48 protein-coding genes and 1 riboswitch are annotated in these 48,316 nt (G+C 64.6%); of the genes, 25 read left to right on the top strand and 23 right to left on the bottom strand.

Annotation, left to right across the window (positions count from 1 at the left end; genetic code table 11):
* Positions 1 to 268: 268 nt before the first annotated feature.
* Together YY7_RS51540 and YY7_RS0113890 are read right to left on the bottom strand one after the other, a co-directional pair.
* Positions 269 to 541, bottom strand: a complete 273-nt coding sequence (locus tag YY7_RS51540) for a hypothetical protein (protein WP_028163794.1) — start codon at positions 539 to 541, stop codon at positions 269 to 271.
* A 385-nt stretch (positions 542 to 926) separates the two neighbouring features.
* Entirely contained in the window at positions 927 to 1,484 is a 558-nt protein-coding gene (locus YY7_RS0113890) for an HNH endonuclease (RefSeq protein WP_028163793.1), read from the bottom strand.
* Between the two features lie 189 nt (positions 1,485 to 1,673).
* Here YY7_RS0113890 and YY7_RS0113885 point away from each other — a divergent pair, with 189 nt between their 5' ends.
* Positions 1,674 to 3,434 (top strand): chloride channel protein, encoded by a 1,761-nt coding sequence (locus YY7_RS0113885; RefSeq protein ID WP_028163792.1) that lies wholly within the window; start codon positions 1,674 to 1,676, stop codon positions 3,432 to 3,434.
* A 210-nt stretch (positions 3,435 to 3,644) separates the two neighbouring features.
* Here the strand turns inward: YY7_RS0113885 and YY7_RS0113880 are convergent, their stop codons facing one another.
* From YY7_RS0113880 to YY7_RS0113845, 9 genes are all read right to left on the bottom strand, one after another.
* Positions 3,645 to 4,619 carry a peptidyl-alpha-hydroxyglycine alpha-amidating lyase family protein gene (locus YY7_RS0113880; RefSeq protein WP_028163791.1) on the bottom strand — a complete coding sequence of 325 codons (975 nt, stop codon included), beginning with the start codon at positions 4,617 to 4,619 and terminating at the stop codon, positions 3,645 to 3,647.
* Positions 4,620 to 4,748: 129 nt separating this feature from the next.
* Positions 4,749 to 6,536: a flavin-containing monooxygenase gene (locus YY7_RS0113875; RefSeq protein ID WP_028163790.1), complete on the bottom strand. Its 1,788-nt coding sequence runs from the start codon at positions 6,534 to 6,536 to the stop codon at positions 4,749 to 4,751.
* Positions 6,537 to 6,628: 92 nt separating this feature from the next.
* A complete protein-coding gene (locus YY7_RS0113870; protein ID WP_028163789.1) occupies positions 6,629 to 7,714 on the bottom strand; it encodes a DUF2855 family protein in 1,086 nt (361 codons plus the stop codon).
* Positions 7,711 to 7,944, bottom strand: coding sequence for a hypothetical protein (locus YY7_RS60280; protein WP_155255157.1), 234 nt, complete (start codon positions 7,942 to 7,944; stop codon positions 7,711 to 7,713). Before YY7_RS60280 ends, YY7_RS0113870 begins: the two co-directional genes overlap by 4 nt.
* A gap of 15 nt (positions 7,945 to 7,959) precedes the next feature.
* Complete coding sequence (locus tag YY7_RS51535) at positions 7,960 to 9,321, bottom strand: FAD-binding oxidoreductase (RefSeq protein ID WP_035690043.1); 1,362 nt, start codon at positions 9,319 to 9,321, stop codon at positions 7,960 to 7,962.
* A 108-nt stretch (positions 9,322 to 9,429) separates the two neighbouring features.
* Complete coding sequence (locus YY7_RS56500) at positions 9,430 to 10,290, bottom strand: helix-turn-helix domain-containing protein (RefSeq protein WP_196237265.1); 861 nt, start codon at positions 10,288 to 10,290, stop codon at positions 9,430 to 9,432.
* 133 nt (positions 10,291 to 10,423) lie between these two features.
* Positions 10,424 to 11,941, bottom strand: coding sequence for an acyl-CoA synthetase (locus tag YY7_RS0113855; RefSeq protein ID WP_028163788.1), 1,518 nt, complete (start codon positions 11,939 to 11,941; stop codon positions 10,424 to 10,426).
* Between the two features lie 29 nt (positions 11,942 to 11,970).
* Positions 11,971 to 13,152 carry an ABC transporter substrate-binding protein gene (locus YY7_RS0113850; RefSeq protein WP_028163787.1) on the bottom strand — a complete coding sequence of 394 codons (1,182 nt, stop codon included), beginning with the start codon at positions 13,150 to 13,152 and terminating at the stop codon, positions 11,971 to 11,973.
* 52 nt (positions 13,153 to 13,204) lie between these two features.
* Positions 13,205 to 14,179: an NAD(P)H-dependent flavin oxidoreductase gene (locus YY7_RS0113845; RefSeq protein ID WP_028163786.1), complete on the bottom strand. Its 975-nt coding sequence runs from the start codon at positions 14,177 to 14,179 to the stop codon at positions 13,205 to 13,207.
* Positions 14,180 to 14,310: 131 nt separating this feature from the next.
* Between YY7_RS0113845 and YY7_RS0113840 the strand changes: the two genes are divergently transcribed.
* Positions 14,311 to 15,198, top strand: a complete 888-nt coding sequence (locus YY7_RS0113840; protein WP_028163785.1) for a LysR family transcriptional regulator — start codon at positions 14,311 to 14,313, stop codon at positions 15,196 to 15,198.
* 157 nt (positions 15,199 to 15,355) lie between these two features.
* Complete coding sequence (locus YY7_RS0113835) at positions 15,356 to 15,871, top strand: hypothetical protein (RefSeq protein WP_051396694.1); 516 nt, start codon at positions 15,356 to 15,358, stop codon at positions 15,869 to 15,871.
* A 429-nt stretch (positions 15,872 to 16,300) separates the two neighbouring features.
* Here the strand turns inward: YY7_RS0113835 and YY7_RS0113825 are convergent, their stop codons facing one another.
* Positions 16,301 to 16,954, bottom strand: coding sequence for a DNA-3-methyladenine glycosylase family protein (locus YY7_RS0113825; protein WP_028163783.1), 654 nt, complete (start codon positions 16,952 to 16,954; stop codon positions 16,301 to 16,303).
* 117 nt (positions 16,955 to 17,071) lie between these two features.
* Here YY7_RS0113825 and gluQRS point away from each other — a divergent pair, with 117 nt between their 5' ends.
* The gene (gene gluQRS, locus YY7_RS0113820) at positions 17,072 to 17,944 is read left to right on the top strand and encodes a tRNA glutamyl-Q(34) synthetase GluQRS (RefSeq protein WP_028163782.1); all 873 of its coding nucleotides are present in this window, start codon (positions 17,072 to 17,074) and stop codon (positions 17,942 to 17,944) included.
* A gap of 168 nt (positions 17,945 to 18,112) precedes the next feature.
* Positions 18,113 to 19,363 carry an ATP-binding protein gene (locus YY7_RS0113815; protein WP_028163781.1) on the top strand — a complete coding sequence of 417 codons (1,251 nt, stop codon included), beginning with the start codon at positions 18,113 to 18,115 and terminating at the stop codon, positions 19,361 to 19,363.
* Here the strand turns inward: YY7_RS0113815 and YY7_RS0113810 are convergent.
* A complete protein-coding gene (locus YY7_RS0113810; RefSeq protein WP_028163780.1) occupies positions 19,290 to 20,183 on the bottom strand; it encodes a YihY/virulence factor BrkB family protein in 894 nt (297 codons plus the stop codon). The two genes, YY7_RS0113815 and YY7_RS0113810, sit on opposite strands and share 74 nt — an antisense overlap.
* A gap of 121 nt (positions 20,184 to 20,304) precedes the next feature.
* On the opposite strand from YY7_RS0113810, the gene YY7_RS51525 reads away from it, so the two are divergent.
* From YY7_RS51525 to YY7_RS0113780, 6 genes are all read left to right on the top strand, one after another.
* On the top strand, positions 20,305 to 20,499 hold the full coding sequence (locus tag YY7_RS51525) for a twin transmembrane helix small protein (RefSeq protein ID WP_035690040.1): 195 nt from the start codon (positions 20,305 to 20,307) through the stop codon (positions 20,497 to 20,499).
* Between the two features lie 50 nt (positions 20,500 to 20,549).
* Positions 20,550 to 21,122 carry a cob(I)yrinic acid a,c-diamide adenosyltransferase gene (locus YY7_RS0113800; RefSeq protein WP_028163779.1) on the top strand — a complete coding sequence of 191 codons (573 nt, stop codon included), beginning with the start codon at positions 20,550 to 20,552 and terminating at the stop codon, positions 21,120 to 21,122.
* Positions 21,123 to 21,242: 120 nt separating this feature from the next.
* Positions 21,243 to 21,992, top strand: coding sequence for an electron transfer flavoprotein subunit beta/FixA family protein (locus YY7_RS0113795; RefSeq protein ID WP_028163778.1), 750 nt, complete (start codon positions 21,243 to 21,245; stop codon positions 21,990 to 21,992).
* Complete coding sequence (locus YY7_RS0113790; protein WP_028163777.1) at positions 21,993 to 22,943, top strand: electron transfer flavoprotein subunit alpha/FixB family protein; 951 nt, start codon at positions 21,993 to 21,995, stop codon at positions 22,941 to 22,943.
* A 307-nt stretch (positions 22,944 to 23,250) separates the two neighbouring features.
* The gene (locus YY7_RS0113785; RefSeq protein ID WP_028163776.1) at positions 23,251 to 24,132 is read left to right on the top strand and encodes a 3-hydroxybutyryl-CoA dehydrogenase; all 882 of its coding nucleotides are present in this window, start codon (positions 23,251 to 23,253) and stop codon (positions 24,130 to 24,132) included.
* A 99-nt stretch (positions 24,133 to 24,231) separates the two neighbouring features.
* A complete protein-coding gene (locus tag YY7_RS0113780; protein ID WP_028163775.1) occupies positions 24,232 to 24,420 on the top strand; it encodes a putative motility protein in 189 nt (62 codons plus the stop codon).
* Here YY7_RS0113780 and tlpA read toward each other — a convergent pair.
* On the bottom strand, positions 24,417 to 25,094 hold the full coding sequence (gene tlpA / locus YY7_RS0113775) for a thiol:disulfide interchange protein TlpA (RefSeq protein ID WP_155255156.1): 678 nt from the start codon (positions 25,092 to 25,094) through the stop codon (positions 24,417 to 24,419). The two genes, YY7_RS0113780 and tlpA, sit on opposite strands and share 4 nt — an antisense overlap.
* 119 nt (positions 25,095 to 25,213) lie before the next feature.
* Between tlpA and argH the strand changes: the two genes are divergently transcribed.
* From argH to YY7_RS0113755, 4 genes are all read left to right on the top strand, one after another.
* Complete coding sequence (gene argH / locus YY7_RS0113770; RefSeq protein WP_028163773.1) at positions 25,214 to 26,611, top strand: argininosuccinate lyase; 1,398 nt, start codon at positions 25,214 to 25,216, stop codon at positions 26,609 to 26,611.
* Positions 26,612 to 26,703: 92 nt separating this feature from the next.
* Entirely contained in the window at positions 26,704 to 26,973 is a 270-nt protein-coding gene (gene lptM / locus YY7_RS0113765; RefSeq protein ID WP_028163772.1) for an LPS translocon maturation chaperone LptM, read from the top strand.
* A gap of 7 nt (positions 26,974 to 26,980) precedes the next feature.
* Complete coding sequence (lysA, locus tag YY7_RS0113760; protein ID WP_028163771.1) at positions 26,981 to 28,246, top strand: diaminopimelate decarboxylase; 1,266 nt, start codon at positions 26,981 to 26,983, stop codon at positions 28,244 to 28,246.
* 414 nt (positions 28,247 to 28,660) lie between these two features.
* Positions 28,661 to 28,888, top strand: coding sequence for a hypothetical protein (locus YY7_RS0113755; protein WP_028163770.1), 228 nt, complete (start codon positions 28,661 to 28,663; stop codon positions 28,886 to 28,888).
* 284 nt (positions 28,889 to 29,172) lie between these two features.
* Here YY7_RS0113755 and YY7_RS0113750 read toward each other — a convergent pair whose 3' ends face one another.
* Positions 29,173 to 30,081, bottom strand: a complete 909-nt coding sequence (locus YY7_RS0113750) for an NAD(P)-dependent oxidoreductase (protein WP_028163769.1) — start codon at positions 30,079 to 30,081, stop codon at positions 29,173 to 29,175.
* Positions 30,082 to 30,299: 218 nt separating this feature from the next.
* Positions 30,300 to 30,680: a carboxymuconolactone decarboxylase family protein gene (locus tag YY7_RS0113745; RefSeq protein ID WP_028163768.1), complete on the bottom strand. Its 381-nt coding sequence runs from the start codon at positions 30,678 to 30,680 to the stop codon at positions 30,300 to 30,302.
* 253 nt (positions 30,681 to 30,933) lie between these two features.
* Here YY7_RS0113745 and YY7_RS0113740 point away from each other — a divergent pair, with 253 nt between their 5' ends.
* Entirely contained in the window at positions 30,934 to 33,546 is a 2,613-nt protein-coding gene (locus tag YY7_RS0113740) for a TIGR02302 family protein (protein ID WP_028163767.1), read from the top strand.
* Positions 33,547 to 33,749: 203 nt separating this feature from the next.
* On the opposite strand, the gene YY7_RS0113735 is transcribed toward YY7_RS0113740, so the two are convergent.
* Positions 33,750 to 34,127 carry a response regulator gene (locus YY7_RS0113735; protein WP_028163766.1) on the bottom strand — a complete coding sequence of 126 codons (378 nt, stop codon included), beginning with the start codon at positions 34,125 to 34,127 and terminating at the stop codon, positions 33,750 to 33,752.
* 35 nt (positions 34,128 to 34,162) lie between these two features.
* Complete coding sequence (locus tag YY7_RS0113730; RefSeq protein ID WP_028163765.1) at positions 34,163 to 35,020, bottom strand: MJ0042-type zinc finger domain-containing protein; 858 nt, start codon at positions 35,018 to 35,020, stop codon at positions 34,163 to 34,165.
* A 203-nt stretch (positions 35,021 to 35,223) separates the two neighbouring features.
* Here YY7_RS0113730 and ftsE point away from each other — a divergent pair, with 203 nt between their 5' ends.
* The 4 genes from ftsE to YY7_RS0113710 all read left to right on the top strand — a co-directional run bounded on the left by ftsE (position 35,224) and on the right by YY7_RS0113710 (position 38,442).
* Entirely contained in the window at positions 35,224 to 35,883 is a 660-nt protein-coding gene (ftsE, locus tag YY7_RS0113725) for a cell division ATP-binding protein FtsE (protein ID WP_028163764.1), read from the top strand.
* Positions 35,876 to 36,847: a cell division protein FtsX gene (locus tag YY7_RS0113720; RefSeq protein ID WP_028163763.1), complete on the top strand. Its 972-nt coding sequence runs from the start codon at positions 35,876 to 35,878 to the stop codon at positions 36,845 to 36,847. Before ftsE ends, YY7_RS0113720 begins: the two co-directional genes overlap by 8 nt.
* Before the next feature lie 71 nt (positions 36,848 to 36,918).
* Positions 36,919 to 37,641, top strand: coding sequence for a YdcF family protein (locus YY7_RS0113715; protein ID WP_028163762.1), 723 nt, complete (start codon positions 36,919 to 36,921; stop codon positions 37,639 to 37,641).
* A gap of 27 nt (positions 37,642 to 37,668) precedes the next feature.
* On the top strand, positions 37,669 to 38,442 hold the full coding sequence (locus YY7_RS0113710) for a lysophospholipid acyltransferase family protein (RefSeq protein WP_028163761.1): 774 nt from the start codon (positions 37,669 to 37,671) through the stop codon (positions 38,440 to 38,442).
* Positions 38,443 to 38,654: 212 nt separating this feature from the next.
* On the opposite strand, the gene YY7_RS0113705 is transcribed toward YY7_RS0113710, so the two are convergent.
* Positions 38,655 to 39,251 (bottom strand): gamma-glutamylcyclotransferase, encoded by a 597-nt coding sequence (locus tag YY7_RS0113705; protein ID WP_028163760.1) that lies wholly within the window; start codon positions 39,249 to 39,251, stop codon positions 38,655 to 38,657.
* Between the two features lie 108 nt (positions 39,252 to 39,359).
* Between YY7_RS0113705 and YY7_RS0113700 the strand changes: the two genes are divergently transcribed.
* Positions 39,360 to 40,547 (top strand): DUF2125 domain-containing protein, encoded by a 1,188-nt coding sequence (locus tag YY7_RS0113700; protein ID WP_028163759.1) that lies wholly within the window; start codon positions 39,360 to 39,362, stop codon positions 40,545 to 40,547.
* 104 nt (positions 40,548 to 40,651) lie between these two features.
* Here YY7_RS0113700 and YY7_RS0113695 read toward each other — a convergent pair whose 3' ends face one another.
* The 3 genes from YY7_RS0113695 to YY7_RS0113685 are packed head-to-tail and all read right to left on the bottom strand — an operon-like array spanning position 40,652 to position 43,540.
* On the bottom strand, positions 40,652 to 41,587 hold the full coding sequence (locus YY7_RS0113695; protein WP_028163758.1) for a prephenate/arogenate dehydrogenase family protein: 936 nt from the start codon (positions 41,585 to 41,587) through the stop codon (positions 40,652 to 40,654).
* Complete coding sequence (hisC, locus tag YY7_RS0113690) at positions 41,584 to 42,681, bottom strand: histidinol-phosphate transaminase (RefSeq protein WP_028163757.1); 1,098 nt, start codon at positions 42,679 to 42,681, stop codon at positions 41,584 to 41,586. The genes YY7_RS0113695 and hisC overlap by 4 nt, the downstream gene beginning before the upstream one ends.
* A 10-nt stretch (positions 42,682 to 42,691) precedes the next feature.
* Complete coding sequence (locus tag YY7_RS0113685; RefSeq protein WP_028163756.1) at positions 42,692 to 43,540, bottom strand: chorismate mutase; 849 nt, start codon at positions 43,538 to 43,540, stop codon at positions 42,692 to 42,694.
* 307 nt (positions 43,541 to 43,847) lie between these two features.
* A riboswitch (SAM riboswitch) is annotated at positions 43,848 to 43,927 on the top strand.
* Between the two features lie 82 nt (positions 43,928 to 44,009).
* On the opposite strand from YY7_RS0113685, the gene metX reads away from it, so the two are divergent.
* Together metX and metW are read left to right on the top strand one after the other, a co-directional pair.
* A complete protein-coding gene (metX, locus tag YY7_RS0113680; RefSeq protein ID WP_028163755.1) occupies positions 44,010 to 45,212 on the top strand; it encodes a homoserine O-acetyltransferase MetX in 1,203 nt (400 codons plus the stop codon).
* A 3-nt stretch (positions 45,213 to 45,215) separates the two neighbouring features.
* On the top strand, positions 45,216 to 45,884 hold the full coding sequence (gene metW / locus YY7_RS0113675) for a methionine biosynthesis protein MetW (RefSeq protein ID WP_028163754.1): 669 nt from the start codon (positions 45,216 to 45,218) through the stop codon (positions 45,882 to 45,884).
* A gap of 277 nt (positions 45,885 to 46,161) precedes the next feature.
* On the opposite strand, the gene YY7_RS0113670 is transcribed toward metW, so the two are convergent.
* Complete coding sequence (locus YY7_RS0113670) at positions 46,162 to 47,025, bottom strand: alpha/beta fold hydrolase (protein WP_028163753.1); 864 nt, start codon at positions 47,023 to 47,025, stop codon at positions 46,162 to 46,164.
* Between the two features lie 259 nt (positions 47,026 to 47,284).
* Here YY7_RS0113670 and YY7_RS0113665 point away from each other — a divergent pair, with 259 nt between their 5' ends.
* Complete coding sequence (locus tag YY7_RS0113665) at positions 47,285 to 47,932, top strand: TIGR02594 family protein (RefSeq protein WP_028163752.1); 648 nt, start codon at positions 47,285 to 47,287, stop codon at positions 47,930 to 47,932.
* Between the two features lie 146 nt (positions 47,933 to 48,078).
* Complete coding sequence (locus tag YY7_RS0113660) at positions 48,079 to 48,264, top strand: hypothetical protein (protein WP_028163751.1); 186 nt, start codon at positions 48,079 to 48,081, stop codon at positions 48,262 to 48,264.
* Positions 48,265 to 48,316: the final 52 nt, after the last annotated feature.

The raw sequence follows: 48,316 nt of genomic DNA, 5'->3' as shown, positions 1-48,316 counted from the left end.
GGGCCGCCGCAGCACACCATCGTGCAGCGCTTGTTGCGATCACTCAGACGCAACGCAACCGAGGTGATCATCCCGCGCATGGCCGGGGGTACGGCACCGGCCACCATTGGTGATCCCGGGAATGGGGCCGGCGCTGCGTGTGATGGGCACTCCGCGACGTCCCCAGTCCCTCCNATCCTGCGAGNAATGACGCAACCTCAGACCGGCCGACAGTCGGCGCTACGTCCGTCAAGCGAAAGTAACATCCTCAGATGAGGCAATACGGGGGTCAATTTTGGACGCCGATCCCCCGGCTTAGGGGGTCAATATTGCAGGCCGAATGACATTTAAGACGACCGATGAAGCCGCGGCCTTCTTCGCTCAGCATCACCACATAGCGATCTGACAATCGTTCCGACACACGGAACACGCCACCGAAGAGCCAAGCGTCCGGTTCATGATAAAATTGGATGAGTGAAAAGATCTTGGGACGATTGAATTCGTCGCGCGCTGGGCGGTATTCCTGCCAACCTTGCCATTCTCCCCTGTCGCGCGCCCACACTTCTAAGGGCCGGCTGTGTCCGTTCCAGCGCGCAAAATGGAGCTTGTATTCCGATGGACCGGCTATCGACCAAATGGCGGCGGCTCAGAGGCACTCATGCTCGTCCTCTAGCACAAATGTGGCCTACTCGGCCAATTTGCCCAGGATCGTCTTCCAGAGGTTGAGACGCTCGACACCGTGAGAGTCCCACGGCCCAGTCGCTGGGCCCGTCGATGTACACCAAGATTTAACCACGAAGGGCCGGACGATAGCGTCGGAGAACTCGTTCGCTGGATCTCGCTCGGTCCGATGGTGATGTTTCGACAAGATCAGGCGGCAAAACGCGACGCACTTATGTGTGTTTTGACACTCTTATGAGGTGCATCACAAAACTCCCGACAATCCCTTACGGATCCAGCTCGGTGTCCCAGTACAGGTAGTCGAGCCAGCTATCGTGCAGATAGTTTGGCGGGAACAGGCGGCCGTTGCGGTGGAGTTGGTGCACGGTCGGCGCGAACGGCGTCTGCTTCGGAAACATCTTGGCCTGCTGCGTCGTCAGGTTGCCCTTCCTGAGGTTACAGGGCGAGCAGGCCGCGACCACATTCTCCCAGGTGGTCTGGCCGCCTTTGCTGCGCGGGATGATGTGATCGAAGGTGAGATCGTCGGGCGAATTGCAGTATTGGCAGGCGAAACGATCGCGCAGGAAAACGTTGAAACGCGTGAATGCGGGATGCGTGGTCGGCTTGACGAAGGATTTCAGCGAGACGACGCTGGGGAGCTGGATTTCGAAGGAGGGGCTCCGGACCGCCCGGTCGTAATATTCGACGATATTTACGCGATCGAGGAAGACTGCCTTGATCGCGTCCTGCCACGACCATAGCGACAGGGGATAATAACTCAGCGGCCGAAAGTCCGCGTTCAGGACCAGTACCGGCCAACCGCCTTGCGAGACATGTGCGTTCAAGTAACGCTCCCGGCCTCCATATCGCTGCGAAGCAGCATGTACTGACATACTACATGCAGCGTGACGGGATTGTGAAGAGCATTGAGCCGTTTATCCGCTCTGCGCTGCCATGATCCCGCCGTGATTGCCACCCGCCTGCAAGGCCCGTAAACGAGGCCGGAGATACCTCCTGCGTCGGCGGCCTCCGCAATGCTCACCAAGTCCCGCTATCTCGAGGCTCCACGCCGGCTGCGCGCCTTCGTCCGCGCGCATGAAACCAGCCTGGTGGTCCTGGCGGCACTGACCGGAACCATTGGCGGGCTGGTGGTGGCGGCCATGAGTGGCGCGGTGTCGGTCCTGCACGTCGCCCTGTTCGACCTGCCGTTCGGCGAGCGGCTCTCCAGCCAGATCAGCCTCGATCCGCTGCGCGCCGTGCTGGTTCCGAGCCTGGGTGGGCTATTGCTGGGCCTGGCCTTCCTCGCGCTGGCGCGCTGGCGGCCGAAGCGCGAGATTGATCCGATCGAGGCCAATGCCCTCTATGGCGGACGGATGTCGTTCCGCGGCAGCGTGATCGTCGCGCTGCAGACGATCTGGTCCTCCGGCGTCGGCGCCTCGGTCGGGCTCGAGGCGGGCTATACGCAGCTCTCCAGCGGCATCGCAGCTTCGGTCGGCCGCGCCTTCCACCTGCGGCGCATCGATCAGCGCATCATGGTCGGCTGTGGAGCGGCGGCGGCGATCGCCGGCGCCTTCGGCGCGCCGCTGGCCGGCGCCTTCTATGCTTTCGAACTTGTGATCGGCGGCTACACGCCCGCGAGCCTGGCGCCGGTCGGGGTCGCCGCGGTTGCCGGCTATTTTGTCGCCCATTCCTTCAGCGTGCTGACGCTGGGGGTCGGCGTCGATGCCGCCGGCGACGTGCTGGGGCGCGACCTCGCCATCGCCGCGCTGCTCGGCGTGCTGGCGGCGCTGTTCGGCATCGCCATCATGCGCGGCGTCACGCTGTGCGAGACGCTGCTCGGAAAGACAGGGCTCTGGCCGCCATTGCGTACGGCCCTCGGCGGCTTCGCGGTCGGACTGATGGCGCTGCTGACGCCGCAGGTGATGTCCTCGGGTCATGGCGCGCTGCATCTCGGCGGCATCGTGTCGATACCGTTCGCCTTCATGGCCGGCGTGCTGTTCCTGAAAGCGATGGCCTCGATCGTCTCGCTCGGCAGCGGATTTCGCGGCGGCCTGTTCTTCGCCACGCTGTTCATGGGCGCACTGGGCGGCCGGCTGTTCGCCGCCGGTTGCGACATGTTGTGGCCGGGCCTCCAACTCGATCCGGACGTCTATGCGGTGATCTGCATGAGCGCGTTGTCGGCGTCGGTCATCGGCGGACCGCTGACGATGTCCTTCATCGCGCTGGAATCGACCGGCAATCTCTGGCTCACCACGGCGGTGCTGGTCTCCGTCATCATCTCCACGATGATCACGCGGGAACTGTTCGGCTATTCATTTGCGACTTGGCGCTTGCATCTGCGTGGCGAGACCATCCGCAGCGCCGCCGATGTCGGCTGGATCCGCGATCTCACGGTGGACAAATTGATGCGCCGGGACATGACGACCGTGAATGCGGACGTGCCAATAGCGCAGTTCCGCAAGCAGTTCCCGCTCGGCTCCAAAACCCAGGTGGTCGCGGTCGATGGCGAGGGGCGTTACGCCGGGTTGGCATTGATCGCGGACGCGCATGCGCCCGATATCGATATGCACAACGGCCTCCTCGGCATCCTGCGCCACAGCGACGTGGTGCTGCATCCGTCCATGAACATCCAGGAGGCAATTGCGGTGTTCGACGCCGCGGAAGCGGAATCGCTCGCCGTGGTCGAGGAGGGCGCGGAACGCTGTCCGATCGGCGTCCTCAACGAGGCGCACGCGATGCGGCGTTATGCCGAGGAATCCGAGCAGCGCCGGCGCGAGGTGATCGGGGATATTTGATCGCGGCTCTTTGTTTGAGCATGATCTCCGCGCAAACGCTTCGCGTTTGTCGCGAGGGAAACCGGTTCCCAACTTTCCGGATCATGCTCAAGAGCGCGATGTCATTTGGTGAAATCGGCTTAGCCGCAAGTTCACCTCTCCCGAAGGGAGAGGTGAAAAGAGGCAGCGCCCACGGCGGATACAGTTCAACCTTACCTCGTCAAGCTCTGGCTACGTTACGATCTTCTCCAGCTTCTGCAGGCAGCGCGCCACCCTTACCTCGGCCGGCATCTCGGTCTCGGGAAAGCTGGTCTTCCAGTCGGTGACGCCGACCTCGCCGACATAGATGTCGCCTTTGGAGTCGAGCGCGATGCCGTGCGGCGCCAGGAATTTGCCGGTCTCCACGCCCGGGCCGGTTTCGCCGCCGAGCCGCGCGATGCGGTTGCCCTTGGCATCGACGATGGTCAGCCGGGGTCCAAGATTGGGCACCTTGCGATTCACGGCCATGCCGGGACCGAGTTCGCCGAGCACGAAATTGGGTTGCTTGCCGCCACAACAGCAGAGCGCGCAGGGACGGTGCAGATTGTTCCACTGCGTCTCGTATTTGCCGTTGCCGTCGAACACCTGCACGCGATGGTTCTCGCGGTCGGCGACATAGACAAAGCCGTCGGCATCGGTCGCGATGTTGTGAACGATGTTGAACTGTCCGGGATCGGTGCCGGGCGCGCCCCAGCTCTTCATCAGCTTGCCGTCGGGCGTGAATTTGTGGACACGGGCGTTGCCGTAACCGTCGGAGACATAGATCTCGCCCTTTGGCGATAGCGCGGTGTGGGTGCAGCGGTTGAACGGCTCGCCGCTCATGAACGGCGCGGGCTTAGCTGGGATGCCGATCGTGAGCAGCACCTTGCCCTCGCTCGCGCATTTGCGCACGGTGTGGTCGCCGTCATCGGTGCAATAGAGATTGTCATCGGCGTCGATGTGCAGGCCGTGGGCGCGGGAGAACAGGCCTTCGCCCCAGCTCCGCAGGAAATTGCCCTCGCGGTCGAACACGATCATCGGATGCTCGCCGCGATTGAAGACGTAGATGCGGTCCTTGCTGTCGACCGCGACGGAGGCGACGTCGGTGAGCTGCCAGCCGTCGGGCAGCTTGGCCCAGTTCTGCACCACGCGGTAGCGATGCTCGCCGGAGCCGAGGATGGTCGACATGTGTTTTCCTCCCCAAGGTCGTTGTCATTCCGGGATGCGCCGCAAGGCGCAGGCCCGGAATCCATACTCACGATGGTGGTTATGGATTCCGGGCTCGCGCTTCGCGCGCCCCGGAATGACAGCGCGAAACTATGAAAGCGCTGCGCGCGGCCCGACGTCGCGCGGCAGCAGGCCTTCCTCGATCGCCTTGATCTGCAGCGCCAGATGCTTCGAGCCGATCCGGCATTGCGCCAGTCCGCCGGCGATCAGCCAGAGGCCCGCCTGGTGCGTGCGGGTGTACATGTTGCGGAGCTCCTGCTCCTCGCCAAAGCCCCAGATCGTGCCGACGCGGTCGGCGACGTCGGCGCCGAACAGCTTCTTCACCAGTTCCTCCTGGCGCTTGTAGCCGGTCGCGAGCACCACGAGGTCGGCGGGGAGGAGTTCGCCGTTCTTCATCCTGGCACCGGCGGCAACGAACGTCTCGATATCGGCAAACTGCTTCAGCGCGATCTCGCCTTTGACGATCAGATCGGAGCAGCCGACGTTGAAATAATAGCCGCCGCCGCGGGTGAGATATTTGAACTGCCAGCCGGTGTTGTCCTCGCCGTAGTCGAGCTTGAAGCCGACGCGCTTAAGGCCCTCGAGCAGGTCCTTGTCGAGCGCTTTCGATTTCTCCGTCACCATCGCGTGGCTCTTGCGCCCCAGCTTGAGCGGCATCGACATCGCGATCAGGTCGTTGTCGTCGAGCGTCCCGTCATTGTAGGGCGCGTAGACGAGCTGCGCCGACGGCTCGATGCTGACCACCAGCGTCGGGCTGCGCTGCACCAGCGTCACGTCGGCGCCGCTGGAATAGAGGTCCTGGGCGATGTCGTGGCCACTGTTGCCGGTGCCGATGACGATGGCGCGCTTGCCCTTCCAGTTCTCGCCGTCGTCATAGCCGCTGGAATGCAGGACCTTGCCGGAAAAATCCTTCAGGCCGGGGATATCAGGCACGCTCGGAATCCCGCTGACGCCGGTGGCCAGCACCACATGGCGCGGATGCATCTGGCGTTTCGAGCCATCGGCGCCGCGCAGCGTCACCGTCCAGCGGCCTTCGTTCGCGTCGTAGTGCCCGCCCTCGAACTCGGTGCTGGTCCAGAAGTTCAGCTCCATGGCGTCGACATAGGCTTCGAACCAGTTGGCGAGCTTGTCCTTCGGGATATAGGTCGGCCAGTTCGGCGGAAAGTGCATATAGGGTAGGTGGTTGACCTGCACCTGGTTGTGCAAGGTCAGCGCGTGATAGCGCTTGCGCCAATTGTCGCCGATGCGCTCCTCGCGGTCGACGATCAGCGTATCGACCTGCAACTGCTTCAGCCGTGCCGCGATGCAAAGCCCGCTCTGGCCGCCGCCGACGACGAGCACGATCGGATCGCGGTCGGCATAGTCGGTCGACGCCTTGCGGAGGTCGAGCCAGTTCGGCCCGCGGAAGTCACGCGAATAGGCGTTGCCACGGGGGCGGTTGACGCCGAGCTGCTCCTCAAAGCCCTTGAGCTCGCCGAGCTCGGTCAGCAGCGTCCAGGCCTTGAGCGCGTTGCCGTCGGTAGGGTCAGGGATCAGGCGGACGATGCCGCTGCCGCGACCGATCGTGGTCTCGAACTTGAACATCGCCTCGATCGCATTGGTGCCGGCCCGCATCACCTTGCGCGGGGCGCGGCGGTCGGGATCGATCACAAGGCGGCGTGGTGCCGCGCGGCCCGCATGCCGCTTCAACTCGGCAATGATGGCGTCCGCGCCGTCGATGGTCTGGATGTTCCAGCTCAGCGCCAGTATATCGCGCCAGAAACTATCGGGGAGAAAAAGGAAATTGAGCGCGCCGTCGCCGGGCTTGCGAAGTGCGTCCTCGAATCGCGCGAGCCAAGTGTCGGCGGCCACCGAGATGTCGTCGGTCTTGTCGAGCATGAGCGTTTCCCATCACGGCCGTCTCCGCGGCGTGTTCCCGTGCAGCCTATACCTATTCGGCAGGCCGCAGAAAGACCGTGACGGGATGTCGGCTATTCCCAGAGTGAGAGAATAAGCCCCAGTTCCGGCGGCACGCGGCCGCTCAGGATATCGAGATAGGCGGTGCGCACCGCCGCAGGGCCGAGACCTTCGGTCACCGCAAGCCATTGCTCGAGCTTCGGCGCGAAGCCAGCCCATGCGGGGCCCAGGCGCGCCTCGATTCCGCCCGGTCCCCATTCCTTGGCGCGCTTGCGGATCTGCTCGGGCGCGGAGAACCAGCTCGGCTTGGCGCCGGGCAGTTCCGGCTCGTTCTCCGATGAGCGACGATGCGTCAGTCCGACGCGCCCGGAATATTTCATCCGTGCGCCGAAGTGCCGGTGCAGCACCTCGCGCAAGCCGCTGTTGCCGGCCATGTCGACGAACGCCGCCGGTCGATCGGCAGCCAGTGACGCGACGCGATCATAGGTGATGACCTCGTCGTAGCAGCCTAGCGATGTCACGAAGCTGGTATTTGCCTCCGACGTCAGGCCGATCACCTTGATGCCTCTGGAGTGCAAGAGATGCGCGAGCCCGAAGGCGGTCTTGCTGGAGGCGGAGGAGAGCATCACGCTTTCCGCGCCGAAAAATCCGTTCTCGGCGAGGAAGTCGTCGACCAGGAACGACAGCATGAACAATGGCCGCAGCAAGGCCTGGTAGTCGCCCTGCCGTCCGGCAAAGGCGGAATTGCCGCTCACGCGCGCATAGGCGTTGTAGACCGGCGCCACGCCCTGCCGATGTGCGGCGCCGTCACGCAGGCCGCGCTTGCTGACGTCGGCGGCCTCGATCACAAGGTGCGTCGCCATCGGGAAATACCCGAACAACCGTTCACCCTCGGCAACGTTCGGATGGCGGGAGGCGATGACCTCGCCAAATCCCCACACCGGAATGTTGCCGAACCCATCCGGTGCAGGAAAGAGCTGCCAGTATTTCAGCTCGTCGCCGAGCACCGCATAGGTGATGTTGTTGGCGGTCAGCGCAAAGCGCGTCACCTTGATCAGCAACGTCTCGCTTGGAAGCGCGGCGGCATCGGGCACTGTCTGCTCGATGAATTTGCATTGCTTGAGATCTTTGCGGGCGACGACGAAGTCGGTCGATGTCATGGCGGCGGCTCCGGCTCGTGACGTGCCGCCATCTTTGCGTCGGGCGATGGACGTTTTGCAACAGCAACATAGTTTAAAACGCTGTTCGCTTCCGGCGGCTGCGATGAAGCGGACGCCGGCCTGACAAGCCGTTTGAAATTGTGGACCCGAGGCAGACGCGGGGCCGCTCCTCTCGCCTTGAAGGCGGTCAAAATGAACGCGATGGTGGTGCTAACGACAGAAATCAGCATGCTTGTCCTCAACGCTTATGCCGAGCGCGGCAGTGGAATGGCGGAACGGAACACGTCGTCGGGATCGTAGCGTCGCTTGATCTCCATCAGTCGCTTGGCATTGCCCCCGTAGCTCTGTCTCGCGCGATCGAGTTCATCCTTGCCGAGAAAGTTCGGATAACCGCCGGGTAGCGCTGAGGCGAAGCGCTCGCGCGTTGAGCGCGTCCAGTGCAGGTGCCGCGGCCAGTCGCTGGCGTTGGAGCGATCCGGAAAGCTTGCCAGGATTTCGACCAGCAGGTGATCGCGACGCAGTCCGAACGCCGTCGCAGCCTCCGCGACCCGGCACGCCGAGCCGCGGAATTCGTGGGTGATGATCGCACATCCCGGCGAGACCGCGTTTTCCATCGCGTGGATGAACACGTCGATGGCGTCGCGGTCGAGCGCCGGCAGCCAGCAACTGTCCATCACGGTCTGCAATCCGCTGGCGATGTAGGGATCGAACATGCCAAGCAGGGCCGCGTAGGATCGCCGCTCAATTCCGCCTGCCAGCAGTGTTCCCAGCCGGGCGTACGGTTCAAGCGTCGCTTCGCCGTCCTCAGGCCGGCCGCTCCAGGTTGGCACGATCAGGACCACCACCGTACCGTTTGGATCGGCGACCAGCGTGTGCTGCACCGTCAACTCGTCCGGCGCCGACGCCATCAATGCGCTGCATCGTTCGAGCACCGCGCGGGCCTCGGAAAAGGGATAGACGAGCATGCCGGAATGGACGCTCGGCAGTTCATGGACGCGATGACGCATCGCCGTCACCACGCCGAAATTGCCGCCGCCGCCACACAGCGCCCAGAACAGATCGGCGTTGCTCTCGCTGTCGGCATGCACGATGCGGCCGTCGGCCAGCACGATCTCGGCGGCGAGCATGTTGTCGATCGCCAGTCCGAAGCGTCCGATCAGCGGACCATAGCCGCCGCCGAGCGTGAGTCCGGCGATCCCGACGCTCGAAACCGATCCCGCCACCACCGCCAGCCCGTGTGGATCGGTGACAGCTATGACATCCGCGGCGCGGGCGCCGCCCGCAATCGAGGCGCTGCGGCGGTCGGCACTCAGCGCGACGCTGCGCATGCCGCACAGGTCGATCACCGCGCCGTCGCAGAGCGCGCGGCCCGCCCAGTCGTGGCCACCGCCGCGGACCGACAGTGGCAGCTCGCGCTCGCGCGCAGCCCGGATTGCATCCTGGACATCCCCAGCGGTTCGGCAATGCACGACCGCACCGGGCGCGACGCCGACCTGCTTGGCCCAGATACTGGTCGCCGCCGCATAGCGATCATCGCCGGGCAATGACACCAGCCCAGGCAAGTCCTCGCTCAGGCCGTAAACGGCGGCATCGATCGTAGCAGACATGGCTTCACTCTCCTGTGATCGGCGCGAGCGGAGTGCTCGGCGTGTCTGCCGATTTACGGAGAAGCGGGCCCTGCGTTCGTGAAGATTCCTGCGGTTTTGCTGGTTCGCTCAGGTAAACTCGGAGGGCGCGACGCCGTACACGCGTCGGACCCATCGCGACAAATGGCTCTGATCCGCAAACCCGGTGTCGACAGCGATTTCAGCGAGACCCATTCGTCCTTCGCGCATATGCCGCGCCGCCGCCTGCAGGCGGAGATGGACCACGTAGCGATACGGCGTCATGCCGACCGATCGAGTGAATACGCGCGAGAAATGGAACGAGCTGCGGCCGGCGAGTGCGGCGAGATCGGCGACCTCGATCGGCTCGGCGAGATTGATCAGCACATAGTCTCTGATCCGCTGCAGCGCGCGTTGACCGAGCCGGCCGCGAATTGGGCGTCGCGGCGTCGACGTATAGTTGGACACCAGGCGGCCGATGAAGCGGCTCGCGGCTTCGCTCCAGAACAGCGGACCATTGGGATAGCCTTGCGCACTCTCCGCGGCCAGCGACTGCGCCGCCTGCTGAAGCGTTTGGTCGTACCCCGACAGCCGTTCCGGCAGCTCCGCTTCGAGCGCGTAATCTTCCGCGGCCGCAAGCGCAAGCTGGGTCGGCTTGACCGCGACCAGCAGCATATCGGCCGTGCCGTCGGCGTCGGCGGACGAGTCAATGCCGGCCGGACAGATCGCGAGAGCGCCGTGGGTCGTCTCGTGCCGAAGCTGCCGTCCGGCTATTCGGCAATCGAGCTGCAGATGAGGTGACATCTGAAGGAAGACGAGGTGCTGATCCGGTGTGGCGCTGAAATGCGCGCCGCCGTCGAACAGCGCCCGGAACACCCGCACGCCGCTTTCGCCTGCCGGGCCGTCCGCTTGGGACGTCGTCGGCGGGCTGCCATCCTTCTGAGCCCAGCGCACCTGACCGAACTTCGTCACGCCGATCGCGCTCCATTGGCAACGCATGAAACAACGTTGCTAGGTTGGGCGCGGATGGAGGCTGCGAAAGGGCGGCGAAGCCGTTCCTAACGCACACGTGAAAAGGCGTGAGAGCGCATTTGCCGCGGCCGCATCAAACGGCTGCGCGGAGCGTGCCTTCGCGATGCAGATCGCGCAGCTTGCGTTTGAAGATCTTGCCGGTGGCTTCGCGCGGCAGCGCGTCCATGAACTGGATGTCCTTCGGCACCTTGAAGTTGGCGAGCTTGCTGCGCAGAAAATCCTGCACGGCGGCGACCGACAGCGTCGCGCCCGGCTCGGGCTCGATGCAGGCGAACAGCCGCTCGCCATATTCGTCGTCGGCGACGCCGAACACCGCGCAGTCGCGCACGCCTTCCATGCCGATCAGCGCGTTCTCGATCTCGGCGGGATAGATGTTGACGCCGCCCGAGATCACCATGTCGCGCTTGCGTTCGCACAGGAACAGATAGCCGTCCGCATCGAGATAGCCGACGTCGCCGACGCTGACGAGGCCTTCGCGCCCGGCGTCGGCGCGCGCTTTGGCGTTGCCGTGATAGTCGAAATCCGGGATTGCCGTCTGCCGCATGAAGATCTCGCCGGGCTCGTTGACGTCGCATTCGGTCCCGTCGGGGCGGAAGATCTTTACGATGCCGCCCTCGATCACGCGGCCGACGGTGCCGGGCTTTGCCAGCGCCTCCGTCGCCGAATGCCAGATCGGGATCCCGGTCTCGGTGGAGCCCAGATATTCGTTCACCACCAGTCCCCACCAGTCGATCATCGCGCGCTTCACATCCTGCGGACAGGGCGCGGCGCCGTGAATGATGAAGCGCAACGAGGAGACGTCGTAGCGTCGTCTCGTTTCCTCCGGCAGCCGCAGCAGCCGCACGAACATCGTCGGCACCATGTGCATATGGGTGACGCGGTGGCGCTCGACGAGCTGCAGCAGATCCTCGGGATCGAAGCGCGGTTCGAGCACGATGGTGCAGCCGCTGCGGAACGCCAGCATGCCGTAGCTGTGCGGCGCCGAATGATACATCGGCCCGTTCATCAGAACGATCTGGTTGTCGTTCGGCTTGATGCCGTAGGCGATCGCGCTGACGCGGGCGGCCGCGGCCTGCAGTTCGGGCGGCATCGGCTTGCGCCGCACGCCCTTGGGCTGGCCCGTGGTGCCCGAGGTGTAGAACATCGGCGAAGCGCCGATCGGGGCATCGGTCAGGGGTGCGTGCGTGTCGCGCCAGCGGTCCCAGTCGGTCAGGCCGTCGGGCACTGGCGCCAGCGCCGGCGCGACGCCATAGGCCGCGGCGATCTCGGGCGGCGTCGCCACGACCAGCAGTTTGAGCCCGGCGGGCAGCCCATCGCGTATCTGCGGCAACAGATCGGCATGACAGATCAGGACATCCGCGCCGCTGTCGGCGAGGATATAGGCGACCTCGTCGGCCTTCAGGTGCCAGTTGATCGGCACGATCGGGCTGCCGAGCGCGGCGGAGGCGGCCACCGCCTCGAAGTCGTTGCGCAGCATCATCGCGACCGGCCGGCCATCGCGCACGCCGAGCGCCCGCAACCCGGATGCCGCGCGGGCGATGCGCTCGTTGATCTCGCCATAGCCGATCCGGCGTTCACCGCTGATGATCATGCTCACATCCTCAATCTTTTGCGACAGGCCTAGCGGTCGTCCAGGATCTCGCCGAAAGCGATCCAGCTTTTGCCGTTGAAGCGCCGCAACTGCAACTGCTGGAACGGCAGATAATCATCCGGACCGGTCGTAACGGACATTCCCGGCAACAATAGCGGCAGCTTGACCTCGCGCAGCGACGTCGCCTGGCGCAGGATGTTGTCGCGGCTGAAATCGTCCTTGCATGCCCTGAGCGCGGCCATCAGAAGTGTCGCATAGTGGTAGCCGGCGGCGTAGTTCGAATTGTTCAGGTCGGCATTCGGCAGATACTGCTTCATGAACGCAAAATATTGTCTCACACCTGCGTCATCGGCCCACTGCACATCCATCGTGTCCTTTTGATTGCTCGAGGAGATCAGGCCGACTGCATTCTCCAGTCCCGCCGGCTCCAGGAATGAGATCGAGGAGGCCGAGGTCGGCACGAAGAACAGTTCGGGCTTCCAGCCGAGCTCGGCCACGCCCTTGATCGACTGCGAGGTGAATTTCCCAAGCACGACGGCGAACAGCACGTTGGCGCCGGAGGCCTTCAATGTCGCCAATTGCGAACTGATTGTCGGCGCGCTGGTCTCATAGCTCGCCTCCGCGACGATCATGCCGGCGGCCTTGGGGCCGAGCGCGCGTTTGAAGCCGGCGACATAGTCGCGGCCGAAATCATCGTTCTGGGAGAGGATTGCGATCCTGGCGTCGGGTTTGGCCTGCAACACATATTTGGCATAGACGACGCCCTCGGATTCGTAGGCGGCCATGCCGGGCATGGTCCAGGGAAAGTTCTTCGGGTCGGCCCATTTGGTGGCGCCGCTCAAGAGGAACAGTTGCGGGACCTTCTTGCCGTTGAGGTAGCGGTGCACGGCGCTATTGGTCGCGGTGCCGAGCGAACCGAATATCATCTGCACCTCTTCCTGCTCGACGAGCTTGCGGGTCTGCTCGACCGTCTTGGGCGGAGAGTAGGCGTCGTCCATCGTGATGAACTTCACCTTGCGGCCGTTGATGCCGCCTTCGGCATTGACCTTGGCAAAGAAGGCTTCCTGCGTCCGCCCGATGATGCCGAAGCCGGACAGCGGACCGCTATAGGGCAGGGTCTGCCCGATGCGGATGTCTTCCTTGTCCTCGGCGAAGGCCGTTGCGATCGCGCCCAAGGTAAACAGAACGGCCAATGCGTGCCGCAGCTTCATGGTCTCTCTCCCGGTCGTCAGTTTTATTTGTTGAGCAGAGGAGGCGTAGCGCTCACGCGCTCGCCCGCCGCAGGAAATCACCGCGTGCTTCGGTGAATTCCGTCTTGAGCCGCTCCACCAGTTCGGCGACCGGCGGGATGTCCGCGATCTGGCCGATGCCCTGGCCCGAACCCCAGATGTCGCGCCACGCCTTGGCCTTCATGTTGCCGCCGGAGCCGAAGTTCATCGTCGACTTGTCGGCAACAGGCAGATTGTTCGGATCGAGACCGGCGGCCACGATCGACGGTCCGAGGTAGTTGCCGTGCACGCCGGTGAACAGGTTCGAATAGACGATGTCGTGGGCGGCATGTTCGGTCAGCGCCTGCTTGTAGCGCGGATCGGCATTGGCCTCCTGCGTGGCGATGAAGCGGGTGCCCATGTAGGCGAGGTCGGCGCCAAGCGCGAGCGCGGAGGCGATGCTCCAGCCGTCGGAGATCGCGCCCGACAGCAGGATGGTGCCCTTGAACCATTGCTTGACCTCGCGCACCAGCGCGAACGGCGACAGCGTGCCGGCATGCCCGCCGGCGCCGGCGCAGACCAGGATCAGGCCGTCGACGCCCTGCTCGGCGGCTTTCCGTGCATGCTTGACGTTGATGACGTCGTGAAACACCACGCCGCCATAGGAATGCGCGGCCTCGACGATTTCCGATGGCGGCCGCAGCGAGGTGATGATGATCGGGACCTTGTGCTTCACGCAGGTTTCCATGTCCCGCATCAGCCGGTCGTTGGAGGCATGGCAGATCTGGTTGATGGCGTAAGGCGCGACCTTCGCGTCCGGATGTCGCGCCTTGTACTCGCCGAGCTCGTCCTCGATCTGCGTCAGCCATTCGTCGAGCTTCTCGGCCGGCCTGGCGTTCAGCGCCGGAAACGAGCCGACGATGCCGGCCTTGCACTGGGCGATCACGAGATCGGGACCTGATACGATGAACAGCGGCGAACCGACCACCGGTAGTTCGAGACTGTTGGCGAGAAAAGCGGGCAGCGTCATTCCTGGGTCCTCCGGTGCCTGCGGCATCTTGATCTTGACGCTGTCAATATAGGGCTGGACGAAGCGATGGCGCTGTTCAATATTGAACAGTCGTTTCAGCAGGAATGAACAGGCTATCGCGAGGCCGCCGGATGGATTGGGACCTGTGCAAGACCTTCGTCGCCGTCGCGGACACCAGGAGTTTCGCCGGCGCCGCACGCCGCCTGCGCGCCAGCCACCCGACCATCGGCCGCAAGATCGCGGCGCTGGAGAAGCAGCTCGGCACCCGCCTGTTCGCGCGCTCCAATGACGGGTTGTCGCTGACCTCGCAGGGCCGCAAGTTTCGCGAGCATGCCGAAGCCATGGCCGCCGCGGCGTTGCGCGCCGAGGCCGCGGCGTCCGCAACCGGCGAGCAGGCGAGAGGCGTCGTGAAGCTGTCGATCGGTGCGACCTTGGCCGCGCACTGGCTGATGCCGCGGCTGGGGCCGTTCCTGCGCGATCACGACCATATCCAGCTCGAGATCATCACCCATCCGTTTCCGGCGAGCGTGCGCCGCCGCGAGGCCGATGTCGTGCTGCGGCCGGTCGATGCCGGCGAGGAGAACCTGATCGGGCGCAGAATAGGCCGGCTCGGCACCGGGTTCTACGCCTCGCGCGACTATGCCGCGCGGCGCAAGCTGCCGGAGCGGCGCGAGGAGTGGCGGGGTCACAGCGTGATCGGGTTTGCCGACGAGGCGTCCAACGCGCATCTGGCGCGCTGGAGCGATTTCATCACCCGGCAGGGGACCGTGGTGATGCGCTGTTCCTCGCAAGGCGACATGCTCGCCGCCGCGCGCGCCGGGCTCGGCATCTCGGCGCTGTCATGCTTCGTCGCCGAGAACTGCCCTGACCTTGTGCGGGTCGCGCCGCAGAAGCTCGGCAGCGTCTCCGACCTCTGGCTGCTCGCGCATCCCGACCTGATCGAGCTGCCCGCCGTCCGCGCCGTGACCAGCTTCGTCACTGCCTGCGCCCGCGAAGACCGCATCAGGCTGCGCGGCTAGTGCCCCGTAGCCCGGGTGGAGCGCAGCGCAACCCGGGACATCTGCATCAACATTGACGATCGGTCTCGGGTTACGCTGCGCTTCACCCGGGCTACGGGCCTGTCCAGAGAACTTTCGCCGCCCGCCGCGCTTGTCAAAGGACATGAGGCTCACAATCATGCGCCGACACTCTGTAAGCGTTACAGTCAACGACAAGATGCAGCGGGGGTACCGCTACGTCCTCACCGAACCTGCCGGACGCAATTTCGATCCGGAATTTCGTCCCGAACTCACGCCGAAGCAGCTGCTGGCCCTCGGCATCTTTTGCGGCAAGTACATGACGGACTGCCGTAAGGAATTCCCGGCGAGCTGGTTTGCCGGCGCCCGGCTTTCGCCTTCGAGACGAGACTGCTCGCTGAACTACTTCGGCGTCAACGCGAGCCAGCCTCTTTTGGTCTGGCGACAGAAAGGATGGATCCACCCCGACGATCCGCGCGGCTGGTTTCAATGGTATTGCCGCTACTACATGGGCCGTCGCATACCGATGGAGGATGCGCGGCAGATCAGGCGCTGGAAAGCGATCCGGCGACATGTCGCGCAGATCAAGCGCAGTTGCGAACCCCGTGATCTGACGTGCAGGCCGCGGCAACGCCAAGCGTTGCTCCATTGGGCCTACGACAGCCGCAAACTGTGACGCAGGCTGTGTTAGTCATGGCACGCAGGGACAATCCTCTGCGTCGATGTCAGCGGCGGCCAAGATTGGCGAACGGTCTTGCTGAAAGCCAAGTTACCGCGGCAAACAGGACGCCAGCGTAAAGTCCAAAGAATGGACGATAGGACGAGCCTTCGAGATATCGATGAAGTTCAAGAGCTTGGAAGAAAGTGATGCTGACGATCCATATCAACGCAACGAACCATTTCCACAATATCGGGTCTAGATCACTTTCTTTCCGGGCTCTTCTGAGGAAAAAACGATCAAAGCGACAAAGATCGAAAACCAAGTCATGGTGGGTTCGTCCAATTTGACGCACAGGTAGCCCAAGACAGTTTCGGTTTTGGTCGATCATAGATCGCAATTTGATTAAATTTCGTGTGCACGCACACGGGCATGACGGGATACGTCCTACTTCGCGCCTGCAATCACGCCTTCGCGTTTCTTCAGCACACGGTAATAAGCCCACCACAGATGCGCCGCGGCGCCGCGCAGCGGGCGCCAGGGCTCGGCCAGCGGCGCCATCTGCTTTGCCGTCGGCCGTTCCTTCAGTCCCAGCCCGATCTTGACCGCTTCCTGCACGGCGAGGTCGCCCGCCGGCCAGGCGTCGCCATGGCCGAGGCAGAACAACAGATAGATGTCCGCGGTCCATGGTCCGATGCCGGGCAGCGCGGTCAGCGTGTTGTGGGCGATGTCGGCGTCTTCGTTCGCGAGCACGTCGAGGTTCAGCCGCTCGGCGGCGAGCTCGCGCGCGATGTGCTTCAGTGTCTTGATCTTCGCCGCCGACAGGCCGAGCCGGCCAAGCCGGTCGGCGCGCGCCTTGCTGATCGCATCATGATGAAAGGGATCGAATGCCTTGCTGACCCGGCCCCAGATCGCCGCGGCGCTCGCGGTCGAAAGCTGCTGGCCGCAGACGATCGCGGCAAGCCCGGCAAAGCCCGGCTCGCGCTGCCGCAGCGCCGGCATGCCGGTGATCTCCAGGACTGGCCTCAGCCGCTTGTCCTGCTTCACAAGAGTTTTGATCGCGTCTTCGAGGTCCGATTGGGTTTCGAAGTGGATGAGCATGGAGGAACAGTCTCGTCGCGTCATGCGCGGGCTTGACCCGCGCATCCATCTGCTATCGATAAGAGTCCTAGAGGATGGATTGCCGGGTCAAGCCCGGCAATGACGAATTCCAATACAATGTCGCCACCCGTTTTCCGATTCGCGCCGAGCCCGAACGGTTATCTCCATCTCGGCCACGCTTTTTCGGCGTTGTTGAATTTTGACCTCGCGCGCGAGGCCGGGGGACGCTTCCTGCTGCGGATCGAGGACATCGATCCGACGCGCTGCCGGACGGAGTTCGAGACTGCGATCTACGAGGACCTCGCCTGGCTCGACATCGCCTGGGAGATGCCGGTGCGGCGGCAGTCGGAGCATCTTGACGCTTATCGCGAGGCGGTCGAGCGATTGACCGCCGAGGGCCTGCTCTATCCGAGCTTTGAAAGCCGCGCTGAGATCGCGCGCCTGGTCGCCGAGCGCGAGGCGGCGGGACCATGGCCGCGCGATCCGGATGGCGCGCCGCTTTATCCGGGCGCCGCGCGATCGCTGCCGGCGCCGGAGCGGCGGCGGCTGATCGAGTCGGGGGCGCCTTACGCGCTGCGGTTGAACATGGCGGCGGCTCGCGCGCGGGTGAAAGATCTGAGCTGGCCCGAACAGGGGGCGGGACCTGCCGGCGAGCACGGAACCGTCATCGCCCGGCCGGAGGCGTGGGGTGACGTCATCCTGGCGCGCAAGGAGACGCCGACCAGTTATCACCTCTCGGTCGTGATCGACGACGCCCTGCAAGGGGTGACCGAAATTATCAGGGGGCAGGACCTGTTCTGGTCCACCAGCGTGCACCGGCTGCTGCAGGCGCTGCTCGGCATCGCTTCGCCGGCCTACCGGCACCACCGGCTGATCCGCGATTCGGTCGGACAGAAGCTGTCGAAGTCGACCAAGGCAACCGCCTTGCGGGAACTGCGCGCCGGCGGTGCGACGCCCGCTGATATCCGCCGTCTGGTGGGGTTACCCTAGGTGCTTCACCTCTCCCCGATGGGGAGAGGTGGTCCTCGCGGCCAGATCGAGCTCAACCAAACGGCCTCAGCCCACTTTCGCGTAATGGCGCCGTCGCCCAAAAGGTCTCCGTGACACCCACCACCCTCGCATGCCATTCTGCCGGCCGGGGCAGGGTTCACGGGAATCATGGCGGCAAGATCGCGCGTTGGGCGCACCATTCGGCATCCCAAGAAGACGCCGTCGCGGAAGCGTGTCTTGAAGGCGGCAAAGGCGCGCCGCGGACGCGCGCCTGCCAAGGCGGGCCCCGGCGTGGTCGAGACTGCGCTGGCGGCCTTCGCGCATGAGGTGCGCACCCCGCTTACCGGTATTCTCGCGATCAGCAACCTGCTTGCGACCTCCGACCTCGACGAGCGCGAGCGGCGCTGGGTCGATACCATCCAGGCCGGCGCCGAGCATCTGGCCAGCCTTGCCACCCTGTTCGTCGATGCCGCGCGAAGCCGTGGCCCCGGCCTTGAGATCCGGCAGGATTTTTTCGACCTGCGCACGCTTGCCCGCAACGCCGGGAATTCACTCGCCGGGCGGGCGGCGGCCAAGGGCCTGCAGCCCTCGGTCGATATCTCCGAAAAGCTGCCCGCCTTCGCCGTCGGCGATCCCATTCGGCTGCGTGCGGCGCTGGAGAACCTGATCGACAACGCGGTCAAATTCACCGAGCGGGGAACAGTCGCGTTCGAGGTTACGCCGACGCGCGCCGCGAAAGGCAAGGTCGGGGTCGCCTTCGCGGTCTCCGACAGCGGCATCGGGCTTTCGCTCGCCGAGATCAAGCGCCTCTTCCGTCCGTTCTCGCAAGCCAATGTCCGGGTCGCCTCGCGCTTCGGCGGCGCGGGCCTCGGCCTCTCCTCGGTCAAGCAGCTTGCGCGGGCGATGGGCGGCGACATCGTCGCCAGGCAGCGGCGGGGCGGGGGCACCACCTTTACGCTGACGATCGTGCTGGCGTCCGCCGGCGAACCGGCCGCATCCAACGGCGAGGCCGGGAGCGACGTCCCGGCCGGGTCGCCGCGCGCGCTCCGGCTGCTCAGCGTCGAGGACAATCCGTTCGGCCGCGTCGTGCTCAACACCATCCTCACCGAGCTCGGCCATCAGGCGGAGTTCATCGGCGATGGAGAAGCGGCGCCGGAGCGGCTTCAGCAGGGCGCCTTCGACGCCGTGCTGATGGATATGGTGCTGCCCGGCATCGATGGGGTGGAGGCGATCAGGCGTATCCGCGCGCTTCAGTCGCCGCTTGGCCGCATTCCGATCATCGGGATTTCCGGCCGCAGCGAGGACGAGGCGGCATCGCGGGCGGCCGGCGCCGACGCGTTCCTGGTCAAGCCTGTGAGTCCGCGTGCTTTAGCGACTGCGCTGCTTGAAGCGATACGCCCTTCGGCAGGCGCGACTTGATGATCGCCGCGTTCAATTCGCCGCCATAGACGAAGATCGCGGCGATGAAATACAGGAACACCAAAGCGATGATCACCGACGCGAGCCCCGCATACATCGTGACATAGTTCTTGGCGAAGCGCGCCAGGTACTGGCCGAACACGATGCCTGATATCAGCGAGGCCACCATGGTGAAGATGATGCCGGGCAGGATCTGCAGGAAATTGCGGCGCCCCGCCGGCAGCCAGGCATGCAGGATGAACAGCGCGACGGTCAGCGCCGTGATCGTGATGCCGTAGCGTGCAATGTTGAGGATGCGCTCGTTGCTCTCGACGAAGAACGGAATGTAGTGCCGTGCCGTCTCGAGCATCAAGGGACCAAGCACGATCAGGAACGCCATCACCAGTGAGGAGATGGCGGCGACAAGGGTGTAGCCGATCGATTCCAGCCGCAGCCAGTACCAGCGACGCCGCTCGACCACGGCATAGGCGCGGTTCAGCGCTACCCGCAGCGCTTCGACACCGTTGGAGGCGAAATAAACCGCGAGCGCCGCACCGACGGTGAGGATGTCACCGCGCGTGGTCGTCAGGACGTCATGAACCTGGCTGGACAGCGTGTCGGCGACTTGTTTGGGCCAGGTCTGCAGCAGCAGGCTCGCGGCCTGGTCGGCCAGTTCCTTGGAGCCGAAAAAGCCGGCGAGGGAGGTCAGCACGATCAGAAACGGGAACAGCGCCATCAGGGTCGACAGCGCAATATGGCTCGCAATCGCCCAGCCGTCGTCGGCGAGGAACGTGTAGAACGCATCCATCACGACGTGGTAGACGTAGCGAACCTGCTTCACTTCCCACCCTGATCCGGCCAGCCGAGGCCGCACACCAGCTTCCGATATAATCGCACCAAACGCCAGATCGTTGCACTTGCCCCATGTGGCGCTTCAGATATCGCGGTGTTATGTAGCGCAGATGGCATCCTTCTTAAGTACGTTCATCCTCCCGATCGCGGTCGGCGCCGTCGGGGTGGTCCTGTTGCTCGGTCTCGCCAACATGATGCGCGGCGGCTCCCCGAACACCTCGCAGAAATTGATGCGGCTGCGCGTCTTGCTGCAATTCGTCGCCATCGTAATCGCGATGCTCGCGGTCTGGGCGATGGGGCGCTAGTTCTCACCTCTCCAAAAGGAAGAGGTGGTCGCAAATACCGGAGCTGGAACATGGTCGTGCTCAACAAGATCTATACGCGCACCGGCGACGACGGTACGACGGCGCTCGGAAGCGGCGAGCGGCGGCCGAAATATGATCTGCGCGTCAGCGCCTACGGCACGGTGGACGAGACCAATGCCGCGATCGGCGTGGTGCGGCTTCATCTTGCGGATAATCCCGCGCTCGACCGCATGCTCGGCCTGATCCAGAACGACCTATTCGATCTTGGCGCCGACCTCGCGGTGCCCCAGCGCGAGGGCAAGGCGGAGCGTTTGCGGATGCTGGCGAGCCAGGTCGAGCGGCTCGAGCGCGACATCGATACGCTCAATGCCGAGCTGGCGCCGTTAACCTCTTTCGTGCTTCCCGGCGGTACCCCGGCGGCAGCCTATCTGCACCTCGCCCGTACGATTTGCCGCCGGGCGGAACGGATGATGGTGGAACTTGCGGCCAAGCCGGATGAGCCAGTCAGCGAGGCTGGCATCCAGTATATGAACCGCCTGTCGGATTTCCTGTTTGTCGCCAGCCGTTTCCAGAACGACAAGGGTGCCGGTGATGTGTTGTGGGTGCCGGGCCAGAACCGCTAGAATGGGTCTCATATCCACGGGGCCGATTTTTGGCTTTCGCGCGTTGACCGCCGATAGCGGGACCTTTAGGTTCCGCGCCCAAGCCAATCAACCCCCTAATTTCAAAGCGAAAGAGGATCGATGAAGGTTCTTGTGCCGGTAAAGCGGGTCGTCGACTACAACGTCAAGGTCCGCGTCAAGAGCGATGGATCGGGCGTGGAGCTCGCCAACGTCAAGATGTCGATGAACCCGTTCGACGAGATCGCGGTCGAGGAAGCGTTGCGGCTGAAGGAAGCCGGCAAGGCGACCGAGGTCGTGGTGGTGTCGATCGGCCCGGCGCAAGCCTCCGAGACCATCCGCACCGGCCTTGCGATGGGCGCCGACCGCGGCATCCTGGTCAAGGCCGAGGGCACGGTGGAGCCGCTCGCAGTCGCCAAGCTCCTGAAGTCGGTGGTGGAGGCTGAGAAGCCCGGCCTCGTCATCCTCGGCAAGCAGGCGATCGACGACGATAGCAATCAGACCGGCCAGATGCTGGCCGCACTGCTCGGCTGGTCGCAGGCGACGTTCGCCTCCAAGCTCGAGGTCGAAGGTTCTGACTTCAAGGTCACGCGCGAGGTCGACGGCGGCCTGCAGACCGTGAAGCTGAAGGGCCCGGCGATCGTCACCACCGACCTTCGCCTCAACGAGCCGCGCTATGCTTCGTTGCCGAACATCATGAAGGCGAAGAAGAAGCCGATCGACGAGAAGAACGCCGCCGATTACGGCGTCGATCTCACACCGCATCTCGAAATCCTCAAGACTTCGGAACCGGCAGGCCGCAAGGCGGGCGTCAAGGTCAAGGACGTCGCCGAACTGGTGTCGAAGCTCAAGACCGAAGCCGGGGTTCTCTAAATGACGACATTGCTGATTGCCGAACACGAACACGAGAAGCTGAAGGACGTCACCAACAAGGCGCTCACCGCGGCGACCCAGTTGGGCGGCGACGTGCATGTGCTGGTCGCCGGCGGCGGGGCGGGCACCAAGGCTGCGGCCGAAGCGGCGGCGAAGCTCGTCGGCGTCAAGAAGGTGCTGGTGGCCGAAGGCGAGGCCTATGCGCACGATCTCGCCGAGCCGCTTGCCGCACTGATCGTCTCGCTGGCGCCGTCCTATGACGCGATCGTTGCGCCCGCGACCTCGCGCTTCAAGAACGTGATGCCGCGCGTCGCGGCCTTGCTCGACGTCATGCAGGTCTCCGAGATCATCAAGGTGGTCGCGCCTGATACCTTCGAGCGTCCGATCTACGCTGGTAACGCGATCCAGACAGTGAAGTCCAAGGACGCCAAGAAGGTGATCACGGTCCGCACCTCGACCTTCGCCGCGGCGGGCGAGGGCGGCAGCGCCTCGGTCGAGACAGTGGCGGCTGCGGCCGATCCCGGTCTCTCCAGCTTCCTCGGCGAGGAGGTCGCCAAGAGCGATCGTCCGGAACTGACCTCGGCCAAGATCATCGTTTCCGGTGGCCGCGCCATGCAGAGCCGGGAGAATTTCGCCAAGTACATCGAACCGCTGGCCGACAAGCTCGGTGCCGGTGTCGGCGCATCGCGCGCGGCGGTCGACGCCGGCTATGCCCCGAACGACTGGCAGGTTGGCCAGACCGGCAAGGTGGTGGCGCCGGAACTTTATGTCGCGGTCGGCATCTCCGGCGCGATCCAGCATCTGGCTGGCATGAAGGATTCCAAGGTGATCGTCGCGATCAACAAGGACGAGGACGCGCCGATCTTCCAGGTCGCCGATTACGGCCTGGTCGCCGACCTCTACCAGGCGGTTCCGGAGCTGACCGAAGCGCTCGGCAAGCTCGGAAAATAAGCAAAGAGAACACCGGCCGGATGGTACGGCCCCGGCCGGTGTTCTTGTTTTTGAATGGCGTTTTTCCGCGAAGCAGGTACCTTTCGCCCGTAGCATGAGCCGGAAAAACGGGTACCGGTTTTCCGAAAGATCATGCTCAATAAAAAGAAAGACGGAGCATGATCCGTACCCGGAGCGCCGCGTCGGCGCTAACTGGGCGCCGGTTTACGAAAAAGATCATGCGCAAACGTAAGACTTGTCGGATATTGGGGACATAGTAGGGGACTTGGGCGAGGCGCGATGGACGCGCTGTCCCGGTGGTGACAACATGACGGTCGCAATCAAGAAGGTCGGCGTAATCGGCTCGGGCCAGATGGGTAACGGCATTGCCCATGTGGCGGCGCTTGCGGGCTTCGACGTGCTGCTCAACGACATTTCCGCCGATCGCGTGAAATCGGCGCTCGCAACCATCAACGGCAATCTGTCGCGCCAGGTGGCCAAGAAGTCCATCACCGAGGAGCAGCGCAAGCAGGCGCTGTCCCGGATCGTCGCGACTGACAGCCTCGACGAACTGGCGGATTGCGATCTTGTGATCGAGACCGCGGTCGAGAAGGAAGAGACCAAGCGCAAGATCTTCCACGATCTCTGCGCGGTCCTGAAGCCGGAGGCGATCGTCGCCTCCAATTCGTCGTCGATCTCGATTACGCGGCTCGCCGCCTCGACCGACCGCCCGGAGCGCTTCATCGGCATTCATTTCATGAATCCGGTGCCGCTGATGGAGTTGGTCGAGCTGATCCGCGGCATCGCCACTGACGATGCGACCTTCGACGCTGCCAAGACGTTCGTTGGCAAGCTCGGCAAGCAGGTCGCGGTATCGGAGGATTTTCCGGCCTTCATCGTCAACCGTATCCTGCTGCCGATGATCAACGAGGCGATCTACACGCTCTATGAGGGCGTCGGGAACGTCGAGGCCATCGACGCGGCGATGAAGCTCGGTGCCCACCATCCGATGGGCCCGCTGGAACTGGCTGATTTCATCGGGCTGGACACCTGTCTGTCGATCATGCAGGTGCTGCATGAGGGGCTCGCCGATTCAAAATACCGGCCGTGCCCGCTCTTGGTGAAATATGTCGAGGCCGGCTGGCTCGGCCGCAAGACCCAGCGCGGCTTCTACGACTATCGCGGCGAGAAGCCGGTCCCGACGCGCTAACTTGTCGTCATTGCCGGACTTGACCCGGCAATCCATCCTCAATCCAGCTTTCATTAACCCCCGCCGCCTATGGTGCGTCCGAATTGGGGAGTACCGCGTATGGATATGATGAGCATGGTCTCGGGCATTCTGGCCATGCAGGCCGGCGGCCTGCAGTCGCAGATTCAGACCTCGATCATCAAATCCAATGCGGACGCCGAGAAATCCGCGGTCCAGACGCTCCTGGGTGCCCCGTCCACGGCCAACCTGGCGCCGGGCGTCGGCGGTAATCTGAACGTCGTTGCCTAAATCCCTGCCGCGGCCGGCTGCACGGCGGACGTGATCAGCTTCACGGCATCGTCGCTAGCCCATTCGGCCGGACCCGCAATGGTCGCGATCTCGCAGCCGTTGCGGTCGATCAGCATCGAGGTCGGCATCCCAAGCGCCTTGCCTATGCTCTTAAGATCCTGAAAAATCTTGGCTTTCACGTCGCTGAAATAGCCGAGCCGGGTCAGGTTGGCGTCTTTCAGGAAATTCTTCGGCTTGTCGAAGTCGCGGGTGTCGATGTTGATCGCCACCACCTCGAAATCCTTGCCGCCGAGCTTGGCCTGCAGCGCGTCCAGCGCCGGCATCTCTTTGCGGCAGGGCACGCACCAGGTGGCCCAGAGGTTCACCAGCACGGTCTTGCCGCGCCAGTCCGACAGCTTTCTGGGCTTGCCGTCGGCGTCCTCGAAGGCGAGGTCCGGGACGCGCAAGGGTTTCGTCGCCATCGTCAGCGCGGCGAGCTCGCCGTGCGCCAGCGGGCCGAGCTTCTTCGCCAGATCGACCGCCCCGCTGCAGACCGGATCGCCGGCCGGGCCGCGGCCCATCAGCCCGCCAAATCCGGAGACGCCGGCATAGCCGATCAGCGCGCCGACCAGCACCGCGCCGATCACGAGCGGGATCCGGCGCGTGGCGCCACGGAACGGGGGAGTTTCGGGCATATCGTTTGTCATTCCGCGTCAGATATGGCTAAGCAGGGCCCGCGCCGGCGGCGGGTCGGTTTCGACGGTCGGCGATCAAGGGCAGGCCTGAAGTTTTAAGAAGTCGTGAGCGAGCAATCATGAGCAACAAGATGTGGGGCGGGCGGTTCTCCGAACGTCCCGACGCGATCATGGAGGAAATCAACGTCTCCATCGACGTCGATCGTCACCTTTATGCCCAGGACATTGCTGCGTCCAAGGCCCACGCCGCGATGCTCGCCGCGCAAGGCATCATCACCGCGTCTGATGCGAAAAATATCGGCAAAGGTCTAGACACGATTTTGTCAGAAATCGACAAGGGATCGTTCGATTTCAAGCGCGCGCTCGAAGATATCCATATGAACGTCGAGAGCCGCCTGTCCGAGCTAATCGGCCCGGCCGCCGGACGGCTGCACACCGCGCGCTCCCGCAACGATCAGGTTGCGACCGACTTCCGCCTCTATGTCCGCGACACCATAGATGAGACCGATGCGGCGCTGGCCGCGTTCCAGAACGCGCTGGTCGAGCGCGCGCTGGAACATGCTGGAACGGTCATGCCGGGCTTCACCCATCTGCAGACCGCCCAGCCCGTGACCTTCGGGCATCATCTTCTCGCCTATGTCGAGATGGCGGCGCGCGACCGCGGCCGCTTCGCTGATGCTCGCAAGCGGCTGAACGAAGCGCCGCTCGGCGCCGCAGCGCTCGCCGGCACCTCGTTTCCGATCGACCGGGCCGCGACGGCAAAAGCGCTCGGATTCGACCGCCCGATGGCCAATTCGCTCGACGCCGTCTCCGACCGCGATTTCGTTCTGGAAACCCTGTCGGCTGCCGCGATTACGGCTGTGCACCTGTCGCGTTTTGCGGAAGAGATCGTGGTCTGGACCTCGCCGCTGGTCGGCCTGGTCCGCCTCAGCGACAAGTTCACCACCGGCTCCTCCATCATGCCGCAGAAGCGCAACCCGGATGCGGCGGAACTGGTGCGCGCCAAGACCGGCCGCGTGATCGGCGCGCTCACCGCGCTCCTGATCGTGATGAAGGGCCTGCCGCTCGCCTATCAAAAGGACATGCAGGAGGACAAGCAGGGCGCGATGGAGGCCTTTGCCGCGCTCTCGCTCGCGATCCGCGCCATGACCGGCATGGTCGAAGACCTCGTTCCCGACGAGGGGCGGATGAAAGCCGCGGCCGGCGAGGGCTATGCCACCGCCACCGACCTCGCCGACTGGCTGGTGCGGACCCTGAAAATGCCGTTCCGCGAGGCCCATCACGTCACCGGCCGCATCGTGGCGCTGGCTTCGCAGCAGGCCGTCGCCCTGCACGAACTGCCGCTGAAGGCGATGCAGGAGGTCGAGCCGAAGATCACTGCCGACGCGCTGAAGGTGCTCTCGGTCGAATCATCGGTGAAAAGCCGCATCAGTTACGGCGGCACCGCGCCGAAGAACGTGCTTTCCCAGGCGAAGGCCTGGGCGAAGCGGCTGGAAAAAGAGCGAAATTTGGCCTGAACGACAAATTTCGCTGCAATCTCATGGTTATCCGGGGGCTCGCCAGAGCAAATCAATGTTTGTATGGTGCGGCCCGCATTGGGGATTTCGTCGTGACCAGTAACCACCGCCTGACCCGGTCGGGATGGGCTCTCATCCTTGTCGGCGTTGCCGCGCTGACGCTCGGCGGCTGCGGACGCAAGGGACCGCTCGACCTGCCGCCGACCGCGAGCTCGGCGCAGACGCCGGCCGCGCCGCAAGATACCGAGACCCAGCGGGCAGCCCAGCCCAGCCTGTTCAATCCGAACTACGGAACGGATGCGCCGCCGGCTGCGGCCAAGGGTCGTCAGCGATCCTTCGTCCTCGACCCGCTTCTCGACTGAGCGCGCCATGAATCATTTCGACTATCGCGACGGCGTGCTGCACGCCGAAGCCGTTGACCTGTCCAGGCTTGCCGAGACCGTGGGCACGCCATTCTATTGCTATTCGACCGCGACCTTGGAGCGCCATTACCGGGTGTTCACCGAAGCCTTCGCCGGCGAGAAGGTGCTCGTCTGCTACGCGATGAAGGCGAATTCCAACCAGTCGGTCCTGCGCACCTTGGCAAAGCTTGGCGCCGGCGCCGACGTGGTCTCGGGCGGCGAATTGAAGCGAGCCCTTGCCGCGGGCATCCCGCCCTCGAAGATCGTCTTCTCCGGCGTCGGCAAGACCGAGGCCGAGCTGCGCGCCGCGCTTTCCGCCGATATCCTCTGCATCAATATCGAATCCGAGCCTGAGCTTGAACTGCTGTCGCGGCTTGCGGCCGAGATGGGCAAGACCGCGCGCATTTCGGTGCGCGTCAATCCTGACGTCGATGCCGGGACGCATGCCAAGATCTCGACCGGCAAGTCCGAGAACAAGTTCGGCATCCCGATCTCCCGTGCGAGAGACGTCTATGCCCGCGCGGCGAAGCTGCCGGGCATCGAGGTGCGCGGGGCCGACATGCATATCGGCAGCCAGATCACCGATCTCAGCAAGATGGAGACGGCGTTCCGGATCCTTGCCGAATTCGTCCAGACCTTGCGCGCCGACGGCCACAACATCTCGCATATCGATTTCGGCGGCGGCCTTGGCATTCCCTATTACATGGACCGCGAGGCGCCGCCGGCACCCGACGCCTATGCGGCGATGGTGAGGCGCGTGACGCATAACCTCGGCTGCACGCTGATGTTCGAGCCGGGGCGGATGATCGTCGGCAATGCCGGCATCCTCCTCACCCGCGTGATCTATGTGAAGCATGGCGATGCCAAGAACTTCGTCATCATCGATGCCGCGATGAACGACCTGATCCGGCCGACGCTGTACGAAGCGCATCACGACATCCTGCCGGTGCGGCAGGCCAAGAAAGACGCGCCGACGATGGTTGCCGACGTGGTCGGCCCGGTCTGCGAAAGCGGCGACTATCTCGCGCTCGACCGTTCGCTGCCCGAGCCCAAGCCCGGCGATCTCCTGGCGATCATGACCGCCGGCGCCTATGGCGCGGTGCAGTCCGGCAGCTACAACACCAGGCCCCTGGTGCCGGAAGTGCTGGTCAAGGACGATCAGTATGCCATCGTGCGCCCTCGCGTCGACGTCGAGGCGCTGATCGCGATGGACAAGCCCGCCCCGTGGCTGTGAGTGGCGATCGGGAATTAATTCATTTAAATTCCCGTCGCGATTTAACAGGCTTATAATTCAGCTTAACGATTGAAAAATCCGCGCGACAGCGGGAGTTTTCAATAATCGGGCCTCCCGGACGAATTCCCGGTGCAGTGCGGAGGCTTGGGGGAGCCGTTTTGGGCTCTGACGGGCGCGCCGCGCAGCTTTTGCCTTAACAGAACGGTAATCACACCATCTCACAGCCGCGGAGCAGTGCCCGCTGGTTGTCGGTGTGACTGATAAGTCTCGGAGAGGGCGTAGTATTTTCACTTTCTGCCCAGATGCCTGCGTCATTTTCGCATGCCTGCCATTTAAATATTAAATCTTCGTTGACAGGTATTTAAATTCGAGTGAGATTAATATTATCAAATGCGGCTGAGCGGGGGTGTAACAATGTCATTGCCAGGCTGGGTTCTCGCGATTTTCCTCTTGATGGCGGCGGCGGTGCCCGCCGGTGTGTACTTCACGGCCACGCTGTTCTTCCCTCCCGACCAGGTCTACACCTATGTCGGCCAGGGAACGTATCGTGGCGCGCCGGGCCCCGCCGCTGGCGCTGGCCTTCCCTTCCTCGTCGCCGCAGGCGTCTATTGGTACGTCAGGCGCCGTCGCAACTCAAAATAGCGCTTGCGCGATAGGCGCTACAAAAAGCGACCGACACAAAACATCTTCATGGAAGTCGTAAAGACCGCCGCAAGGCGGTCTTTATTTTGGCTCGAGGATCACCTTGTGCGGTGTCGTCCCGCACCGCTGTCGTCCCCGCGAAAGCGGGGACCCATAACCACAGGTGTTTGTGGTGTGCTCCGCTGCAACCGCTTGCTCGCGCCACGACAAACGCCCTGTGGTTATGGGTCCCGGGGCAAGCCCAGGACGACAGCTAGCCCCGGGACCACATCTCACTTCACGGCTCACTTCGCTGCGTGACTGCCCTTTGTCCCGCCGACCACGACGCCCGCCGCTTTCTCGACCGGCTTGATCGCGGAGGTGAAATCGGAGTCCGGTCCCGTCTCGCGGATCACGGTTTCCCAGAGGCGGCCGACGGCCTCGGCGACTTCCATCGACAGGCCGAGCGACTTCATCTCGTCCAGGCACAGCCGCACATCCTTCACCATCAAGCCGGTGGCGAAGCCGAAATCGAACGTGCGCGGCAGCACCGAGCGCGGAAACTTGTCGCGGCTCGCCGTATTCATGCCCGAGCCCGCATTGATGACATCGATCATCACGGCCGGATCGAGCCCGGACTTCACGCCCATCACCACCGCTTCCGAGGTCGCAACCATCGCAGTCGCCGACAGGAAATTGTTGGCGAGCTTCATCGTCTGCCCCGAGCCCGGCTTCTCGCCGATGAAGAACACCTTGCCGATCACGTCGAGCGCCGGTTTCAGCACCTCGTAGTCCGCGCGCGGACCGGAGACCATCACCGCCAGCGTTCCTTTCTCGGCGCCGCCGACGCCGCCGCTGACGGGGCTATCGATCTGCACGATGTTGCGCTTCGCCAACAGGTCATGGATGCGTACCGCCATCTGCGAGCCGACGGTCGAGAGATCGACGAAGCGCTTGACGCGCTCGCCCTCGATCACGCCGCCGGCGCCGGTCGCGACCTCGAGCGAGGCCTGCAGCGAGGGCAGGCTCGCCATCACGGTCTCGACCCGGTCGGCGATCGCCCTTGGCGAGGACGCGGCCAGCGCGCCGCGCGCGGTCAGCCGCTCGACGGCCTCCTTGCGTGTATCGAACACGGTAAGTTGATGCCCGGCCTCGACCAGCCGGCGCGCCATCGGAAAACCCATGTTCCCGAGGCCGATGAATCCAATTTCCATGGTGTTTCCTTTATCGTTGTTTGCATCGTTATTGTGAGATCGTTGCGGCGAAACAGCACGCCACACACTCACTGTCGTCCCGGGCTTGACCCCGGACCCATAACCCCAGGGAGAAGTTGTGGCGTCGGCCGGTGGCCCCAGTTTTCGCAACCACATCCGCCTGTGGTTATGGGTCCCGGCTCGCGCTTCGCTTGGCCGGGACGACGGCGGAGAAGGCGTTACGCCTTATCGATCTCGGCGAATACTTCGCGCGCGATACGAAAGCTGTCGACGGCGGCGGGCATGCCGCCATAGATCGCGACCTGCATCAGGATCTCGCGGATCTCTTCGCGGGTGACGCCGTTGGTCAGCGCGCCCTTCAGGTGCGCGCGCAATTCATGCGGCCGGTTCAGGATCGAGATCATGGCGATGTTGAGCATGCTGCGGGTCTTGCGCGGCAATTCCTCGCGGCCCCATACCGAGCCCCAGCAATATTCGTTGAGCAGGTCCTGGAACGGCTTGTTGAAGCTGTCGACGTTCTTGAGCGCGTTGGAGACATAGGCCTCGCCGAGCACGGCCTTGCGGATTTCCAGGCCTTTGTCGTGCGTCTTTTGGTCCATAACGTTTCCTCATGCAGTTCCGAGAGCATGATCCGGAAAGATGGAAACCGGTTTTCCATGCCCGAACAAAAATGAGATCATGGCCCGATTTCGGCTCATGATCTGGGGTTGTGGCGGCGACGTTACGGGGTCGCTCACGCGCAGTCACGCCTTCGTGTTATGCGTAATTCCACGTGTGGGTTGCCGGAACGGAACGGGTGCCTCATTGCCGCCCTTGTGGTAAGGTGACGTGTCGGGCAACCCGGAGATTTTATTGAGCGGCGACCCCACTGAACCCGCGCGCGAGCATGACGCCGTCGCGCGGCTAAAATTGAACGAAGCCCTGCAGCGGGCACAATACGCGATCGCGTGGGAGCGCGTATGGCCGTATCTGGCCCGGTTTCTGACCGTCATCGGATTGTTCCTGGTCGTCTCCTGGGCGGGACTCTGGCTGGCGCTGCCGCTTGCGGTGCGCCTCGCCGGTGTGGGCCTGTTCGCTCTGCTGGCGCTGGGCGCGCTGTTTCCGCTGGTTCGCTTCCGCTGGCCGACGCGCGAGGAGGGCTTGAGCCGGCTCGATCGCGGCACCGGCATCCGCCATCGCCCGGCGACCGCGCTGAGCGATACGCTCACGAGCCAGGACCCGGTCTCGCAGGCGCTGTGGCAGGCACAGCGCGAGCGCACGCTGGCCTCGCTCAAGCGCATTCGTGCCGGCCTGCCGTCGCCGCGGCTTCCGATCCATGATCCCTGGGCCCTGCGGGCGCTGGTGATCGTGATGCTGGTCGGCACCTATATCGCTGCAGGCGACGAGCGTTCTCTCCGTTTCGCCTCCGCCTTCGATTGGAATGGCGTGCTGGCGCCGACCAATATCCGGGTCGATGCCTGGGTGACGCCGCCGAACTATACCGGCAAGCCGCCGATCATCCTGTCGTCGGCGAACCGGGAAGCGGCTGCCGCCGAGAGCGGGCCATTGGCGGTTCCCGCCGGCAGCACGCTGCTCGTGCGTTCCAGCGGCGGCAATATCGACGTCGTGGTCGGCGGCGGCGTGACCGAGGTTGCCCCGAGCGACGAGGCGCCGAAGGGCACCAACGAGCGGCATTTCAAGATTGCTGGCGACGGCACCGCGCATGTCCGCGCGCCGGCCGGCCAGCCGCTGTGGCGTTTTACCGCAACGCCTGACCGTCCGCCGTCGATCGCCCTGGCCAAGGATCCCGAGCGCCAGGCGCGCGGCTCGTTGCAATTGTCCTACCGGCTCGAGGACGATTACGGCATCACCGAAGCGCGCGCGCAGTTCGTCGCGCGTCCAAGCGATGCGCCCAAGGAACCTGGCAAGGACCCCGGGAATGCCGGAACCAGGACGGCAGAGGTGCGGCCGCTGTTCGAGCCGCCGCAATTCCCGCTCGTGCTGCCGAACGCGCGCACCCGCAATGGCGTCGGCCAGACCGTCAAGGATTTGAGCGAAGACCCCTATGCCGGCGCGGATGTGACGCTGACGCTGACGGCAAAGGACGAGGCCGGCAATGAGGCCAAGAGCGAACCGTTCAACATGCGCCTGCCGGAGCGGTTGTTCACGAAACCGCTGGCGCGGGCGTTGATCGAGCAGCGCCGCATTCTCGCGCTCGACGCCAACAAGAACGCCGATGTCTACGCCGCGCTGGACGCGCTGTTGATCGCGCCGGAAATGTTCACGCCCGAGGCCGGCACCTATCTCGGCCTGCACAGCGTGGCGCGGCAGCTCGAGGCCGCCCATACCGACAACGCGCTGCGCGAGGTCGTCGCCAGCCTGTGGGCGCTTGCCGTCACCATCGAGGACGGCAACATCACCGACGTCGACAAGGCGCTGCGCGCGGCGCAGGACGCCTTGAAACAGGCGCTGGAGCGTGGCGCGAGCGACGAGGAGATCAAGAAGCTCACCGACAATCTGCGCGCGGCGCTGGACAATTTCATGCGCCAGCTCGCCGAGCAGTTCCGCAACAACCCGCAGCAATTGGCGCGCCCGCTCGATCCCAACGCCAAGGTCCTGAGCCAGCAGGACCTGAAGAACATGCTCGACCGCATGGAGCGGCTGTCGCGTTCCGGCGACAAGGACGCGGCAAGGCAGTTGCTCGATCAGCTCCAGCAGATGCTGGAGAACCTGCAGATGGCGCAGCCCGGCCAGAGCGGCGACAACGACATGGAGCAGGCTCTGAACGAGCTCGGCGACATGATCCGCAAGCAGCAGCAGTTGCGCGACAAGACCTTCAAGCAGGGCCAGGATTCGCGGCGCGACCGCATGCGCGGCAAGCAGGGCGATCAGTCCATGGGCGACCTGCAGCAGGATCAGCAGGCGCTGCGCGACCGGCTGCAGAAGTTGCAGGAAGAGCTCGCCAAGCGCGGCATGGGTCCCGGCCAGCGCGGCGAGAAGGGTCAGCGCGGCCAACAAGGACAGCAGGGCCAGCAAGGTCAGCAAGGTCAGGGCGGCCAGGAGGGCGATCAGGGCGACGGCGAGGACGGGCTCGATCAGGCCGATTCCGCGATGGGCGACGCCAGCGGCCGGCTTGGCGAAGGCAATGCCGATGGCGCGGTGGACTCGCAGGGCCGCGCGCTGGATGCGCTGCGCAAGGGCGCGCAGAGCCTCGCCGAGGCGATGCAGCAGGGCGAGGGCGAGCAGGCCGGCGATGGCCCCGGCAACCGCGTCGGCCGGCAGCAGAGCGGCGGCAACCAGACCGATCCGCTCGGGCGCCCCTTGCACGGCCGCGAGTTCGGCGACGACTACACCGTCAAGATCCCAGGCGAGATCGACGTGCAGCGCGTGCGGCGAATCCTGGAAGAACTCCGCCGCCGCCTCGCCGACCCGTCGCGGCCCCAGATCGAGCTCGACTATCTCGAGCGGCTGCTGAAGGATTATTGAGGCTGCGCGCGTAATGACGCGACGTGCGGCTCCCACACACAGCGGCTCCTACACACAGCTGTCGTCCCGTCGAAAGACGGGACCCATAACCACAGGCCGTTGTTGTAGGCTTCGCCGCAACTGCTTGCTCGCGCCACAACACCTCCCTGTGGTTATGGGTCCCGGGTCAAGCCCGGGACGACGGAGAGAGCGCGCCCGCAACCCTACGCCACCTTCCGCGCGGAGAGCGCATCCGCCACCGCCGTGCGGATATCGGCGACCGAGAACGGCTTGGTCACCACGTCGTGCACGATCGCATTGAGGCCGGAGGCGCGCTCGCGCTGATCGGCAAAGCCGGTCATCAACAGGATCTTCAACTCCGGAAAGTCGCGCGCGCTGGCGAGCGCCAGTGCAATGCCGTCCATGACAGGCATCTGGATGTCCGTGAGCAGCAGATCGAAGGCGCCCTGCTCCCGCGCCAGTATTTCGAGCGCGGCGGCGCCGTCCTGCGCGGTGACGGTCTCATGGCCGTCCATGGCGATGGCGCGCGCGACCAGCGAGCGCATCGAATCTTCGTCGTCGGCGATCAACACCCGCGGCATCGAGCTAACCTCCTTCGCAAGACACGTCTCGTATTCTAAGCCTTGCCGCCGGCCGCCAGATCCCGCTTGTTGAAGAAGCGGATATCGATGTCGCGCCCTTCGGGGGGCGGCGAGGCAAGGCGGGACTTGAAAAAGGCGCGTTCGCCCGGCTTCAGCACCGGCTGCTCCAGCACCGTGTTCCACGCATAAATCTCCGCGCCCTCCGCGTCCCGGACCGCAAAGCGCAACCGCGGCAGTTCCACCGGCTTTCGGGTCTCGCCGACGATCATGCCTTCGATCACCAGCACCGGCTTGCCGTCCACTGTCTCATGACTGACTTTGACGTCCTTGAACGCCACCCCGCGCAGATTCACCTCGAGCCCGGCCAGCCGGTAGAACAGCGCGGTCTGCGGCAACAGGCGCACCACGTCGCCGCGCCACACCACCAGCGCCACAATCAGCGCCGCCATCGCCGCGCAGGCGGTGGGCAGGCTCGTTGCGGGCATGCGGATGCGGGGCAGGGTGGGCAGCTTGAACAGTCCTGGCAGCCGGCGGCGGGGTTTGGCTTCGGCATCTACGTGAGCCTCGGCGTCTTCCCGGGCGACCGACGGCCAGTCCTGCCGGACTGCATCGTCCGCCGGCCAGTCGGCCGAGATCGAGGGGCTGTCGACGACAGGCGTGCGCTCGTCCTCCTCCTGCCGCGCCATCGCCTCCCATTCCGCGGCGGCATCGGACGCGGCGGACCTGTTCGCCGCCGCCATCGCCGGCATCGGCGCCGTGATGTCGACGGCATCCTCCGGCCGCGCCAGCCAGACCTCCCTGCAGCGGGAACAACGCACCGTACGCCCGGCCGGACCTAACGTCTCCAGCTTGATCGCATAGGATGTTGTACAATGCGGGCAAACGATATGCATGGAGCCCAATCCCCACCATGGATGCGCCGGGATGCTACAAGGCGACCGTTAACGAATCGGAAACCATAACCGAAGCACAAACGCTTTGTTCGGCCCGCCGGCCCAGCCGGAAGCGGGCGCGAGGATTGAGCCAAGGTTCGAGGTTCCCGGCCGCCGCCCCAGTTGAACCCAACGTCCAACCCAATGTCGAGCGGAGCTAGAGCTTGGTTCGGTTCGAAAATGTCGGATTGCGTTACGGACTTGGCCCGGAGATTCTGCGCGACCTCAGCTTCGCCGTCCCCGCCCATTCCTTCCAGTTCCTCACCGGCCCGTCGGGCGCCGGCAAGACCTCGCTGCTCAGGCTCCTGTTCCTGTCGATGCGGCCGACCCGCGGGCTCGTGAATCTGTTCGGCAAAGACGTTTCGCTGCTGAGCAAGGACCAGATCGCAAACCTGCGCAAGCGCATCGGCATCGTGCTGCAGGACTTTCGCCTGCTCGACCACATGACGACCTATGAGAACGTCGCGCTGCCGTTCCGCGTGATGGGCCGCGACGAATCCAGCTACCGGCGCGAGGTGATCGATCTCTTGAAATGGGTCGGCCTCGGCGAGCGGATGGATGCGCTGCCGCCGATCCTCTCGGGCGGCGAGAAGCAGCGCGCCGCGATCGCGCGCGCGGTGATCTCGCGACCGCAACTGCTGCTGGCGGATGAGCCGACCGGCAGCGTCGATCCGACGCTCGGGCGGCGGCTGCTTCGCCTGTTCATCGAGCTCAACAAGTCCGGCACCGCCGTGATCATCGCCACCCACGACATCACGCTGATGGACCAGTACGAGGCGCGGCGATTGGTGCTGCACCAGGGACGGCTGCACATCTATGAATAAGATCGGCCGAGAGCATGTGCCGCTCGTCGACCTCGGGCATGAACGCCCGCAGGTGTCGGCGAACGCGCGCAACATGTCGCCGATCGTGCCGCGCGCCTCGATCTCCGGCCGCGCGCTGGTGGCTGTCGTGGCGATCATGACCTTCCTGGCCTCGATGACCACGGGCACGGTGCTCCTGGTCAGCGCATCCGCAGCCGAGTGGCAGTCGGAGGTCGCAAGCGAGATCACGATCCAGATCCGCCCGGCTCCCGGCCGCGATCTCGATCGCGACACATCAGCGGCGGCGGAGGCGATGCGGACGCAGGGTGGGATCGTCGAAGTCCGCCCGTTCAGCAAGGAGGAATCCGCAAAACTGCTCGAGCCCTGGCTCGGCAGCGGATTGTCGATCGAGCAATTGCCGGTGCCGCGCGTCATCGTGGCGCGGGTGCAGCCCGGCGGCACGCCCGACCTCACAGCGCTCCGAGCGCGGGTCACGCAGGCCGCCCCCGGCGCCAGCGTCGACGATCATCGCGCCTGGATCGAGCGCATGCGCTCGATGAGCGGCGCCACCGTGTTCGCCGGCATCGGCATTCTGGCCCTCGTCATCATCGCGACGATCATCTCGGTCTCCTTCGCCACGCGCGGCGCGATGGCCGCAAACCGGCCGATCGTCGAGGTGCTGCATTTCGTCGGCGCCTCCGACAGCTACATCGCCAACCGCTTCCTGCGGCACTTCCTGATGCTGGGCCTCGAGGGCGGGCTGATCGGCGGCGGCGTCGCGATGCTGTTCTTCGGCTTCTCCGAATCGATCGCGAGCTGGTTCTCGGGCACTCCGGTCGGCGACCAGTTCGCAGCCCTGCTCGGCACCTTCTCGCTACGGCCGTCCGGCTATCTGGTGCTGGCGCTGCAGGCGGTATTGATCGCCGCGATCACGGCCTGGGCCTCACGGCGGACGCTGTTCGCCACGCTCGATGATGTCGACTGATGGAACGGCCGGACTCCACTTCGCCCGAAAACGCACTAAAATTGCGTCCGGGGAAGGACAGCCATTATCCGATGAGCTCTGAACTCGACGACGGATCGCAAGAGCGCCGGCCAGCGCGGCCGCACGGATGGCTGCGCGCGCTGATCGTCGCGCCGCTGGCGGTGCTGTTCGTCGCCGCGGGGTTCGGCTTCGTCGCGTTCCTGTCGCAATTGCGCGGCGTCGAAACCCAGCCCGAGCATAACGCCGACGGCATCGTGGTGTTGACCGGCGGTTCCTCGCGGATCTCCGACGCCGTGGAATTGCTGGCGGCCGGCTACGGCAAGCGGCTGCTGATCTCAGGCGTTCACCCGACCAATGCGGCGAGCGATATTTCCCGCTCGCTGCCCGAGAGCAATCAGGCACTGCTCAGGTGCTGCGTCGATCTCGACCGCTCCGCGGTCAATACCAGGAGCAATGCCGCAGAGACGCGGCGCTGGGCGCGTGAGCGCGGTTTCAAGTCGCTGATCGTGGTCACCTCGAACTACCACATGCCGCGTGCGATCGTCGAACTGTCGCACGCGATGCCAGATGTCGAGCTGATCCCGTTCGTGGTGATCGGCGATAAATGGCGCGACGAACCCTGGTGGATGAGTGGCGGAACGCTGCGCCTCCTGCTATCGGAATACGTCAAATATGTCGCGGCGGAGGTGCGGGTGCGGCTGGCTAGAATCGGTCTCGACCTGACGCCGGAATTCCTGGATCAACCCGGCGGCGCGCAGGCGCCGCGCCGGCCCGCGACCGCGCAGGTGAACTGACCAGACCAACTCGTGTTCGGGAATTCGATGTCTTCGATCTTCGTGCGCTCGCTCATCTTCAACGTGCTGTTCTATCTCGTGCTGGTGAGCTTAAGCATCGTCGCGATCCCGACCGTCGTGTTGCCGCGCCGGGCGATGATGACGCTGGCCGCATGGTGGGCGAGCGCGACGCTGTTCCTGATGCGCGTCGTCTGCAACATCCGGGTCGAATTCCGAGGCGTGGAGAAGATTCCGAAAGGGCCCTTGATCGTGGCCGCCAAGCACCAGTCGATGTGGGAGACGTTCCAGCTTTTGCGCTTCTTCGACCACCCGCTCTACATGCTCAAGCGCGAGCTGACCTGGATCCCGGTGTTCGGCCAGTTCCTGATCAAGGCGGGCATGATCGCGATCGATCGCGGCGGTGGACCGCGCTCGCTGGTGAAGACGCTGCGCCGCGCGGCGGCTGAAGTGAAGCGCGGCCGCCAGCTCGTGATCTTTCCGGAAGGCACGCGGCGGCCGGTCGGCGCGCCGCCGAGCTACAAGACTGGCGTCGCGCAGATCTATGCCGAGAGCGGCGTGCCGTGCCTGCCGGTCGCGCTCAACTCCGGCCTGTTCTGGCCGCGCCGCACCTTCATGCGCTATCCTGGGACGCTGGTGGTCGAATTCCTTGATCCGCTGCCGGCGGGTTTGCGGCGCGACGAGTTCATGACGCGGCTGCGCGAGTCGATCGAAGGCGCCGCCGACCGTATCGTCGAGGCCGCGCGCGCCGAGCAGGCGCAATTGTTCGGCGCCGTGCCCGATACGGCGAAGGCGAAGCTGTAGAGCATGATGAGATCAGGTCGAGTTGGCGCCACGTCGGAGGTGCCTCACCTCTCCCCGTCGGGGAGAGGTCGATTTGCGCAGCAAATCGGGTGAGGGGCTGCGGCTCTAACGATGGACCGCGACCCCTCACCCGCGCTTCGCGCGACCTCTCCCTATGGGAGAGGTGGGCAAACGCTGCCACGCCAATTCAAACAAGAGCCATCCCGCTTTAGCTACGTTCCTTCCTGCAGCGGCAGCTCGATGGGATGCGCGTCGTGCAGCATCGTCGCGAGCTTGTGCAACTGCGGATCGCGAAAACCCTGCTTCTCGATCGCGAGCACCGTGGACAGCACATAGTCGCGGTTGTTGCCCGAGCGGCCGTGGCCCTGCTGCACGTAGCGGAGCTGGTCGGCCAGCGTCAGCCGGCCGGCGTACTGCACATGGCTGCGGTCTACGACGTAAGTCAGCGCGGCCACCCGTGACCGCGGGTCGTCCTCGAGCCACACTGAGCGGTGCACCTCGCGATAGACGTTGGTGGTCTGCTCGCGGCCGCGCAGATAGGCGATGGTCTCGCTGCGCCGCTTCGCCGCGACGCGGAACGCGATGCCGCGGCAGGCGCCGCCGCGGTCGAGCCCGAGCACCAGCCCAGGCTTTTCCGGCGTGCCGCGATGGTCGAAGGAATACACGCAGAGCGCGCGATGCTCGCCGATCAGCCGCGCCTGCACCTGTTCCTCGAAGTCGAAACCCGGCTTCCACATCAGCGAGCCGTAACCGAATACCCAGAGGTCGCTGTCACCTGATTCGGGCGGGGAGAGGAGTTGCGCGGACATCGGCGCAAGGGCTAGCAAAAGCGCGGGGCGAAGCGAAGCGGTTTCATCGGCTTTCCGGCCGGCATTTGCCGCTTACATTTGCCAAAATTGACAGCCAGAGGTCGCCGCATGCCTGATATGACCCCCGCGCCGCACCGGCGCTCGCGTTGGCGTCTCTTTGCCGCCCCCGTCCTCGTCCTGATCCTCGCCGTGGCGTGGAGCGCGTTCTGGTTCTATGCCTCGTCGCAGGTCTGGGTGCAGGCCGACGCCTGGCGCGCGCAGGAGGCGAAGGCGAGCCGGGTCTATGATTGCGGCAAGCGATCGGTCGCGGGTTACCCCTTCCGTCTCGAGATCAGCTGCGAGGACGCCAGCGTGACCTTGATCTCGCAGACGGCCGGCGCGCAGACGCCGTTCACCGCGCGGCTCGGCGAGATCCTGGTGGTGGCGCAGGTCTATGACCCCACACGCGTGATCGCCGAATTCAAGGCGCCGGCGACGCTCGCCGAGCGCGGCGCGCAGCCGTCGCTTGCTCTGAACTGGCGCTCGGGGCGCGCCAGCGTGGCGGGCCTGCCGGCGGTGCCGCAGCGCGCCTCGCTGGTGTTCGACGATCCCGCGATCGACCGCGTCAACGGCTCGGTGCAGACGCCGCTCGGCCGCGCCAGCCACGTCGAGTTGCACGGCCGCCTCGCCGAAGGCTCCTCCCTGGACAATCCGGTGATCGAGACCGCGCTGCAGATCAATGGCGGCAGCCTGCAGGACGTGCATCCGGTGCTGGCGACGCCGTTCGATGCCGACATCCGTACCAAAATTTCCGGCTTGAAGGATTTCACGCCAAAGCCGTGGCCGGAGCGCTTCCGCGAGATCCAGGCCGCCGGCGGCCATGTCGAGATCGTGCAGTCGCGCATCCAGCAGGGCGAGATGATCGCGATCTCCGCGGGCACCTTGAGCCTCAACGCGAGTGGCCGCATCGAAGGCGAATTGCAGATGACGGTCACCGGCCTCGAGCGCGTGATCCCGGCGCTCGGCATCGAGAAGATGCTGGAGGAGGGCGTGCCGCAATCAACGCTCGACCGCGTCGCGCCCGGCGTGAAGACGCAGGACCTCAACAATCTCTTCGGCGCGCTCGACCGCGCGGTCCCCGGTCTCGGCAAGATGGTGAAGCAGAACGCCAATGTCGGCGTTGCCGCCAGCATCAATTCGCTCGGCAGCGAAGCCATGCTCGAAGGCAAGAAGGCGCGCAGCTTCCCGCTGCGCTTCGTCGACGGCGTAGTGCTGCTCGGCCCGATCAAGGTCGGACAAATCCCGCCGCTGTTCTAGCTTCCATAGCCCGGGTGAAGCGCCGCGCAACCCGGGTCTGCTGGTGACGCGGATAAACCTGCCCCGGATTGCGCTTCGCTCCATCCGGGCTACCAAGCCCCGCGCTATTTCTTCTCCAGATTCGCATGCGGCCGCCCGAAGTCCGGCGCGGCCGAATCCTGGCCGATCTCGACGATGCCGCGGCGGATGGCGCGGGTGCGGGTGAAGTGGTCGAACAGCGCTTCGCCGTCGCCGCGGCGGATCGCACGCGTCAGCTTGGAGAGATCCTCGTTGAAGGTGCCGAGCATCTCCAGCACCGCGTCCTTGTTGCTCAGGAACACGTCGCGCCACATCGTCGGATCGGACGCCGCGATGCGGGTGAAATCGCGGAAGCCGCCGGCGGAGAATTTGATCACTTCCGACGACGTCACCTGCGCCAGCTCGTCGGCGGTGCCGACGATGGTGTAGGCGATCAGATGCGGCAGGTGGCTGGTGATCGCGAGCACGAGGTCATGATGATCAGGCGTCATGATCTCGACCTTGGCGCCGAGCGCGGCCCAGAAGTCACGCAGCCTGCCGATCGCGCCCGCCTCAGTGCCCTCGGGCGGCGTCAGGATGCACCAGCGGTTGATGAACAGCTCGGCGAAACCGGAATCGGGACCTGAGTGCTCGGTGCCCGCCACCGGATGCGCGGGCACGAAGTGCACACCATCAGGGATATGTGGCCCCATGTCCCTGACGATGGCGCCCTTGACCGAGCCGACATCGGAGACGATGGCGCCCTTCTTCAGGTAAGGCGCGATCTCCGCCGCCACGGGTCCGCAGGCGCCGACGGGAATGCAGAGGATGACGAGATCGGCGTCTTTGACCGCCTCCGCATTGTTCTCCACCACGCGGTCGACGATGCCGAGCTCGGCGACCCGCGCGCGCGTCTTTTCCGAGCGCGCGGTGGTGACGATCTCGCCGACGAGCCCCTGCGCCCGCGCGCCGCGCGCGATCGAGCCGCCGATCAGGCCGAAGCCGATCAGCGCGATGCGTTGAAAGTGCGGCGCGGCGTTCACTTCTGATCCATGAAGTCGCGCAGGCCCTCGACCACGAGGCGGTTGGCCTCCTCAGTGCCGATGGTCATGCGCAGCGCGTGCGGCAGGCCGTAATTGTTCACGGCACGGAGCACCAGTCCGCGCTTGGTGAGGAACGCGTCCGCGTCGGCCGAGGTCTTGCCCTTTTCGGTCGGGAAATGGATCAGCACGAAATTGGCGACGCTCGGCGTCACCTTCAGCCCGAGCTTGCGGACCTCGTCCGTCACCCAGCTCCGCCATTTTTCGTTGTGCACCCTGGACATCTCGACATGCGCGGTGTCCTCGACCGCGGCCACCGCCGCGAGCATCGCCGGAGTAGAAACGTTGAAGGGGCCGCGAATGCGGTTCACCGCATCGACGATATGCGCCGGGCCGAACATCCAGCCGACGCGGAGCGCCGCGAGCCCGTGGATCTTGGAAAAGGTGTGGGTCATGACCGTGTTCTCGGTCGTCGCACACAGTTCAAGACCGAGGCCATAGTCGTTGCGCACCACGTAATCGGAATAGGCGGCGTCGATCACCAGCAGCACGTTCGACGGCAGGCCTGCGCGCAAGCGCTTGACCTCGTCGAACGGCAGATAGGTGCCGGTCGGGTTGTTCGGATTGGCGAGCCAGATCAGCTTGGTCCGCGGCGTGACCGCCTCAAGGATCGCATCGACACTTGCGGTGTAGTCGGTCTCCGGCACGACCACGTTCTTGGCGCCGTTCGCCTTGGTCGCGATCGGATAGACCAGGAAGCCGTGGGTGGTGGAGATCGCTTCCGAGCCCTCGCACAGATAGGTGTGGGCGAGCAGGTTGAGGATTTCGTCCGAACCGGCGCCGCAGATGATGCGGCTCGGGTCGAGGCCATAGGCGCGGCCGATTGCCTCGCGCAGCACCTTTGAGGTGCCTTCCGGATAGTCCTCGAGATGTTCGGCGGCGTGCTTATAGGCCTCGATCGCCTTCGGCGAGGGACCGAAGGGCGTTTCGTTGGCGGAAAGCTTGAACACCTTGCGCCCCGGTTCCGCCACCGGGCTCTTGCCGGGGGTGTAGGGCGCAATATCGAGGATGCCGGGATTCGGCACGGGGCGGGACATCTCTAACTCTCTAGCTCCGGATTGTAGGGGCGGGGGGCACCATATAGCGCGTTGCGTGGCTGCCGACGAGGGCCGATGAGCGCACCGAGGCTCCGGCGCGGATCAGGGCCATTTTGATCTCCTCGAAGCCGCGGCCGGCGACCGATACCAAAAGCGCCGCGCCGTCGAAGGCGGTGTCCGGCACCGCGACGATTTCAGCGAGCGGGGCCAGCGCGCGGGCGATCTCGGCGTTCCAGCCGGAAACGCGCACGCTCCACATCTCGACTTCGGTCACCATCGCATCGTCAGCGACGCGCGAGATCACGAACACGGGCAGCGCCGCGGGATGATCGGCGCGCTCCAGGAACGGCAATCGCGCGATGATCTTCGGCGCGCCCTCGGCCTCGAGGTCGATCCACCATGGCGTGCGGCTGGAAATGGCCGACACCAGCGCGAGGTCGCCCTTCGATTTCGCCACCGCTTCGACCGCCGCCTGCGCGCTGAAATGCGAGACGTAAGGCACCACGAAGCCGAAATGGAAGCGCGCCGAATCCCGCATCATGGATTCGCCGACCGAGACATCGGCATGCACCGAGAACGGCGCCTGGACATAAGTGAAGGTCGAGATGATGACGCGCCAGATGCTCTCGATGGTGTCGAGCGGCAGGATGCCACGATGGCGCTCGACTAGGCTGCGCATCATGGAGGCCTCGCGCGCCGGCCGGAATGCGGAGCCGACTTCCTGGGTCTGCTTCACCTTGATCAGGCGGTCGATGATGTCGCCACGCGCCATCAACAGGTGATGAACCTGCTCATCGATCGCGTCGATCTCTTTGCGCAACTCGGCCAGCGAGGGCGGCGCCGGAGGCGGTTTTGACATGCTAGGGCCCGTCGTTTCTCTTCAATCAGCAAGCAGACTCTTCACCTCTCCCCGCCTGCGGGGAGAGGTCGAAATTCAAGCGCAGCTTGAATTTCGGGTGAGGGGGAGCCTCCGCGAATCCGTCTGGTACCGTGTTCGCGGAGAGAGCCCCTCACCCCAACCCTCTCCCCGCAAGGGCGGGGAGAGGGAGAAAGTGCGAGCCCCCGTTCTGTCCCATGGGGCCAGATGGCGCAAGCTCGGCCTAAAGGTCACGGTTAGGTTAACGGCCCCACTTGCCTTGACGCAGGCCGGGTAAGGGACTACTTTCCCAGCACTCCGTGGTCATTTGAGCCGGCCGGCTTGCAGCCACGTTAAAGAATTCGCTAAACAGGCCGGGGACAGATCGATCCCGGCCGAACCTTTGTTCAGGCCGGGTTTTTCATGGCCTGATTTCTGTCCGGGACCTCCGCGTCGGAGGAAGGCGCCACAAATGACCAAGGTGCAGTCGATCAAGAGTCCGTCGATCCAGGGTGAGGATCGCGCCCATGAGGCCGATCATCCGTCCTCGCTGGTGGCGAAGTTCGGCATGGATCAGCCGTTGAAGCTCGACTGCGGCATTGACCTTGCGCCGTTCCAGATCGCCTATCAGACCTATGGCGAGCTCAATGCCGAGCGCTCCAACGCCATTCTGGTCTGCCACGCTCTGACCGGCGACCAGCATGTCAACAATTTGCATCCGGTGACCGGCAAGCCTGGCTGGTGGGAGACCATGGTCGGCCCCGGCCGGCCGCTCGACACCTCCAGATACTTCATCATCTGCTCCAACGTGCTTGGCGGCTGCATGGGTTCGACTGGCCCTGCCTCGCTGAACCCTGCGACCGGCAAGGTATGGGGCCTGGATTTTCCGATCATCACCATCCCTGACATGGTGCGTGCACAGGCGATGCTGATCGACCAACTCGGCATTGAGACGCTGTTCGCGGTGGTCGGCGGCTCCATGGGCGGCATGCAGGCGGTGCAATGGGCGGCGGCCTATCCGGAGCGCGTGTTCTCGACGCTCGCGATCGCCTGCTCGACGCGGCATTCGGCGCAGAACATCGCCTTTCATGAGCTCGGCCGGCAGGCCGTGATGGCCGATCCGGATTGGCGTGGCGGAAGCTATGTCGACCAGGGCACGCATCCGCATCGCGGGCTCGCGGTCGCGCGGATGGCCGCGCATATCACCTATCTCTCTGACGCGGCGCTGCATCGCAAGTTCGGGCGGCGGATGCAGGATCGCGAGTTGCCGACATTCTCCTTCGATGCCGACTTCCAGGTCGAGAGCTATCTGCGCTACCAGGGCTCGTCCTTTGTCGAGCGCTTCGATGCCAACAGCTATCTCTATCTGACGCGCGCGATGGACTATTTCGACATCGCCGCCGACCACAACGGTGTGCTGGCGCAGGCGTTCCGCGGCGTCGAGACCCGCTTCTGCGTAGTATCGTTCACGAGCGACTGGCTGTTTCCGACTTCGGAGGCGCGGGCGCTGGTGCACGCGCTGAATGCCTCCAGCGCGCGGGTCTCGTTCGCGGAGATCGAGACCGATAAGGGTCACGACGCCTTCCTGCTCGATGTGCCCGAATTCTTCGACATCGCGCGCGCCTTCCTGCACTCGGCGGGCAAGTCGCGCGGCCTTGGCGATGCGGGGGCTTAAGTGATGGCGCTTCAGGAGCAAGCTCTGCCGCTGCCCGGCTTGGCGCCGCAGGCGAGCACGAGCCTTCGTCCGGACCATCTTCTCGTCGCCGAAATGGTTGAGCCCGGGTCGCGCGTGCTCGACGTCGGCTGCGGTGACGGCGATCTGTTGCAGCTTCTGGAGAGTCGCGGCATCGATGGCCGCGGCATCGAGCTGTCGCGCGAAGGCGTCAACCACTGCGTCGCCAAGGGACTCGCGGTGGTGCAGGGCGACGCCGACACCGACCTCGGCAACTATCCCGACGATGCGTTCGACTACGTGATCCTGTCGCAGACGCTGCAGGCGACGCGGCAGCCGAAGGCTGTGCTGGAAAATCTCCTGCGCATCGGCCACCGCGCCATCGTCTCGTTCCCGAATTTCGGCTTCTGGAAGATGCGGCTGCAGCTTTTGATCGGCGGGCACATGCCGCGCACCGAAAATCTGCCGGCCACCTGGTACGACACCCCCAACATTCATTTCTGCACCATCAAGGATTTCGTGCAGCTCTGCGACGAGATCCACGTCAAGATGGAGCGCGCCGTCGCGCTCGACCTCTACGGCCGCCCGGTGCCGCTGAACCTGCCGTGGTGGGTCTGGAACATGTTCGGCGAACAGGGCGTGTTCCTGCTGAGCAGGGGCGGGAAGGGACGCTGAGTACTCTCCCCGTCATTCCGGAAGACCTCTCCTCCGTCATTCCGGGGCGATGCGAAGCATCGAGCCCGGAATCCATTTCCTCCACGAACTCTGCGGCTCGATGGATTCCGGGCTCACGCTTCGCGTGCCCCGGAATGACAGGCTAAACTGTTGCCGCGAGCACCTCCCCTCGTCATTCCGGGATGCGCCGAAGGCGCAGGCCCGGAATCCATTGCGCCGCAAAACACGTGGATGAATGGATTCCGGGCTCGCGCTCTGCGCGCCCCCGGAATGACGGCTAAATCACCATCGATCGCGGATCGCGCGGCAGCCACCTTCCCGCTTCCACCAACGCAATAAACCGCTCGACCATCTCGTTGAACAGCGCGGGTTCCTCGAGATTGAGCACGTGTCCCGATTTCGGGAAGAACGTCAGCCCCGCCGCGGGCAAATGCTTCTTCAAAAACAGGCTCGGCTCGACGCAATTGTCGTCCTCGTCGCCGCAGATGATCAGTGCCGGCGTCGGCACGCGTCCGATCGCTTCCGCCATGGTGTAGATCGAGGGCCGGCCGCCTTGAAAGCTGCGCATGGTGTTGGCCGATCCCTTGGCATCGTGGCGCGCGAGTGCGGCATAGAAGTCGGCATGGCCGCGCGGATCCTTGACCAGGAACGGAATCCGGCCCGGCGCCTCGCGCGTCACCTTGGCGACCGCTTCCGATCCAATCGTCTCATACTGCTCGGCATTGGCCCGGCATTGCGCACGGAAGGCGTCGAGGTGTTCGAGACTTGAGCCGGAGCCGACGCCCGCGAGCGTCATCGACATCACGCGCTCGGGCGCATTCAGCGCAACCTGCAGCGACGAATAGGAGCCCATCGACAGCCCGACGAAATGCGCGCGGGCGATGCCGAGATGATCGAGCACCGCGAGCGCATCGGTGTAGAAATGCTTGTAGCTGTAGACCTCGGCCGATGGCGGGACGTCGGAAGGCGTGTAGCCGCGCGCGGAATAGGCGATGCAGCGGTGGCCGCGCGAGAAATAACGCATCTGCGGCTCCCAATTGGTGTGATCGGCCGCGAACTCGTGCAGGAAGATGATCGGCGTTCCGCTCCCAACCTCTTCGAAATGGAGGCGGACATTATCCTTGGCGACGGCATAGGGCATTTTAACCTTTTCCTTCTTGTGAGCCTGCGCGGCGAGGATCGCAATTAACCTTCACGGCTGCAATGCGGCGGCCTCGTTTCCTTTTTCGCCGCCAAATGTTCGTGAAATCGTCCTGCAATTTTTCGCCGCAGCGCGGCACGACATCTTTGTCTTGCCACATTGAGCGGCACAAAACGCGCTGCGGCTGTCATCCAGATGTCATCCACAGACGGGCGCACCTGGGAAAACGGGGGTGTAACAGAAGGAAAAAATGGGAAGTATGGTTCAGTTGCGTGCGTTCCGCCGGTTGCTTCGAGTTCTGGCGCTGGCGTTGTGTTCGACGGTTATCGTCGCTTCTATTTCTCCCGCTTCGGCACGGCCTCATCACGGCGCAGGGCGCCACGCCAGGGCCTATCATGCCGGTCATCATGCCAAGCATCACCATGCCCGCGCTCACCACTGGCGCAGGGTCCGCGTCTCGCGCTTTGAGCGCGGCGTCGCACAGATGCAGGCGCAAGGCCTTGCCGACAGCAATGCGAGTCTGTCGCCGGAGCCTCAGCAGGCGGCAAGCTTCGGTTCGTCGAACATCGTCGATGAAGCCCGCCGTCACCTCGGCGTCAACCCGACCAGCCGCGGCAGCCTGTGGTGCGCGCGCTTCATGAACATGGTGCTGCAGCATTCGGGTTATCGCGGCACCGGCTCCGACATGGCGAGCTCGTTCGCCCGTTACGGGCAGCGAGTCTCCGGCCCGCAGGTCGGTGCCATCGCCGTGATGTCGCGGGGCCGCCGCGGCGGCCATGTCGGCATCATCACTGGCATCGATGCCAAGGGAAATCCGATCATGATCTCCGGCAACAACGGCAACCGCGTCCGCGAAGCCCCGGTCTCCCGCGGCCGCATCTACGCCTACGTGATGCCGACGAATTAGCCGCTACACTCTCCACCGTCATCCCGGGCTCGATGCTTCGCATCGCCCCGGAATGACAGCCTCCGTCATTGCGAGCCAACGGGTCGCGCGAACGCGCGCCGGATGACAGGCTCCGCGAAGCAATCCATGCCTCCACTTGCGGCGCTATGGATTGCTTCGCTTCGCTCCACTTCGCGGTCGGTCGCAAAGTCGTCGGCATCGATCGAAGCTATGGCGTCGTCGATCGCGCACAGTTTGCCACAAGTGACGACATGGGCGTCGCCTCGCAGTTCACTCTCGATTTGCTCCGCAACGGCAGCAAGCTCCTCTTGCGCAGCCTCGGCCACGCCTGAACGCGTTCCAGAAGATTTCTCAGGTCTGCTGCGGTCACGCTGCGATTACATG

Source organism: Bradyrhizobium elkanii WSM2783 (genome assembly GCF_000472865.1).
Lineage (GTDB): Bacteria > Pseudomonadota > Alphaproteobacteria > Rhizobiales > Xanthobacteraceae > Bradyrhizobium > Bradyrhizobium elkanii_A.
Note: the sequence above shows the minus strand (reverse complement) of the source record. Positions and strands in the feature narration are given on the sequence as shown.

Bases quoted from the DNA above. Each gene is read 5' to 3' on its own strand.
- argH (WP_028163773.1), top strand. From the start codon at position 25,214: ATGAGCAACAAGATGTGGGGCGGGCGGTTCTCCGAACGTCCCGACGCG.
- YY7_RS51525 (WP_035690040.1), top strand. From the start codon at position 20,305: ATGGCATCCTTCTTAAGTACGTTCATCCTCCCGATCGCGGTCGGCGCC.
- YY7_RS0113750 (WP_028163769.1), bottom strand. From the start codon at position 30,081: ATGGAAATTGGATTCATCGGCCTCGGGAACATGGGTTTTCCGATGGCG.
- lysA (WP_028163771.1), top strand. From the start codon at position 26,981: ATGAATCATTTCGACTATCGCGACGGCGTGCTGCACGCCGAAGCCGTT.
- YY7_RS0113825 (WP_028163783.1), bottom strand. From the start codon at position 16,954: ATGCTCATCCACTTCGAAACCCAATCGGACCTCGAAGACGCGATCAAA.
- hisC (WP_028163757.1), bottom strand. From the start codon at position 42,681: ATGTCCCGCCCCGTGCCGAATCCCGGCATCCTCGATATTGCGCCCTAC.
- tlpA (WP_155255156.1), bottom strand. From the start codon at position 25,094: ATGCCCGAAACTCCCCCGTTCCGTGGCGCCACGCGCCGGATCCCGCTC.
- YY7_RS0113780 (WP_028163775.1), top strand. From the start codon at position 24,232: ATGGATATGATGAGCATGGTCTCGGGCATTCTGGCCATGCAGGCCGGC.
- YY7_RS0113670 (WP_028163753.1), bottom strand. From the start codon at position 47,025: ATGCCCTATGCCGTCGCCAAGGATAATGTCCGCCTCCATTTCGAAGAG.
- YY7_RS0113660 (WP_028163751.1), top strand. From the start codon at position 48,079: ATGGATTGCTTCGCTTCGCTCCACTTCGCGGTCGGTCGCAAAGTCGTC.
- YY7_RS0113840 (WP_028163785.1), top strand. From the start codon at position 14,311: ATGGATTGGGACCTGTGCAAGACCTTCGTCGCCGTCGCGGACACCAGG.
- gluQRS (WP_028163782.1), top strand. From the start codon at position 17,072: ATGTCGCCACCCGTTTTCCGATTCGCGCCGAGCCCGAACGGTTATCTC.
- YY7_RS0113665 (WP_028163752.1), top strand. From the start codon at position 47,285: ATGGTTCAGTTGCGTGCGTTCCGCCGGTTGCTTCGAGTTCTGGCGCTG.
- YY7_RS0113735 (WP_028163766.1), bottom strand. From the start codon at position 34,127: ATGCCGCGGGTGTTGATCGCCGACGACGAAGATTCGATGCGCTCGCTG.
- YY7_RS60280 (WP_155255157.1), bottom strand. From the start codon at position 7,944: ATGCTGATTTCTGTCGTTAGCACCACCATCGCGTTCATTTTGACCGCC.
- YY7_RS0113730 (WP_028163765.1), bottom strand. From the start codon at position 35,020: ATGCATATCGTTTGCCCGCATTGTACAACATCCTATGCGATCAAGCTG.
- YY7_RS0113815 (WP_028163781.1), top strand. From the start codon at position 18,113: ATGGCGGCAAGATCGCGCGTTGGGCGCACCATTCGGCATCCCAAGAAG.
- YY7_RS0113845 (WP_028163786.1), bottom strand. From the start codon at position 14,179: ATGACGCTGCCCGCTTTTCTCGCCAACAGTCTCGAACTACCGGTGGTC.
- YY7_RS0113870 (WP_028163789.1), bottom strand. From the start codon at position 7,714: ATGACATCGACCGACTTCGTCGTCGCCCGCAAAGATCTCAAGCAATGC.
- metW (WP_028163754.1), top strand. From the start codon at position 45,216: ATGGCGCTTCAGGAGCAAGCTCTGCCGCTGCCCGGCTTGGCGCCGCAG.
- YY7_RS0113790 (WP_028163777.1), top strand. From the start codon at position 21,993: ATGACGACATTGCTGATTGCCGAACACGAACACGAGAAGCTGAAGGAC.
- YY7_RS0113715 (WP_028163762.1), top strand. From the start codon at position 36,919: ATGAGCTCTGAACTCGACGACGGATCGCAAGAGCGCCGGCCAGCGCGG.
- YY7_RS0113720 (WP_028163763.1), top strand. From the start codon at position 35,876: ATGAATAAGATCGGCCGAGAGCATGTGCCGCTCGTCGACCTCGGGCAT.
- YY7_RS0113755 (WP_028163770.1), top strand. From the start codon at position 28,661: ATGTCATTGCCAGGCTGGGTTCTCGCGATTTTCCTCTTGATGGCGGCG.
- YY7_RS0113685 (WP_028163756.1), bottom strand. From the start codon at position 43,540: ATGTCAAAACCGCCTCCGGCGCCGCCCTCGCTGGCCGAGTTGCGCAAA.
- YY7_RS0113745 (WP_028163768.1), bottom strand. From the start codon at position 30,680: ATGGACCAAAAGACGCACGACAAAGGCCTGGAAATCCGCAAGGCCGTG.
- YY7_RS0113880 (WP_028163791.1), bottom strand. From the start codon at position 4,619: ATGTCGACCATCCTCGGCTCCGGCGAGCATCGCTACCGCGTGGTGCAG.
- YY7_RS0113705 (WP_028163760.1), bottom strand. From the start codon at position 39,251: ATGTCCGCGCAACTCCTCTCCCCGCCCGAATCAGGTGACAGCGACCTC.
- YY7_RS0113835 (WP_051396694.1), top strand. From the start codon at position 15,356: ATGCGCCGACACTCTGTAAGCGTTACAGTCAACGACAAGATGCAGCGG.
- YY7_RS0113795 (WP_028163778.1), top strand. From the start codon at position 21,243: ATGAAGGTTCTTGTGCCGGTAAAGCGGGTCGTCGACTACAACGTCAAG.
- YY7_RS0113800 (WP_028163779.1), top strand. From the start codon at position 20,550: ATGGTCGTGCTCAACAAGATCTATACGCGCACCGGCGACGACGGTACG.
- YY7_RS51535 (WP_035690043.1), bottom strand. From the start codon at position 9,321: ATGTCTGCTACGATCGATGCCGCCGTTTACGGCCTGAGCGAGGACTTG.
- YY7_RS0113850 (WP_028163787.1), bottom strand. From the start codon at position 13,152: ATGAAGCTGCGGCACGCATTGGCCGTTCTGTTTACCTTGGGCGCGATC.
- YY7_RS0113710 (WP_028163761.1), top strand. From the start codon at position 37,669: ATGTCTTCGATCTTCGTGCGCTCGCTCATCTTCAACGTGCTGTTCTAT.
- YY7_RS0113885 (WP_028163792.1), top strand. From the start codon at position 1,674: ATGCTCACCAAGTCCCGCTATCTCGAGGCTCCACGCCGGCTGCGCGCC.
- YY7_RS0113875 (WP_028163790.1), bottom strand. From the start codon at position 6,536: ATGCTCGACAAGACCGACGACATCTCGGTGGCCGCCGACACTTGGCTC.
- YY7_RS0113855 (WP_028163788.1), bottom strand. From the start codon at position 11,941: ATGATCATCAGCGGTGAACGCCGGATCGGCTATGGCGAGATCAACGAG.
- YY7_RS0113700 (WP_028163759.1), top strand. From the start codon at position 39,360: ATGCCTGATATGACCCCCGCGCCGCACCGGCGCTCGCGTTGGCGTCTC.
- metX (WP_028163755.1), top strand. From the start codon at position 44,010: ATGACCAAGGTGCAGTCGATCAAGAGTCCGTCGATCCAGGGTGAGGAT.
- YY7_RS0113785 (WP_028163776.1), top strand. From the start codon at position 23,251: ATGACGGTCGCAATCAAGAAGGTCGGCGTAATCGGCTCGGGCCAGATG.